We start from the raw sequence: 54,153 nt of genomic DNA on the forward strand, positions 1-54,153 counted from the left end.
ACAGACGATGGCGACTCTGAAAGCGTCAGTGTCCATGAACACGAGCACGACGGCGACGTCGAATACGATATCGGGGCGTCGACTGATACGCTCCTCGATGAACTACAAAAAATCAAAGACCAAAATGAGACCACCGAGTAGGTTGCATCCTCGGACTCAGCTATTTCGCCATTAGGACTGGCAGAAAGGACAAGCGATTTATCGACGGCGCGACGATGACTCTGTATCCAGTGCCCGATGAAGCCACCCGGCCGAGGGCTCCATGCAATGCCCGTGTTCGCACCAGCTGACACGGGTTCGCGTGGGAGCGTGGGTATCCCCAAAATATCCACTGCTGTTTCGCCATCCCCCGCAAGGGGGTTTATATGAGACCTGCATCCAGAATTGGTGACCGATGGGGTCTTGTACAGAGATCGTTGATAGTTTTAAGATCGTTGTTGGAGTCGGTGGATAGCTCCGCTTGGAAACGAGTTCCAGCGGGAGTTTGAAGCCCGATGTGGCGGTCTGCACACATGGAAGCGGCAGGGGCCGCGAGATGGGCCGTCAGGAGTCGCGCCATTTGTGGCCGCACTCGACGCAGGTGAACAGCCGAACCTCGTAGGAGCCGCCCGGCTTGGGCAGCATCTCGTAGTGAGCCCGGTCGCTGTCGCAGTCCTCGGCCGGACAGGGTTCCTGCATGGTCTCGTTGGCGTCCTGGGTCGCGTCAGCCACGTCGGGTGCCCCGTCGTCGCGCTGTCCATCTTGGGTCGTCATCGCCGCTTCTGCTTGCGAGTCCCGCGGTTCCTCGTTCTCACAGGAGCGACACACCCACGTGTCTCCCTCCGTGTGCATCAGCGACCCACACTCGTCACAGAATTGCATATAACGTAGATTACACTGAGATCGGATATATGTATTAACTTCCGATCCATCGTGGATGTCAGACAACTGTTCATGCTGGCTATACTGCGTTATCGAAGAGGCAACAAGCCACGTTAAATCTCGCCCGACATTGTATTTCGTGTCCTCTGTACTGGCCGAATCAGACAGTCCCGGTTCTCGGTGTGCGACGTGCTGCATACGCGCCCTGTATTCAGCACAGCCCGAGGATGTCAATTGTTTCTGCCACGATAGACAGTCCTCTCTCTCTATCCGCCATTCAGCACGGTGCCCGGAACCCATCGGCGACTGTGGATATCGACACAGCACCGTCCCCTCAATCGTCGGCGACCGACTTCGACCGTTCTTCGTCGGCCTGTGCCGCCCACAGGTCGGCGTAGGCCCCGCCCTCGACGGCCAGCAGGTCCTCGTGGGTGCCCGACTCGACGATTTCGCCCTCGTCCATCACGACGATGCGGTCGGCGTCCTTGATCGTCGAGAGCCGGTGGGCGATGACGAAGGCGGTGCGGTCCTCGATGAGGCGGTCGAGGCTCTCCTGGATCAACTCCTCCGTCTCGGTATCCACGTCACTCGTCGCCTCGTCGAAGACGATGATCGCGGGGTCGTTGAGCAGGGCTCGGGCGATGGCGACGCGCTGGCGCTGGCCGCCCGAGAGCTTGATCCCGCGCTCGCCAACCTGCGTGTCGTACCCGTCGGGGAGATCCTGCACGAACTCGTGGGCCTCGGCGGCCGTCGCGGCCTCGACGACGCGCTCGCGGACCTCGCCCTCACGCTCGGCATCGACCGACCGGCTGTCGCTCTCGACCTCCAGGGCGAGTTCGTCGCCGTACGCGATGTTCTCGGCGACGGTCCCGGAGAACAGGTACGGGTTCTGCTCGACGACGGCGATCTCCTCGCGGAGTCGGCGGAGGTCGTACTCGCGCACGTCGGTCCCGTCGACGCGCACGACTCCAGAGTCCACGTCGTAGAGCCGCGGAATGAGCTTCAGCAGTGTGGACTTGCCTGCACCCGTCGCCCCAGCCAGCCCCACCGTCGCCCCGGCGGGCACGTCGAGGGAGACGCCGCGGACGACCGGTTCGCCGTCGCCGTAGGCGAAGGTCACGTCGTCGAACTCGACCGCGCCGTCGATCTCGTCGGGCCGGTACGGGTCGTCGGGATCGGTGATCGTCGGCTCGGTGTCGAGCAGGCCGAACACGCGCTCGGCGCTGGAGTGGGCGAGCTGGTACTTGTTCGCCGACTTGCCGATGCGGCGCATGGGGGAGTACAGGCGGCGGAGATAGAGGAAGAAGGCGGCGAAGAAACCCGTCGAGATGATCGCCTCCTCCGGGCCCGCGAGGATGATGTCCCGGCCGCCGATGTAGAGGACGAGGACGAACACGATACCCGTGAGCATGCGGAGCACGGCGAAGAAGGCCCGCCGGATGCGGAGCGCGGCGACTTTCTCGTCGTGGTACTGCTGGCTCTGGGCGGCGACGCGGTCCCGCTCGAAGCCGTAACGGTTGAACGCCTTCACGACGGCGACGCCGCCGAGGTTGTTCTCTAACCGGGTGTTCAGCCGCGAGACGGTCTGTCGGATCTCCCGGTATCGGGGTTCGATCCAGCGCAGGAAGACCGCGCTGGCGATACCGATGAGCGGCACCGGCGCGAGCGCGATCAGCGCCAGCCGCGGCGAGTAGTACGCCAGCACCATGGCGATACCGCCGACCGTGGCCAGCATCCGAATGAACTGCCGGAACTCCGTGTTGAGAAACGACTCCAGTCTATTGATGTCGGAGTTGAGGATCGACAGCATTCCGCCGGTCTGGTGGTTGGCGAAGAAGTCCATCGAGAGGTGCTGGAGGTGGTCGTAGGCGTCGTCCCGGAGGTCCCGCTGGATCTTCTGGGCGGTCGCCTGGATCAGGTAGCGACCCACGAATCGGGCCACCGAACGGAGCAGGTAGGCCAGCGCGGCGATGACGACCAGCCGTTCGAGGAAGGCCAGTCGCGCAGCGTCCCCCGCGATCGTCCCGGTGGGGACCAGCCCGACCGTCGCCAGCAGTCCCGGGTCGCCGGACTGGAGGACGACGCGGTCGATGGCCGTCGCCACGATGATCGGCGGGACCAGTCGCGCGAAGCGGGTCAGAAAGGAGGCGACGACGCCGACCGAGAGGGTGAGCCAGTAGGGGCGCGCGTAGCCGACGAGCCGCCAGACTGCGTTCCCCTCGACGGTCTCGCGAACGTGCTCGAATCCCCCGTGTTCGTCGGCCATGTTCTGGGCAACGGCTCCAGCGTCAAGTATGGCCCGCACTCGGGTCGCGGTCGGCACAAGCGTTTTTTCGCCGGGCCGACGACGTTCGACGGGGTGCGACTCCCATGCCGATCGCTCCGTACGACCCGCGAGAGAGCGACGAGGACCGGGACGCGCCGGATATCGGTGACGTTGTCGAACGGATCATCAACGGGGGCGACGACCCGTCCCCGGTCGCGGCACCGGCGTGACGAGGAGTCGTAACCGACCGTTTTCTTCGGCCGAGACGCGGAACACGTAAAACACTCGATAGGCAAATGCGTGTGTGGCGAAGCCGCTCCGCTTTCGCGTGTCGAACGAGCGCTGGACCGAGGGACGAGTCCGGTCGGACCTGCTGGGCCCCCTAGACACCAACCTCGGGGCCACCATGCGCAGGCCCTGGTTCAAACAGCCAGCGGGCTACGAGGCCCGCCGGTTCGAGATGAACAACGGTGACATCGCCCTGTTCGCCTGGAACGGGCAGGGCTACTGGCTGGGCAACACCGAGACGCCCAGCGCGCTCTGGCGCACCGAGAAGTACACCTTCTCGCAGGTGCCCGACCGGATCTCGGAGTGGGCCCAGCGCGAACTACTGGCCCAGCTCCACGAGGAGTCGCCCTGGCTGGCCGAGTACCCGACGATCTCGCACTTTTTCCTGCCCGTCCTGCTCTCGAAGGACGGCCGACACACGACGCGTGAGTTCCTGCACGACCACGCCGCCGGTTTCCCCGACGCCGATCCCGAGGAGGGGCTCCAGTTCTACGAGGAGTTCCTGGGGACCGACGCGCTCGACGACCGCTACACGATGGCGTCGAAGCTCGGCACGAGCGAACACCTCAACGTCGGCCGGATGCGCTCGACGATGAGCGAGTTTACGGTGGCCAAGATGCTCCACGAGGCCGGCTACGAGGTCACCCCGGAGATCGAAGTGACGACCGGCCACTTCATCGACTTCCGCGCGGACGAGAACGGCCGGGGCGTCCTCGTGGAGGTAACTCGGCCGCAGCCGCCCGCGGAGCGGGCCGCGGATTCGGCGAGCAAATCGATCCGCGAGACCACCGAGACGAAAGTCAGCGGCCAGCTCTCCGAACACGAGGGCGGCGTGGCTCTGTTCGTCGACTGTTCCTCCTTTGCCGACCATCACTGGGAGACGCTGCTGGCCGAGCGACCCGAGGTCCGGCACCGCCCCGCGGTCGTGTTCCGGGCCTGGCCCGACGGCCGCGTCGAGGGCTACACGAAAGGGAGCGTCCCGCTGGATCTACCCGAGGGTATCGAGACGGGCTGAGACTTACTCCGCGTCCGCGACGATCTCGAGGGACCGCTCGCCCATCTGGTTCTCCTCGAAGACGAACACGCGGCCGTCGGCGCGGTCGAGGTCGGCGTCGACGACTACGCGGTGGGCCTCGTTGCGGACACTGACGCCGGGGAATACCGTCGTCTGCTCGTCGGGTTCGAGCATGACGCGACCGACGCCGGTCTCTTCCAGAATCTCGGCGTGCGTCTTCAGGTCGTTCACGTAGGTCAACACGCCCTGTTGCTCGCTGGCGTCGGTGACGAGAACGTGCACGTCACGGCCGGGCGCGGTCCGGAGCGGTGATTCGCGTCTCTGGGGGACACCCCGGTAGAACGCCTCGCGCCCGTCGTTGTACTCGACGGTGATCCCGTCCTCGGTGAGTTCTATCGGCAGAGTCTGCGGGGAGACTTCCTCGCGGGAGGTCATACCGGATGGTTCGTCCCCGCGGGCAAAATCCCGTCGGACCACCGGTAGACTCGCTTCGCTCGACTACCGAGCCCGGCCGGCAACCACCACAAGTAAGTACCGAGATACGAGAGGAACGGGTGATGGAAGGTCGGGCACGGGCCCCAGCGGCAGGGACGGTGTTGAACGCCCTCGCGACCGGCACGGGATCGGCGTTCGCTATCGACGCCTACACGACGGCGACCGTCGAGTTGACCGACGAGGACGGCGTCGAGGGCGAAATCGCCGGCGCACCCGACGCGGACACGCGACTGATCGAACGCTGCGTCGAGCGCGTCGTCCAGCGGTTCGGCGACGGACAGGGCGGGACGGTCCGGACCGAGAGCGAGGTCCCGATGGCCTCCGGGCTGAAAAGTTCCAGCGCGGCCGCGAACGCGACCGTGCTGGCGACGCTCTCGGCGCTCGACGCGAGCGACGAGGTCGACCGCGAGGACGCCTGTCGGATCGGCGTGCGAGCCGCCCGCGACGCTGGCGTCACGGTGACGGGCGCGTTCGACGACGCGAGCGCGAGCATGCTCGGCGGCGTCACCGTCACCGACAACACCGCAGACGAGTTGCTGGCTCGCGAGGAACGCGACTGGTCCGTGCTGGTGTGGACGCCGCCCGAGCGGTCGTTCTCGGCCGACGCCGACGTGGATCGGTGCGAGCAGGTCGCGCCGATGGCCGAGCTGGTGGCCGACCTCGCCCTCGACGGCGACTTCGCCCGGGCGATGACGGTCAACGGCCTCGCCTACTGTGCGGCACTCGATTTTCCCACAGAGCCCATCGTCGAGGCGATGCCGCTGGTCGAGGGCGTCTCCCTCTCGGGGACCGGCCCGAGTTTCACGGCGGTCGGCGAGCACAGCGCACTCAAAACAGTTCGGGACATCTGGACGGAACGAGACGGTAATACATGGCTGACAACGACACAGACCGACGGCGCACAGAAGAGATGAATCTGGACGAACTCCGCGAGGAGATCCAGTCCATCGACCAAGAGCTCGTGGAGTTGATCGCCCAGCGCACCTACGTGGCCGAGACCATCGCGGCCGTCAAGGAGGAACAGGGCCTCCCGACGACCGACGAGGAGCAGGAACAGGCCGTGATGGAACGGGCCGGCGAGAACGCCGAACGGTTCGACGTGGACTCGAACCTCGTCAAGGCCGTCTTCCGACTGCTGATCGAGTTGAACAAGGTCGAACAGCGGGAGAGTCGGTAGCCGAAATCGACCTTCTCAGGGAGGAGTGGGCGCTGTTCGTCCGATAATTCGCTTCAGATAGCAGTGTGATTCCTCACCGGTGGAGAGACAGGAGTAGGCTGATCGGCGACGTTAGTACTCGACCGATCCGGAGTCCAACCGATCTGTCTCAGAACCGATCTCACCGAAAGACACAGTGTCCTGTGTACACATAGTTTTCTGTATGCCCAGTATCACCGTCAACGTCGACGACGACCTCAAAGACCGGATGGAGGAACATCCGGAAATCAACTGGAGCGAGGTTACTCGTCAGGCTATCCAAGAGAAAGTCGAGACCCTCGAAGTCATGGACGAACTCACGTCCGGCAGCGAACTCACCGAGAACGACGTCGCCGACATCGCTGACAGAATCAACGAGGCCGGACGCGAACGCGTCGAGAAGCAGTCGGAGTAGTCTTTCAATGAAGCTGGTCATCGACGCCAATGTCGTCATCTCTGCGCTCATCGCCGACTCGAAAACCCGCGAACTCATCGTGACGCTTGAACCGGATCTCCTGACACCCGAATTCGTCCGTGACGAAATAGAGAACTACACGGAGTTAATCGTCGATAAGTCCGGGATGCACCCGGACCGAGTCGCACAGTTCATCGACCTTCTGTTCCAGTATATCGAAGTCGTCCCCGCCAGCAAATTCCATCCATATATCGAGGAGGCCGAGGCAGCCATCGGCGAGACTGATCCCGATGACGTTCTGTACCTCGCGTGTGCCCTTGCCAATGATGCGGACGTCTGGAGCGACGATAGCGACTTCCGTGAACAAGATATCGTCGAGACCTATTCGACAACCGACGTGATTGACTCGTTCGACAAACGCTAGCCGACCGAGAAGCCGATTGGAGTCCACGGGAGGTCTTTTTATAAATGCCATCTAGTGAAGAGTGCTGTCGTCCGTATTCGACAGGCTGAGATTGTCACCGGGCGTCGTTTTCCCGAGATTGCATAATTGACCTCAGCTACCTGAACGAGGTCGAACAGCGGGAGTCGCGGTAGACGGGCACCTTTGTAACGGGGCCACCACTACGCGACGTATGGACGGCGACGAGTCCGTGTCGGGCGATCGAGACCTCCGGAAGACGGTCCGGTTTTATTTGCTCGATCACCGGACGTACCTCGGGAAAGCCATCGACATCACCTTGCTCCTGTTGAATCTGCTGTTCGTCTGTCTGTTCGTGGTCGAGACGTACCCGCTCGCGGATCGGTTCCGGGACCTGCTGTGGACGCTCGAAGTCGCTATCGCGGCCGTGTTCATGATCGAGTACGTGCTCCGACTCTACGGCGCGCAAAACAGAGTCGCGGAGTTCCTGAACGGCTACACGATGGTGGACCTGTTCGCCATCTTGCCGACGCTATTGCTGGTCGCGTTCCCGGCGTCGATCTTCGCGGTCAACGTGGGATTCCTGCGAATCCTCCGCATCGTCCGGTTCTTGCGTTTCTACCGGTTCACGCAGGACGCGGAGTTCTTCTTTGGGACCGTCTCGGACAACACGCTGCGAGCGATGAAGCTCCTGCTCACGATTCTGGTCCTCCTGTCGGCGTCGGCCGGGCTCTTCTACACCGCCGAACACGGCGTCAATCCGAACGTCGACACGTTCGGTGACGCGTTCTACTACACCGTCGTGACGCTCTCGACGGTCGGCTTCGGCGACATCGTCCCGATGACGGCGGCGGGCAAGTGGATCACCGTCGCGTCGATCCTCGCGGCGATCATCGTCATCCCGCGGCAGGCCAGCAAGATCCTCAAGGAGTGGACCAGCCGGGAGAAAGTCAACGTCACCTGTCCCGAGTGTGGCCTCGAATACCACGACCCGGACGCGTCCCACTGCAAGGCCTGCGGGCACGTCATCTACCAGGAACACGACTCCCGGGAGTGATCCCCCTCAATACTCCCAGCGGCGGTCGATCCGGTCGTCGATTTCGGGGTGGTCGGCCCGGAGACGGTCCACGTCGGTCTCGCCGTCGACGTTGACGACGTGAATCTCGCCGCGTCGACCGCCGTACACGTCCTGGAAGTCGTACACGGTACCGACGACGGTGACCGAATCGGGGACATCGTCGCTCTCACGGAGGAGCTGGACCTGTCGGTCGACGTTGTACTCGACGAGGTGGTTGATCGAATCAGGGCGGGACAGGTCGGCCGGCAGGCGGTCCACGCCGGGTTCGAGGTGGGGTTTCAGCAGGTCGAGACAGTGCCCGATTCCGTCGGGCTCGGACACCCCGTGAGTGAGTGCGTCGTAGGTTGCGGTGACGGCCCCACAGCCAGTGTGGCCGACGACGACAGCGATTTCGGTCCCGGTGTGTTCGATGGGGTAGAGGACATCGCCGGAGACGGTTTCGCCGACCGCGGTCCGCTGGACGACCCGGTTGCCGATGTTGCCACAGGTGAAGATCCGGCCAGGTTCGTCGTTCCCCCACATCTGGTCCTGGAGGACGCGCGAATCCGAACAGCAGACGGTGACGACGGCAGGGTGCTGGGCGTCCTGCACGTCGTCGAACCGCGACTCGAACCGCTCGGCGTGTTCGGCGTTTCGCGCCAGCAGGTCGACGAACGTCTGGTCCATACTCACGAGAGGCACACGGAACCATGGTAACTCTTGGTTTTCACACGTTATCGACAAATAGCGGCGGTCGGCTCGCGAGGACTTGTCGACCTGTACTCGAAGCGAGCGACGGGTTACAGCGTGTAGTCGTCTTCACCGGGGTCGTCGCGCATGGCGGGGTCCTGCTGGTCGGCGACGGACTGCTGGAACATGTCGCCGCCGAGTTCTTCGCTCTCTTCCTCGGCGGGGCCATAGGCGTTCAACCCCTGCGTGAGCAGTTTCTCGACGGCCTCGTCCCAGTTGACGAACTCATCGTTGTTCACCATGCGTTCGATGTCGCTCTCGACGCGGTCTGACAGCTCCATCTCGATCTTGGCCATACCCCCGCTCAGGGGAACAGGCAGGTAAGGTTTGGGTCTCCTACGTGAGATCGAAACGCGGTCGACAGGGGATTGTGAAACGATTGACCTCCTCCCACGGCTGAAGCCGTGGGATTCCACGCGCGGTGGGCATCCCGGTGATGCCGCACCCGGTGGCAAATTTCCCCTCGCGGGTACTCCGGTTTGCGGGACTCTGGTTTGGCCCCCATCCGGGGTCTGACGTGTTCGCCCTTGCGGGCCGTATCCACTCCCAGCGACTGTCGTCCCCGGTTGTTCACCGGGCCGCGGGCCGGGCCATCGACCCGACGCGCCGCCACACCGCGTGGCGGCGCGTCCCAAGCCGGCGCAGGGTTGCTTTTTGATTTTCCTTGCGGGCCACGGGGACGCCCTCGCGGGAACGGTGTGGTAGCCTTTCGTCCACCGGGCAGACCCCAATCCAACTGCCAGTTTTTCGCCGTCTTGAGTGCCTCTATGTACGGATTCCGGTAGATTAAACGTTGGGGATGCAGACAGCCATCGGCGGTGGCCTGACGGGGCGTGGTGCCGCTCGGACCCACCCCTGAAGGGGTGGGCTTCCGCTTCCTGCGTGTCAGTCGGCAGTGTCGGGAAACGTCTCCGCAAGCGCGTCGAGCGCTTCGTGGTGTTCGGTGGTGTGCGGTGCCGTCAGCGGCGAGACACTGACGTTCCCGTCGACGACGGCGCGGCGGTCGGTCCCCTCTGGGTCGGGAATCTCGCCCTCGCCCATCAGTTCCCAGATGCGGTCGTGGAGAGTAATCTCCCCGTCGTGGCGCTCGGCGTCCATCATGTAGGTTCGAGAGGGTTCGGTGACGACCATCTCCGCCGGCCCGTCACCGCTCTGCTCGGGAACGGGCGCGTTCACGTTGAGGTAGTCCGCACGCTCGAAGACACCGGCGTCGATGGTGTGATCAGCGAGGTATCGCGTCGCGCGGGCGGCGTTGTCGTAGGCGGACGGGTCCACGTCCACGTCGGTGTAGCTCGTGTCTTCGCTGACGGGGACGTACAGGGAAACGGCGATGGCCGGCACGTCGAAGAAGGTGGCCTCGACGGCGGCGCTGACCGTCCCAGACCGGCCGAGAACGTACGAGCCGAGGTTGGCCCCCTGGTTACAGCCCGCGACGACGAGGTCGGCGTCGGGAACCAGCGTTCCCAGGCCGGCGATTACGCAGTCTGCCGGCGTCCCCTCGATGGCGTAGCCCAGTTCGTGCTGGTGGATCTCGACGTTGTGTGAGAGCGCGCGGCCGACGGCACTCTGATCCGCGGCAGGGGCGACGGCCGTCACCGTCCCGGCGGCCGAGAGCGCGTCGTAGAGAGCGCGAAACCCGGTGCTCCCGATGCCGTCGTCGTTCGTCAACAGAATCTCCGGATCGGCCATGTCGAGTGGTAGGACGGCCCTCGCAAAAGCCCACCGCTCACCCGCGACGCTCGGGAACTGAGTCGGCACCAGTTTTTATATAACGGTTTTTATAAGTACACTGTATATGACTGAAGAGAAGACCCCACCCGAGAATCTATCGACACTCGGGAGTTGTCGGTGGCTGTTGTTCGACCAGTTCGACGAATCGCGGGCCGACCGACTCCGGAGCGCGTTCGTCTTCGTCGGGCTGGCGACGAGTTTTCTCGCCTTCGTCGCGGCCACGTCCGCGCTCCTACAGAGCCTCGGGCTGTGGTGGATCGCGCTGATCCTCGGGCTGCTGGGCGCGGGGACGCTCGCTTTCGTCTGGCTGCTCGCCCTCGGTTCGTTCGCGGAGTGGTTCGAGACCGGCGAAGGCCTGGGCGCGGACGCCGAGTAACTCAGGCGTCGGCGGGCACCCGGTCGACGACGCTCTCGCCGTCGACCACCAGATTGTAGGCTTCTTCGTCGTCGTTCCAGAGTGCCAGCACGTTCTCACAGACCAGCAGGTCGCCGTACGCGGCCGTCGCCAGGTCGCTGTTCAGCGCCGACTCCTTGGTGAGGACGGCGTAGTGGGCGACCTGCTCGCTCCCGTCGCCGATCTTGAACAGTGGGTGGGCGTCCTCGCCGGCGAGGTCGTGGCTCAGCTTGATCGCCGCCACGTCGATACGGTTCGAGACGTGGGTGTCCATCTCGGCCATCCGGGCGAACTCGCTGACGGATGGTGAGAAGTCGATCCGGCGCTTCCCGTCCGGTCGCATGATCGTGTAGGCGTACTGCACGTCGACGTTGACGAACTCGCCGGGTTCGTGGTCCGGGCCGCTGGCCGCCTCGTCCAGGCGACGCTGGAAGGCCGGCGGTTCGAGGTCGGGGTGTACGTCGAACGACCAGGCCTCGTCGGTCGGCGTCGCCGACGGCCAGAGCCGCACCGTCGGCGCGTAGACTGTCAGTCCGTCCTCGACGGCGCGCTCGACCTCGCGGAGTCCGATGGCAGTCTCGCGGTCGGCGGGCGCGAGTCCGACGAGCGAGCCATCGGCCGCCAGCGCGTCCCGGTAGCGGTCGACGACGCCGGCAGGGTCGTCGAGTTCGCTCAGGACGTTGGCGAAGAGGATCAGGTCGTACTCCCCGTCGGGTTCGAAGTCCTCGGCGGTCGACTCGTGAACCGTCGTCCGGAAGTTCCGGCCGGTTTCTTCGAGCAGGGTCGAGAGAACGCCGGTCGCGGCGCTTGGCTCGACGGCGTGGTAGTCGACCAGCGCGTCCTCGGGGACCAGTTCGGCCAGTCCCAGCGCCGGGCCACCGACGCCCGCGCCCACGTCGAGAACACGCAGTTTCCGGGGGCACAGACCGTCCGCGATCAGGTCCGCGAGGACGTACTGGACGGCGGCGTAGTAATTCGGGAGGTGATAGAGGGCGTAGGCCAGCGCCGTCTCGGCGTCGTAGTCCACGTCGTTGCCCCACAGGTAGTCACTCTTCAAATCGCGAATCCGCTCGCGGATCGCGTCGCCGGACTCCCCCTCCGGCCAGCCTGCACCGTATTCCTCGACGAACATGTCTTCGAGCGCCATCGAGTACGTCGACGGAAAACTCTCGACGCCGTGGAACGGGACCGAGAGGGTACCTTCTTCGACCGGCTCGAAGGTCCCGTCCTCGTTCTCCAGCAGTCCGAGATCGAACGCGTCCTCCCGCAGGACCTGCGTGATCGTGGCCGGATGGGGTTGGCCTTCGACGTACTCCTGGATCTCCTCGGGGTCGATGGGGCGGACCGACTGGAGGTACCGGGCGTTGTCCCGGACCTGTTCACGCTGGTCGGCGTTCATCGGCGATCACCCGCGTCGCTGTACAGGGCTCCGAACCCGTCGTCGTCGGCCGCCGCGATCTCCTCGGCCGCCGCGGCCACGTCGCTGGCTCCCTCGAAGGCGGTCTGGATGTCGGCGTACACGCGTGGATCGCCGTCCGTGACCTGTTCGACCAGATCGAACAGCGCGGCGGAAACGGGCGTCTGGAACTGCTCGGGCACCGGATCGGCAGCCAGCCCGAACGCGAGGATGGCGGCGTGGGCCTTGGCCTGGACGGTCTCCATGACGCGGTCGTGTTCGGCCGCAGTCGTCTCGAAGACGGTGTTGCCGCGGGCCTGCAGTGCGTCCTGGATCGTGTCGGTCGTCGGTCCGGCAGCGTCGACGACGGCGGCGACGTTCCCGGGTTCGTTTTCCGGGGCAAAGAGCGGATGGAGACTCAGCCGTTCGCGGTCGGGGGCCGCCTCGCGCATTGCGGCGACGGGGTCGGCGGCGGCGCCGGTCACGTCGACCAGTGCGTCCTCGGCCTTCTCGGCGTGGGTGTCGATGGCCTCGACGGCGACCGGGATCGGGACCGCGATACAGACCGCAGCAAAGGACTCGTCGGTGTCGAGCGGGACGGTCCGGCCGTCCACGGCCTCGGCGGCGGCGGTCGCGGCCGCGTCGTCGGGATCGGCGAAGGCGGCGGCCACCTCGTCGGGGCCCGCCCGGACCGCGTCGGCGAACCAGCGGCCCATCGCGCCGGCACCGACCACGAGTACGTTCATGGAGACGTGGTAACCGTGGCCCGCTCAAAAGCGGTTCGGGTCGCCGACCACGAGCCTTTTACCGCCGCCCTGTCGCTATCCGGTATGGACAGGCGGGTGGCACTCGCGCTTCTTGTCGCCGTCGCGACGATTCTGGCCGGGTGTTCGTGGATTGAGCGGCCCGAGCCCGCAGGACCCCCACCGGGGAACACGACCGAAACCGGTGGCGGCCCCGGAATCCCGTACGACCGACTGGCGGCACACGCGGACGCGCTTCGTGATCGGGGGTACGAACTCAGCCTCGACGTGCGGATCAGGACACCGAACGGGAGTACGAACGAGACAGTCAGCGTCGCCAGCGACCCAGGCAGCGAGCGACAGCTGATTCACAGACGAACGGCCGACAGCAGCCTCGACCGGTACGTCGACGGTGCGCAGTTGTTCACGAGATTCGTCGCCAACGGCTCGACGACGTTCGACACAGCCGACCTCGGGACGGAGAACGTCACGTTCACGACCGACGGGAACCGTGGCGTCGCCTTCGTCAACACCGTCCACGGCAGTAGTCTCCGCACCCGGCAACTCCGACGGATCTACGAGTTCGGCGACTTCGAGCCGGCCGGAAACGTCACCCGCGACGGCCGAGAATACGCCGCCTTCGACCTGACCAGCGCGGCCACCGGCCCCGACGCGACGGTGACGCTGAACGACTCGTCGGGCCGAATCCTGATCGCATCGAGCGGCGTGATCCGTCGGGCGAGCATCGACCTGCGGGGCACCCAGCGTGGCGAGCCGTTCGTCTACGCCGTCGACTACCGAGTCACGAAGGTCGGGGACGTGCCGATCCAGCCGCCGGAGTGGCTGGACGAAGCTCGAGCCAGCCGAAATACCACGGCGAGTGGGTCTCAGACGACGAGTGCCTCGGGATAGTCGGTGAGATTCTCGTAGCCGTCCTCGGTGACGACCACGATGTCTTCGATCCGGATGCCACCGACTGCGGGGTCGTAGAGGCCGGGCTCGATGGTGATGATGTGCCCGGGTTCGAGTTCGCCACCACCGGGGCCGACGAGAGGCTGTTCGTGGACGTCCAGCCCGACGCCGTGGCCGGTGTTGTGGATGAAGCCCGTCTCGGTCGTCTCGTCGTCCCTGAGAGTCGGTTCGCCGGCGTCCTCGTACACGTCACAGACGGCGTCGTGGACCGCCGCGCCGGTCGCGCCGGGTTCGACGGTTTCGAGAGCCGCCCGCTTGGCTTCGGCGGTCAGGTCGTACCAGCGGCGGATCTCCTCGGACGGCTCGCCCTTCAGGAAGGTCCGGGTCATGTCCGCGTGGTACTTCGTGGCCTTGTCCCGCGGGAAGATGTCGACGATGATCGGTTCGTCGGCCGCGAGCGGGCCGCTCCCGCGGTCGTGAGGATCGGCGGCGTCGGCCCCGCAGGCGACGATGGTCTCGTCGAGCGCACAGCCGTGCCGGAGGAGCGTCACCTCGATCGCCTCTTTGACGCGTTCGCTAGTAAGTGGCTCGCCTTCGTAGCGGAGGGTCCCGTCCGCGACGGTCGCCGCGGCGATGAGGTCCTCGGCGGCGCGCATCGCGGCTTCGTTCGCCTGCTGAGCCGTGCGGACGTGATCGACTTCCGCGTCGGTCTTTGTCGCGCGGATGCCCTCGATCACGTTGGTCCCGCCGCGGCCGATGGGCGGTGTATCGGGGGACTTGACCTCGACCCCGTGCTCGCGAAGGCCGTCGGCGGTCGCCAGCGGGAACCGTGACGGGACGGCCACCGACTCGACACCGCGGTCTTCGACGAACGAGGCCAGGACGCGGCGACCCCCCTCCAAGCGACCGTGTTCCTCGACGAGCGCAGGCAAGTCGTAATCGACGTGGCGCTCGACCGACGCCGCCCGACTCTCGGTCTTCGCGCGGCCGTACTCCAGACTGGAGACCAGCAGGTGGACCTCGCCGTCGTAGAGCGTGTGGAACGGGTCCGGTGCGTCGAACCCGGAGAGGTACAGCTGGTCGGAGTCGTCGCCGGCGGCGTCGATCAGGAAGCCACCGACGCCCGCCTCGTCGAGGAAGGCGTCGAGAGCGGAGAGATCGGGTTCCATACGCCGGTGTCCGGTCCCGACCGACAAAACCTCGTGGGTCCTCGGGACGCTCCGGTACCCTCATGCCGAGGGACTGCGACGACTCCCGCATGAACGTCGAGATCTCTCCATCCCGGGTTGGCGGGACCGTACAGGCTCCGCCCTCGAAGAGCTACACCCACCGCGCGATCCTCGCGGCGGGATACGCCGACGGCGCGACCGTCACCGACCCGCTCGTGAGCGCGGATACGCGAGCGACGATGCGCGCGGTCGAGGCTTACGGTGGCACCGTGGACCGCAGTGCCGACGACAGCACCCTCGACATCGACGGGTTCGGTGGCCAGCCCGACGTTCCGGACGACGTGATCGGCTGCGCCAACAGCGGGACGACGATGCGACTGATCACCGCGACCGGCGCGCTCGCCGACGGGATCACCGTCCTGAGCGGCGACGACTCGCTCCGGTCGCGGCCCCAGGGCCCGCTGCTGGACGCGGTCGAGCAACTCGGCGGTCGCGCGAAGAGCACCCGCGGGAACGGGCAGGCCCCGCTCGTGGTCGAGGGACCGGTCGACGGTGGATCGGTCTCGATCCCCGGCGACGTGTCCTCGCAGTACATCACCGCCTTGTTGATGGCCGGCGCGGTCACCGACGAGGGAATCGAAATCGACCTGGAGACCGAACTCAAGTCCGCGCCGTACGTCCAGATCACCATCGAAGTTCTGGACGCGTTCGGTGTCGAGGCCGTCGAGACCGACGCGGGCTTCCGGGTCGACGGCGGGCAGTCCTACGCGCCGGCGGGTGGCGAGTACGCCGTCCCCGGCGACTTCTCTTCGATGTCGTACCTGCTGGCCGCGGGCGCGCTGGCGGCCGACGACGAACTCGAAGTGAGAGGGGCACAGCCCAGTGCGCAGGGTGACGCAGCCATCGTCGAGGTCCTGGAGCGGATGGGTGCGGACATCGACTGGGACCGTGATGGGGGCGTCATCACGACCCGGCAGTCCTCGCTCTCCGGGATCGAGGTCGGCGTCGAGGACACGCCAGACCTCCTGCCGACCATCGCGGTGCTGGGCGCGGTCGCCGACGGGACGACGACGATCACCGACTGCGAACACGTCCGGTACAAGGAGACCGACCGCGTGAGCGCGGTGGCCGAGGAGCTGACGGCGATGGGGGCCACGGTCGAGGAGGAACAGGACACCCTGACGATCCACGGTGGCGAGAGCGACCTGCAGGGCGCGACGGTCGACGGGCGCGCCGATCACCGGATCGTGATGTCGCTGGCGGTAGCAGGGCTGGTCGCCGACGGGGATACGACCATCGAGGGCGGTGAACACGTCGACGTGTCCTTCCCGGACTTCTTCGACGTGTTCGAGGGAATCGGGGCGACGGTCACTCGGGAGTGACGGCTCGCCGGTAGTGAGCGATGGGGGCGAACAGACGGGACGGACGGCCGCGGCGCAGTGTCCCGTGCTATCGCGGACTGCGCCGCGGTGGTGGTCAGTGCATGGTCCGTGGTGGTCTCGGGTTCCGAAATAAACCCTCGTGCGGCGAAGGCGGGGTTCGACGCTTTCTCAACCTTCAAATGCCAGGGCCACTCAGAAACCAGTAATGAACGGCAACAGTTTCGGGCGGCTCTTCCAGGTGACCACCTACGGGGAGAGCCACGGGGAGGCCATGGGCTGTACCGTCTCCGGTGTCCCGGCAGGCGTCGAGATCGACGAGGACGACATCCAGCGAGAACTCGACCGCCGCAAACCCGGCCAGTCGATGATCACCACTTCCCGGGGCGAGCCGGACGAGGTGACGATCAACAGCGGTATACAGGATGGATACACCACAGGCACGCCCATCGGGATGGTCATCCAGAACAAGGACGCCCGCTCGGGCAAGTACGAGCCGTTCGTCACGGCCCCGCGCCCGAGCCACGGCGACTACACCTACTCGGCGAAGTTCGGGACGCGCAACTGGGGCGGCGGCGGCCGCTCGTCGGCCCGCGAGACCGTCAACTGGGTCGCCGCAGGTGCCGTCGCCCAGCAGGTGCTGGACGCGTCGGCGTACGACGTACAGGTCAAGGCCCACGTCAACCAGGTCGGCGACATCGAGGCACCGCCGGTCACCTTCGAGGAGATGCTGAAACACACCGAGGACAACGAGGTCCGGTGTGCCCACCCCGAGACGGCCGAGGAGATGCGCGAGGCCATCGACCAGTACCAGACGGAGGGCGACTCCATCGGCGGGTCCATCTACTTCGAGTGCCGCGGCGTCCCCCGCGGCCTCGGCGCACCGCGGTTCGACTCGTTCCCGGCGCGCCTGGGGCAGGCGATGTTCTCGGTTCCAGCGACGACCGCCTTCCAGTACGGGAAGGGCCGTGACGCCCGGGAGATGCGGGGCACCGAGCGCAACGAGGACTGGGAGTTCGACGACGGCGAGTCCCACCCCGAGACTGTCAGCGAGGAGGGCGACCCCGTCCCCGAGGGCAACGACCACGGCGGTCTGCAGGGCGGGATCACCACCGGCGAGCCCATCTACGGCGAGGTGACCTGGCACGCGCCGACGTCCATCCCCGCCGAGCAGGAGACGGTCGACTGGGAGACCGACGAGCGCAAGGAGATCCAGGTCGTCGGCCGCCACGACCCGGTGTTGATGCCCCGGGCGGTCCCGGTCGTCGAGGCGATGCTCAACATCACCATCCTCGACTTCATGCTGCTCTCCGGTCGGATCAACCCCGACCGCATCGACGACCGACCCGGCGAGTACGATACCGACTACCACCCGTCGAGCCCGCAGGACGACCCCGAAGACGCCGCGACGAAGGCCGAGACGACCGAGGACGACGACTAACGTTTCGTTGCAGTCACCGCGTAGAACGGATCCCGTCCGTGCTCGACCGCGGCGTGGACGGTCGGGTCGTCGAACGCGCCCGTCGAATCGAGATACGTGCCCACGAGCGCCGCCCGTTCGTCCATCGACCGGGACCGCCACGCCCGGATCGCCTTCTGTGCGAACATCCGGTTCGAGAAACTCACGACGACGAAACCACCGGGCCGGAGGGTGCGTGCCACCTCCGCGAAGACCCGTCCGGGGTACTGGAGATACTGGACGGAGACGGCGCACAGCACGGCGTCGACCGAGGCACTCTCTAGGGGCAACCTCTGGTCGTCGTTGAGGTTCTGGCGGAACCAGCTATCGAGGCGGTCGTTCCGAGTGAGTTCGGCTTCGTTCAGGCCGTGGCCGATCACCTCGCCGAGTTCCAGATCCGGCGGGAGGTGCGACACCCAGCTGCTCATCAGGTCGAGGACGTCGTCGTCCGGCGAGAACCGGTCGCGGTACAGCGTCGTCAGTCGCTCACGAAACGGCTCGTCGACGTGCTGGACGAACCGTGGCTGGTCGTAGAAGCGCTCGTCGTCGTTGTCGAGGAGTCGCTGTCGGTCGGCCTCGGAGAGGACCGAGGGCATACGTCTATCAGGGGCGCCGCCGAAATCAGCCTGACGCCTCGCTGCCGGACCAAGCCTCGCGCAACTGCCGCCACTGCGACCGCGCACAGCGGAGCGAGTCCACGAGAATCGCCAGCACGACCACCGCGCCGAGCCACATGAGTATCGGGTACTGGTCGAAGACCGTCGTCGTAATCTCGGTCAGCCCGAAGGCGATCAGGAAGGCCAGTTCGGCGAGGCGTCTGAGGTGACCCATCACCTCCGCTTAGGAATCGAACATTGTCAGCGTATCCCATCGTTTCGACGTGTCGGCCGGTGAAACGGAGCCCCGTCCGACCCCGGGCTTATCACCGACCCGGCCCTGCCTCACCTATGGACGCGAACCAGGAGACGGTCGCCAATCCGTTCGGGATGGACGCGGACTGTCGGCAGTGTCCGGCGCTCTGTGAGACGCGCACGCAGGTCGTCCACGGCTACGGCGACGTGAGCGCGGATTTTCTCGTCCTCGGCGAAGCGCCCGGTTCGGGCGCGGACGAGACGGGTATTCCTTTCACCGGCGACGAGAGCGGACGCGCGATCCTGTCGATCCTCTCGGAGCTGGGATTCGTCGACGCGCCCGATAGCGACGAGCCGACCGTCGAGAACGTCTTCCTGACGACGCTGACGCGGTGTCACCACCCGGAGCGACCGCCGAGCGACGACGAGGTGCGCAACTGCGAGGGCTTCCTGACCGCCGAGGTTCGGATGATCAACCCCGAAGTGATCCTGCCCGTGGGACAGCGGCCGCTAGAGGCGCTGGCGCTGGAGTACACGACCAAGCGGGCCGACGATTTCGACGTGGCGGCGGACCACGGGACGACGATCAGGGGCCGTGGGTTCGAACTCGTGCCAATGCTTCCACCGGCAGAACAGACGGACGACCAGCGAACGGCGCTACTGGAGCATCTCGCATCGCTGCTGGATCGGGACTATCGGCAGACGAAAGGGCGGCGCAGTCGGTGAGCTACCAGTAGGGGTTCGAGACGGTGTCGCTGCCGGCTGTGCCGGCGGCCGCGAGGCCGAGGACGAAGAGTGCGGTGAGCACGAGGGTCGCGCCGACCGCGCCGGTGGAGGTCACAGCCGGGACATCCGCCACCAGGGTTGCGATTCCGACGACGCTGCCGACGAGCATCACGGCGATCAGGATTGCACTGACGAATCCAGTCATCTGTTCGTAGATCATGTCACCGGTTTGGCCCACCGATGACATAAACGGGGGTGGTTCCGGCGCTCGAAACGGCGCGTTCAAGGGCCGCCCGCGCCGAGGATGGGACATGACTACCGTCGCCGTACTCGCGGACCCGCCGCGCGAAGGACTCGTCCTGTCGGAACTCGTCGCGGAAACACCGCTGTCGGAAACCGAGACAGTCAAGCTGTACACTGCGATGCTTCGGGACGTGTGCCGTGCCGTCGAGGCCAGCGGTGGCGACCTGCTCGTCAACTACCGGGGCGACGACGACCTCCCGGCCCACGACGGTGAGTCCTCGGAGGCACAGGTCCGGGCGGCCGTCGCGCCGGCGCTCGAATCCCCCGACGAGGCGCGGTACGAGGTCCAGGTCGGCTCGTCGTTCTCGGCGCGGGCCGGCAACACGGTCTCGCACCTGCTCGACCAGGAGCAGGTCACCTCGGCCGCGGTCGTCGAGCCGACGGCCGCGTTCCTGACCCGTGGGATCGTCGACAACGCGGCGATGAAGCTCCGGCGACACGAGGTGGTGCTCGGTCCTGCGGGAGACGGACGGGTGTACTACGCTGGGTTCGCCGATGGGATCGACTTCGGGGACGCGTACGAATCGCCGGCCGTGGAGACACTGACCGACCGCGGCGTCGCGGCCGACCACAGCGTCGACTTCCTGCCGATGACGCCGGTCGTCGAGTCCCGGGGAGATCTGGTGACGGCGATCACACAGACTGCCGCGCGGGCCGAGGCCGGGCGCAATCATCCCGGCCACACCGCCCAGTGTCTGGCCGAGTTGGGAGTGGACGTGATCGCGGGTGCGGACGGGCCGGAACTGGTGCGGGAGTAGCGTCGGCAGTGACCGACAGGTCTTATAGTCGGCGGGGAAAAGTGGAGACCGCGGTGGGATAGCGAAGTGGCCTAACGCGCCTGCCTTGAGAGCAGGTGTCCTCACGGACTCAGGGGTTCGAATCCCCTTCCCACCGCTTCTTCGCGAACGCACGTGAGCGGAGAGCGGTGCACGTGGATTTTAACCCTGCCGGTCGCAGCGCGAACGGAGTGAGCACGTCTGGGCGTAGTTCGATCGCCGTCCCACCGTATTCTGTCGCTCAGACGGGCTTGCAAATGCCGGCGCAACGCACACCGGACCGCGAACCGACCAAGACGTATGACATCTCGGACGACGGTCGGGTGGTCGCTCATCACCGCTGGCGTCGTGACGCTCCTGCTAATGTATCTGCCGGGTGAGTCCGTACCGTGGGGGATCGGTCCGCTGGTTACCGGGATTGCGGTATTCATGACAGATTTGTTATGTATATTCGATTCGTAAGAGATCCATGGGTGCGGACAGTTGGCTCGTCGAGGAGGCACTGGACACGCTGGAGGACGTGTTCTACGTGTACGACGAGCGGGGGAGACTCGTCCACTGGAACGCGGTGTTAGCGGAGTTGTTCGATCTGTCCGAGGCGGAGTTGTCCGGGATGGCGGCCGCGGATTTCTTCGTCTCGGCCGACAGGCCACAGGTCGAAGCGGCCATCGAGGAAGTGCTGGAGACGGGGCGAACAGTCGTCGAGGCGCGAGCCGAAACCACGCGCGGGACGGTCCTGTTCGAGTTGACCGGCGAGTTGCTGACCGACGCGGACGACGAGAGTCTGGGATTCTGTGGCGTCGGGCGGGACGTGACGACGGTCAGGGAGCGCGAGTGGCAACTGGCGCGCCGGAACGAGCACCTGGGGGAGTTCGCGAACGTAGTAGCCCACGACCTTCGGAACCCGCTCCAGGTGGCCAAGTTACAGCTAGAGGCCGTCAACGGTGATCCGGACCCCGAAACCGTCGCGCGCGTCGTCGAGGCGCTCGACCGGATCGAGGGCATCATCGAGGACGTGCTGACGCTGGCCCGGGAGGGACGGACGGTGCTGGACAGACAGCCGGTCGAACTGGCGGGTGTGGCGCGCGCGGCGTGGGACGCGGTGGAGACGACCGGCGCAAGCCTCGAAGTGCGGACGGATGCGACGGTCGAGGCCGACGCGAGCCGGCTCCAGCGGTTGTTCGAGAACGTCTTCCGGAACAGTGCGGAACACGGACCGACAGGCGAGAGCGGTGCGGACGGACGCTGTGACGGTGCCGGTGGGCTGACGGTCACCGTCGACGATACCGAGACCGGGTTCGCCATCGAGGACGACGGGGCGGGCTTTCCGGTCGACATCGTCGAAGAAGCCTTCGAGGCAGGCGTTAGCGGGTCGGCTTCGGGGACCGGACTCGGCCTGAACATCGTCCGGACGCTCGCGGAGGCCCACGGGTGGGCGGTCCGCGTGAGCGAGGGGACCGATGGAGGGGCGCGGCTGGACGTGGATTTCGAGTCGCTGTATACCGACACGGCGTCGCTCGACGATTGGGCTGGCGGACGCGGAGAGTAACGTTTTTGCGTGGTTCGGCCCGAGCGTGTGGTATGAGCGACTGGCCCCACGATCCCGACGGTGACGAGGGTAGCGAGGGACGCCGCAAGTACGGGCAGGCGATCCTCGCCAAGAAGATCGACGAGGACGAGGACTTCCCCCTCTCTCAGGACGAGTTCGTCGAGGAGTTCGGCGACGAGCCGATCCGGATCGACTACGAGACCGTCGTCAGCGTGGCCGACATCTTCGAGAACGTCGACGTGGAGGAGTTCGAGGACTTTCCGCACTTCCACAGGGTCGTCGGCCAGTCCATGCGCGATGCGGGCTACTGGCCCTACGAACTCGCCTGATGGTCGCCGGCCACGTTTCTTTTCCGCCCGACGTTCCGGGGCGCGGTGTGTGACCGCGACACATACTTGTACGGGGGTGGCGTAGCACTACGACGAGCCATGGCCACCCACACAGTGAACACGGGATCCGGCGGCGAGGGGGACTTGGAGCTACCGGCAGACGTGGTGGATAGCTTGCTCGCGTCGCCGGCGCGCCGACGGATGCTCCGACAACTCAGGAACGCGGGAGAGCCCATGCCGGTCGACGATCTGGCGGCCGCGGTCGCGGCGTCGACGACAGACGGCGAGGGTGCGGACGCTGTCGAGGACGACCGTCCGGCCGACCGGCAGCGAGCGCGGGCGGAGATCTACCAGCATCACCTGCCGCGGCTGATGGAGACGGGTGTGGTCGCGTTCGACTCCCGGCTGGGGACCGTCGAGTTCGTCGGCGGGCCGGGACTGACGGCGCGGCTGGACGAGGAACCATAGACGGCCCGGCGACCGCTGTCAGAACCAAAGACAAATAGCGGCCGGGAGCCAAGCTTGGGTCACTGTGACGAACACGCAGGTGACCCACGTCCAGATCGACAACTACGGCCCCTGGACGGTCACCCCGGAGCCGCGACGCGAGGTCGACCTGCAGACGCTGCAATCCCGGCTGTACGCCGACCTCTCGCAGTTGTTCGGGAACCGGAACGGCTACGTCTTCTTCTCCAGGTTCGACAACATGATCGCGGTGACCAACGGGCTCGACGTGGACGACCACGCGATGATTCAGGAATCGGTCGGCAACCGTTACCCCGTGACGATGAGTATGGCAGTCGCGACGGGGACGACACCGGTGAAAGCGCTGGGTGACGCCACGAGCGAACTGCAGGCGGCCGGGAGCGCCCAGGACGAACACCGGCGGGAGATTCTGCAAGGCCGGACCATCGACGAGGAGTTCCGGACCGAGGCGGACGTCCAGATCGCCCACTTCGACGTGAACGACGCGACGGGCAAGTACACGGACGAACTCAACGAGTTCGACACGTTCATCCGGATCGAGCAGGGCTACGCCGAGTTGATGCGGTACATGCGTCGGGCCCACGGGTCGCTGTCGTTCTTCGTCGGCGGCGACAACGTCATCGCGGTCTGCCCGGACCTCGACGGGGACGACTATCGGGACGCCATCGACCACGTCAACGAGGCCGTCGACGTAGACCTCAAGGTCGGCGTCGGTCGTGGGCGAACGGCCCAGAACGCCGGGATGGCCGCGAAACACGCGCTGGAGGAGTGCCGCGCGACCGGCGCGGACGTGGAACTGGATTTTTGACTCCCGCTCGCAGGAATCTCCGAAGGACGTTGAGCTAAGGCACGAGCGGTCTTAAGCGTGGTGCAGGTAGCTTTTAGACACCGTGTGTGAAAGTGTATCACATGAACGGCAACGTGACGGTCGGACAGGTGATGCGGCGAGACTACGTGGGTGCGAGTGAGGGCGACGCCCTCGCGGAGACGGCTGCGTTGATGCTCGAAGAGGACGTCGAGACGGTCGTCGTGTTGCGCGGGACCGACCCCATCGGGATGGTCACCCAGCGTGACGTGCTGGAGACGGCGGTCGAACGAGGTGACCTGGCCTCGGTGACAGTCGCGGACGTGATGCAGAACAATCCGCCGACGGTGGGGCCAGGCGAGACGCTGGCGGCGGCGACCGACCGGATGTCCGGGACGGACTCGCGCCACCTCCTCGTGATGGAGGGCGACGAGCTGGCCGGGGTCATCACGGAACACGACGTGGTAACGGCCTCGACGCTCGATCCCGGTGTCGAGAGCGAACGGGTGGAGACGGAACGGGCAACCGTGGACGCGGTGACGGCGACGGCCGAAGCCGGGGCGACGGACGAAGAGTACTCGAACCAGGGGATCTGTGAGCTGTGTGGCTCGCTGAGCCGCGACCTCTCGACGTTCAACGGCCAGCTGGTCTGTAGCGACTGCAAGAACGTCTGAGCGCGACGCGCCTCGCTCCACCGACCCCACAACAAAACACATATCCTCCACCGAACGGGAGAGGGGAGCATGGGGATACCGACGCTCGACGACCTCGCCGTCGACGGCACGACGGTGGGGGTGCGCGTTGACATCAACAGCCCGCTGGGCGAGGACGGACGCCTCGCCGACGACGCTCGGCTGCACGCGCACGTCGGCACGCTGCAGGAACTGCTCGACCGTGGCGGCAAACTCGCCGTCCTCGCCCACCAGGGCCGGCCCGGGGGCGACGAGTTCGCCACGCTCGAAGACCACGCCCGCCGACTGGGCGAACTGCTGGACCACCCGATAACCTACTGCGACGCCACCTTCTCGGCGGACGCCCGCGACGCCATCGCCGACCTCGATTCCGGCGAGGCGGTCCTGCTGGAGAACACGCGCTTTTACAGCGAGGAGTACATGGAGTTCCCGCCCGCGGAGGCCGCCGAGACGTTCCTCGTCGACCGGCTGGCCCCGGTCGTCGACGCGTTCGTCAACGACGCGTTCGCGGCCGCACACCGCTCACAGCCTTCCATCGTCGGCCTGCCGATGCGGGTCGACAGCTACGCCGGCCGGGTCATGGAACGGGAACTCGATGTACTGAGCAACATCGATGACACGCCGCGCCCGCGGGTGTACGCCCTCGGCGGTGCGAAGATCGCCGACGCCTTCGACGTAGCCGAGAGCGTCCTCGAACGCGGACTGGCCGACGAGATCCTCACGAGCGGGATGACCGGCAACGCCTTCCTCGCGGCCAGCGGCGTCGATATCGGCGAGCCGTCGATGGACGCCATCACCGACCGCGACGCCACGGCCGTCGAGCAGGCCGAGGCGCTCCTTTCCGAGTACGGCGAGAAGATTCACGTCCCGGAGGACGTGGCCGTCGAGCGCGACGGCGAACGCGTCGAAGTCGGCATCGACGAGTTACCCGTCGACGCGCCGGCACTGGACGTGGGATCGGACACTGCGGCCGCCTACGTGGACGTGTTCGAGACTGCCGGGACGGCCATCCTGAACGGCCCACCGGGCGTGTTCGAAGAGGAGCGGTTCGCCCACGGGACCCGCGAGATATTCGGCGCGGCGGCCAACGCCGAGTACAGCATCGTCGGCGGCGGCGACACGGCGGCCTCACTGCGTCAGCTGGGAATCGAGGGCTTCGATCACGTCAGTACCGGCGGGGGCGCGGCCCTCCGGTTGCTCACCGGCGATGAACTGCCGGCGGTCGAGGTGCTGCGGGAGTAGTGAACGTCGAACGCGCGAACACGGACGCGGCCGACGCCATCGCCGACCTCTGGGTCGATCTGGCCGAGGAACAGCGTGATGTCGGCTCACACCTCCAGGCGGCCGAGAACCGAGACATGATCGGCGAAAACGTCCGCCGGGCTATCGTCGCCGACGGGCTCTACGTCGCGGTCGCCGAGGCCGACGACGAGTTCGACGCCGATCCCGGTACCATGCTGGGCTTCGTAATGTTCAGCGCGGGGAGCGAACTGCTGGCGACCACGGCGACGCGGGGTACCATCGAGAACCTGTACGTGCGTCCCGAGTACCGCGATCAGGGTATCGGTGGTGAGTTGCTGGCGACTGCCGAGGAGCAGCTGGCGGCTCGCGGGGTCGACGCGGTGAAACTGGAGGTGCTGGCGGCCAACGAGGCGGCGCGGCGGTTCTATCGACGACACGGGTACGATCCGCATCGGGTGCAGCTGGAGAAGCCGGTGGAAAGCGATAATCACTCAAAGGGGTAGGCGCTATCCGGAGGTGTGCCAGGGGAGCTTGGGCGGTCCAAGCACCCGACTTGTAATCGGGAGTTCGTGGGTTCAAATCCCACCCCTGGCTCCTTCGTCAAGTAAAACGAGACGAAGAGCCGCTGGTGGGATTTGAATCAGGGAGCGGAAGGTGAGCGAATGCGAACGGGAGCGACCGTGGTTCACTATCCCACCCCTGGCTTCGACGCGCTCACAACCCGTGAGCGCGGCGAGTCGTCTGGGATTTGAATCAGGGAGCGGGAGGTGAGCGAATGCGAACGGGAGCGACCGTGGTTCACTATCCCACCCCTGGCTCTTTCGTCGAGTCTCACGAGACGAAGAGCCACTGGGATTTGAACGAGAGGAGTCGCAGCGGCCGAACAGAGTGAGGCCGACCGTCTCCGCGTGGTTCACTATCCCACCCCTGGCTTCGACGCGCTCACAACCCGTGAGCGCGGCGAGTCGTCTGGGATTTGAATCAGGGAGCGGGAGGTGAGCGAATGCGAACGGGAGCGACCGTGGTTCAATATCCCACCCCTGGCTCTTTCGTCGAGTCTCACGAGCTCCGTTCTTTCCGATGCCGGCCGGGTAGCTGCGGGTCAGTCGTCGGCTTCGAGCGCTTCGACTGCGAGGTCGCCCCGAAGGTAGCGTCGGCCGCGGTCGGTCAGCTGGTAGAGGGCACGGGCTTCGTCGTAGTACTCGACGACGCGTTCGTCGGACAACTGGAGGAGATGCTCGCGGACGGTCTGTCGCTCCCAGTCGGAGTTGACCGCAATCACACCCGGGGTGAGAACGAGTTCCCGCTCGTCCCCGTTCCGGAGCAGCTCTAGCACGTCGCGGTCGACGGGCGTCATCCAGGATGCCAGGGGCGGCTGCATCGTCGTGCCGTAATGACGGGCACCTTAAAATTCATTCTCATTTTACAGTCGTCTCACGAGATACGAGCCTTATTTATAGAAAATGCGAGGCGAAAACCCACGGCTTCAGCCGTGGGATGAAGCCGACGACTGGGAATCAAACCACGCCACAGTAGCAGGCTGACTCCCCAACGATTAAAAATTAAAGGCTTTACGTATAAGATATGGAAGTGCGGCGTACTGTCCCCGTCACGCTTGACGTGGAGAGTGACGATGCCGCGCTTCTCGAAGACACCGTTGACACGTTTCTCTGGTGCGCTCAATACGTCGTAGACCACGCTTTCCAAGGCGAATACGTCACTACCAGCAAGACACAGTTAGATGACGAAACCTACGACGACGTGCGAGAAGCCACAAACGGGTTCAACGGCGGTCTTGTCCAAGCGGCCCGAAACAAGGCCGCTGAAGCCTGTAAGAGCGTCGTTGCACGCTGGAAGAACGGGAAGAAGGCGTCAAAACCGCGTATAACCTCGCCGCATATCGTCTACGACCACCGTACCGCCACGTTCCACGACGACTACGTATCTCTCGCCACCACAGACGGTCGGATTGAAGCCGACTACGTGCTACCGGACGGCGACAGCGACACGCCCCACGCTGAATACTTGTTCTCTGACGAGTACGAGACCACTGGGGCAGAGCTTCATCGGAAGCACGGCGAGTGGCAACTTCATATCCACTGCAAGAAGGAGATAGAGACTGACACGCCGGAGCGGGCAACGACCACGCACGGAACGGTGCTTGGCGTTGACCTCGGTGTGAACAACCTCGCTGTCACCTCAACAGGCACGTTCTGGACTGGCGACGAGTTCGACCACTGGCGGCGTGAATACGAGAAACGTCGTGGCGACCTGCAGGAGTGCGGAACGCGGTGGGCACACGAGAATATGCAGGCAGTCGGACGTAAAGAAGAAGGCCGGTTCAAAATGACGCTTCACCGGATAGCGAACGAACTTGTCACAGAAGCCTGTAACCACGAGTGTTCGGTGATTGCGTTCGAGGACTTGAGCGATATTCGGGAACGTACTGGTGCGTCGTGGGGACACAAATGGGTCTTCAACCGCCTCTACGAGTACGTCGAATACAAAGCCGCAGAGTACGGTATCACAGTGGAACAGGTTGGCCCCGAGAACACGTCGCGTCGGTGTTCACACTGTGGGTTCACGCACCCTGCCAACCGTGAGAGTGAGTCGTTCGAGTGCCAGAAGTGTGGCTACCAGAACCACGCTGACTACAACGCAGCCAAGAACATCGGCCTACGGTATCTTCGTCGCAACCAAACCGGGGGCGACGAAGGCGCACTCTTGGGCGTGCGCCTGAACAGCGGGATAGTGAATGTGAATGGTGAGTATGAATCACCTGCCGAGATCTCGGCCAGAACGGGAGTCCACGCTGAATCCCACCCGTTTACGGGTGGGTAGCTCAGGGACAATCGTTGTGGTAACAATTAAGTGCATCACCAACAGGGCTGTTGATACAGGCGGTTCGTCGCCGGGTGGTTGACCCGGGAGGTCCGCACCGAGTACGATGAACCGGACGAAACGACGTTCGACGGGGCGACTCCCGTGTGAGCGGGCCGGCAGTTGCGGTGCCGACGGTGGCCGAGTGATCTCAGATGACCGAATCCGAATCTAGTACCACGGCCGACGTAACGTATGCGGACCTGAGTGCGTTCCAGCGGGACGTACTCATCGTCCTGCGACGACTGGAGTCCAGCGACGAGGACAGTTACGGGCTGGCGATCAAACGCCGGCTCGAAGACCGATACGACGACGACGTGAACCACGGCCGTCTCTACCCGAATCTCGACGAACTCGTCGACTTCGGGCTCGTCGAACGCGGCGAGATCGACAAGCGGACGAACCGGTACACGCTGACCACCGGCGGCCTGTCGCTCCTGCAGGCCCACGCCGACGCTCTGACCGAACTTCTGGACTAGCGGCGGACACGTCTGGTTCGGGAATCCGATCCGGCGAGTGACTCGCGTCGGGCGCCTCCCGCGGTCGGCCGCCCGGCTTACGGGTCCGTTCACTCACCGCCCGCCCGTTGGAAGACGCTCCGATCAGTCGTGTCTTTGGTCAGCCGTCCCCTATCTGATGACCCGACTGCCGGTCACGTGACGGCATCGGCGATTCGGTGTACAGCGAGTACGTGAGAACACCGAACCCGATAGCGGTGAACACGCTCTGGAACGTCGCGCTCGTCTTCAGTGGCAGTCCCAGTAGCTGGTGGAGGGCACCGCCGAGTATCGCCCCCGTCGTGACGAGTCCGATGCCGACGGCCAGCGCACGGAGCGCCGGCGACCCAGTCCGTCGATACGCCCGGAGCGACAGCAACGTCAGTATCCCGCCGAACAGCAGGGTTACCGCCTTCGCGGCGGTCAGGAGGGTCGTACTCCCGTACATACGGCCAACTGCGACCCGACCCCACATATAAACGAGCGGGTGTTTCCAGCCTCCGGGAACACGGTGACCCGGAGGCGTTCGGGGACATACTTATGCCGCGGCCGAAATGATATCCAGTTACAAAGTATCGTTCACGTTGTCGGTTAGGGCCACTATACACCAGCACACAAGACAATGGATCTGACACGTCGAAATCTACTCGTCGGGCTGGGTGGCACGGCCGTCGCGGGCGGTCTCGGGGCGGCGGTGTACGGCGGGGTGACCAGCGACGCAGACGAGACGCCGTCGGCGCTGGTCGCGGGCAGTCTGCTGGGCGTCGCCTCGCAGGTGCCCGGTGCGACGGTCGAAGCACACGGGAGCGTCGCCGTGCGCCAGTTTATTCGGAACGGGCTCCGGGACCCGGACGCGGTCGCCCTCGCGGACCCACGGCTGTTCGAGGGGATCGCCGAGCGCGTGACGACGTTCGCGACCAACGCGCTGGTCCTGGCCTACAACGCCGACTCCGAGCACGCAGACGGGATCCGTGACGACTGGGCGAGCGCCGTCCAGCGACCCGCCGTCGCCGTCGGCCGGACCGACCCCGCGGTCGACCCGCTGGGCTACCGGACGGTGATGGCGCTCGAACTGGCCGCCCGGGAGGGGCTGCTCGACGCCGACCGAACGCTGGATAACGCCCGTATCCTGCCCGAGACGGATCTGGCGAACGTCCTCGAACGGGGTAGCCTCGACGCCGCGTTCGTCTACCGCAACATGGCCGTCGAGCGCGACCTCCCCGCCGTCTCCCTGCCGGACCGGATCGACTTCTCCTCGCCCGCGGCGGCCGAGAGCTACGCCCGGGCATCCTACGACCTCGGCGAGCGGACGGTTCGGGGCCAACCGATCCGGTACGCGGCGACGGCGCTCACCGACGCCGGCCAGCCCTGGGTGGACCAGCTCACCGGCGGCCACGACCGGTTGCGCACGGCGGGGTTTGGCGTACCCGCCTCCTATCCGAAACGTCGCGCTCTCGGGTGAGAGATCGGAAAGCAGGGAGCGCTAATCGGCACGCTCCGGTGTCGGGCGGCCCTGCAACGTCAGCATGGACACGTACCCCACGAGCAATCCCGGCCAGTACGTCGTGAGCCGGAAGAGGACGGCGGCCGTCACGGCGGTCGCCAGCCCGACCGGAAAAAACAGCGTCATCAGCGCCGAGAACGCCACCTCGTACGTTCCGGATCCGCCGGGCGTCGGCGACAGCGTCGCGACGACCGAGAGGTTCACGATGAGGTACAGCGGGACGAAATCGGGTTCGATACCGATGGACAGGAGAACGAAATACAGCGAGGCGATCTGTGCGATGATCGCGAGATGGGAGACCCCGGCGGTCGTCAGCAGGAATCGGGGATCGCTCCCAGCCTCCTGGAACGCGTCCTCGATCCGGTCGACTCGTTCTTTCAGCGACCGGATGAGTGATTCAGCGCGGCCGAAGCGATTCTCGATGGCGGTCAGCAGGCGGGTGATCGCGGCACCGAGAGCATCGTTGTCGGACCACAGCAGGTACGCCAGGAGGCCGCCGACGAACACGATGAGAACGGAGAGAATCGTGATGTCGACGAGCAAGCCTTCTATCGACCCCATCACGGCGAGATAGAGGAGGCCGCCGAGGGTGAACGTGAAGAAGGGCGTGGCGTTCAGGATGTCGGCCGAGATCACACACGCCAGCGAGCGCTCGTAGTCGGTGTCGGTGTTGTTCGAGATGATGTAGGCCATGATCGGTTCGCCGCCGAACTGACCGAGCGGGGTGATCGAGTTCAGGAAGTGTCCCGTCAGGAACATCCGCACGGTGCGTGAGACCGTCGTGTCGATGCCCATGCGCTGGAAATACCGGTACCAGACCAGCGCCCAGACCAGGAGCGACGAGAACCCGACGAGGACGGCGACCGCGAACAGCTGGGGATCCGCCCGGCTGATCGACGACAGCAGCTCGTCCACGTCGGCCAGATAGAACAGGATCGCGAACAGCAGTCCGGTGACGCCGAACCAGAGCGCCCCGTTCCGACCGAAGCTTATCGGGAGTCGCATCGACACCTCCGAATGGATACCGGCGGGGCCGTCGCTCCGTTCGCGGGCGCTCTCGTGACGGCGTCACAGGTGTCGGCGTGGTTCGTGCGGAACCGTCCGTCCGTGCAGTGTCCCGGCGTTCCCATCGTCTCTGGTCTCGATTACTTGTAGCCCAGTTCTTCGAGTCGTCGCGTTACCTCTTCGTCCACCTCGTCGTCGGGCGCCGCGTCCGTGGCCGCGTCTCCACTCGGCGGGTGGTCCGCGGACGTGATCTCGTCGACCACGGCTCTGAGATCGTCCGGAACCGCGACCTCGGTCCCGGCGTCGAGATCGTACGCCTCGTAGTTCGCCGTGCCGTCCTCGTCGACGGACTTGACGACTTTCATCCCGTCACGCTTGGCGTACCTGTACTTCCGGTAGTACTCGTCCCAGCGATCCTTCGGGATGTAGCCGGTGAAGTTCTCCGGGTACTCGATGCCGCCTTTGACCGTGTCACTGAAAACCCCCTCGGGACGGGACGCGATGCCGGCGTAGTAGGGGACCAGTTCCGCGAGTTTCCGTAGCTCTGTCGGACGCTCCTCGCTCTCGGGGCCCGTATCCGGGTGGTCGACCAGCAACACTGAGTTCACGACCGGCTCGGCGACGGTGAACTGGTGGCCGAACTGCTCGCCGTCCTCGCCGAGCGCCTGGCCGTGGTCCGACAGCAGTACCACCACGGTATCGTCGTCGAGGCCGTTCGCTTCGAGCGCCTCGACGATGCGCCCCACGAGGTCGTCCGTGTAGTCGACGGAGGCGTCGTAGACCGTCCGCAACTCCTCGAAGTCGATGTCGTCCATCGTGAACATGTCTTTCTGCCGGTGGGGGATGTTCGCGTCCTCGGAAACACCGTGACGATCCGCGTACGACTTCGGGGGGTGGTACGGTTCGTGAGGTTCCATCAGGTTGACGAACAGGAAGAAGTCCTCGTCGGCACCCCGCTGGCCGAGGTACTCCTCGACCGCCGCGACGGTCTCCTCGGATTTCGTGGAGTCGTCGACCCCGAACAGTCTGAAGAGGCGGTCGAGTTGTCGGCCCAGCACGCGACGCGTCCCATCGTCGAGCGAATCCAGTAGCTTCGTCCCGAGTTTCGAGAGCTGGACACTCACCCGGTTGTCCGCTTTGCCGAGGAAGTTCTCGACGTGGTCGAAGTCCTCGGTCATCCCCTTGTGCGGGGTGATCCAGACGTTCGGGGTAATCGCACCGGTCGAATAGCCAGCGGCCTCGAACTCGGAGACGAACGTCTGGCCGCCCTGGAAGTAGCTCCTGGTGTGATTCGTCCCGTGGTCCCACGGGTACTCCCCGGTGAACATCGACGCGTGGGACGGAAGCGTCCATGGGGCCTGCGTAACGGCGTTCTCGAATACGACAGCCGAGTCCGCGAGCCCCTGGATGTGGCTCGTGAAGTCGACCGCCTCGTTGTAGACGGAGAGGCGATCCTTCCGTAGCGAGTCCAAAACGAGGAACACGACGTTTTTTCTCCCCGAACCAACGTCTTCCATGCCGGATCCCTGGTGGGACACGTATTAGTAACTGTGCCTTCGCCTCGAAACGGGATCGGAGACCGTACCGGATTTATCAGAGAGGGGTATTAGACCGAGTATGACGCTGAAAGTTGCGATTGTATACTGGTGTGACGGCGCAGGGCACGCCGCCAGGGCCATACCGGTCGCACAGGAACTCGAATCCCGCGGTATCGAGGTCGCAGTCGCCGGCGGCGGCAAGGGACAGAAATTCGTCGAGATGAACGGCTTCGAGCACCCCGACCTGACCACGGTAACGGTCGAAGGCAGCACGCCGCTCTCCTTCCTGAAGCACACGGCGTTCGATCTGGTTCCGTCCGCCGCCCGGCGGATGCGGGAGGTCTACCGGTGGCTGGAAGACGAGGACCCGGACAAGCTCGTGACCGACGACGTGTTCGCGGGGCTCGCCGCGGCCAAGCAGGGGATCGAGTTCTACCGAATCGACCACCTGACGACGGATCTGCTCGACCCCCTCTGGCGACTCCCGCTGACGGCCTACAACGAGATCTCGCTGGCCTTCGCCGAGCAGATCATCGTCACGTCGCTGTGGGCGGACGATCCCGATCCTGACGGAATCACGCGGGTCGGACCGCTGGCCCAAGAAGGCGAGGCGACGGACGAGGTGGAACCGTACGACGTGCTTCTCAACCCGGGGACCCACGGGGAGAACTTCGACGCGATCCGCCGGCGACTGGAGGCCGATGGACTCGACGTCAGGTCGGTCGGGGACGACGACTGGGAGACGAAACCGGCGATGACGCCCTACACCGCGGCCGCGGAGGTGGTGGTCTGTACCGGCTTCTCCTCTATCGCGGACACGGTCGTCGCGGGCACGCCCTGCGTGATCTATCCGTTCTTGCCTTTCCAGAAAGCTATCGCCAAGCGGGCCGAACGGAAGCGTATCGACGGGATCGCGAGAGCCACCTCGGTACGGGAAGTCGTCGACAGCGTCGAGCAGTTCCGCGACTCCGGGGAACGTCCGGACTACGAGAACGGTGCACCGGCGTTCGTCGACGTGGTTCTTGGCGAGTGACGGGCCCGCCCACACGGCGAGCCAGCCGTCGGTCGCGGTCCCGAACCGACCGTTTGCCCAGTTCTCCTCGGGTCGGTTCGTCAGACATAAACCCGTGAGTCGGCCAGTGGGCGACGGATGCGGGAGTCGTCGTTCGGCTGGTCGGCGTTCGCGCGGGCACGGCCACTCGTCGACGCCGGATACGCCGGCGTCTTGCTCGTCGTCACCGGCGCGCTGGCGTGGGTGACCGGCGAGGCGTTCGTCTTCCCGAGTCTCGGCCCGACCGCCTACCTGCTGGCGACGGTCCACACGGAACTCCAGACCGGGCGGCGCGTGATCGGCGGCCACCTGATCGGCGTCGTCGCCGGCCTGCTCGCCTATCACACTATCGCAGGCGGCCTCTCCATCGTCGCGGCCCACCCCTCGTACTCGGGCGCGCAGTTCCGGCTCATCGCCAGCGGCGTCGTCTCGGTCGTGCTGACGACGGCGGGGATGCGTTCGACCGGCACCGAACACGCGCCGGCCTGCGCGACGACCCTGATCGTCTCGCTGGGCCTGCTCTCGGCACCCGAGGAGGGCGGATTCATCGTCGTCTCGGTCTGTCTGCTCTATCTCGCCCACCTCGGCGGCAAACGGGGTGTGGACGCACTCCTCGAGTAGTTACCAGGCGTCGGCCTCGGTCGTGCCGTCGTCCCCGTCGTCCTGGACGAGCGTCCCGCCATACGGCCGGAAGTCGAGTTCGTAGACGCTCGCCACGTCCTCCAGCACGTCCTCGCGGCGGGCGATGGTCTCGGTGTCGAAGCCGACGGCCTCGACGGCAGCCTCCAGATCCTCCCCGTCGACGACGCCTGCGGCGTACGCGTCGGCGATGCCGTCACACAACACGTCCGCGTTGCGCCGAAAGCGCAGGGCTTCCTCGAAGGCTTGGCGGGTCTCCAGCGAGGCCTCGTCCCCGCGTAGCGACACGTCCTCCAGTTCGGCGACCGCGCGCTCGTCGTAGTCGTCGACCTTCTTGAGGACCTCGGCCACCTGCTCCTGCGGGGAGAGTCGCTCCCAGGCGTCTTGCGCCGCGGGAGCCACCATCGCGTCGACGGCCTCCTCCACGTCGCTCTCGACCAGCCAGTAAGTAGACAGAGGGATCGAGTGGGTTCCGATGGAAGCGGGCGAACGTGCCGGGGGAGTCCCGGCACCGCCGAGGCGGAGGACACCAGCACTCGGACCGCTGTGATGTCGGGCGATCTGACTCGCCCGAACTGTGGACGCTTGGCCGGTCGTGGTTCGGGAGCCCGATCCGTTCTGTCCAGCAACCGAAGCCAGGTCGGATTCGGTTGCGGCTGTAGATACCGGCCGATGGGGAATGAGTGTGGGGCCAAAACTCGATGGGGCTTTTTGTCCGTCCCCGCTGGGACCGTCCCGGCCACCGTTCCGGGGTTGGTCCGAACATATCCGGGAGTACCCAAATACTGTGGGAGCACCGATGAGTGGACATGGGTGCGACCGGTCTGCAGATCGCGATGGCGGTCGACGCCCCGGCGGGGTGTCCGGCGGGCGAGGTATCGGCGGACACCGGCAGTTCGGTCGAGTCGGTGACCTGGAACCGTGCCGGCGACGGGAACGTCACCGAGGAGTTCACCGTCGAGGCCGACCTCGACCGGGCGGACGTGGACCCGGTCTTCGAGACCGACGGCCGGACCCGCTACCGGTTCGACCGCGACTGGAGCGACCCCTGCGCCTGCGAGATCGTCGAGTTGCAGGGCAGTCCCCTCCAGAACGTCCGGGCCGAGGACGGCCGACTCCACCTGACGTTCTACGCGCCCGACATCGAGCAGGTCCGCGAGATCGTCTCGAACCTCCGAGAACGGTACGACGGCGTCCGCCTGAAACACCTCAGCCAGTCCGGCGACGTGGACGACGAGAACCTCGTCCTCGTCGACCGGAGCCGGCTCACCGACCGCCAGCGGGAGGTCATCGAGACCGCCTACGGGATGGGCTACTTCGAACACCCCCGCACGGCCAACGCCAGCGACGTGGCCGACGAACTCGACATTACGCTGTCGACGTTCACCGAACACCTCGCCATCGCCCAGTCGAAAGTGCTGGACGCCATCGTCGACACCGATTGACTCGCTTCGCTCGTCAATCGAGCCCGTCCCCGCTTCGCTCGCGCGGACACCGACTGATTCACTCAGGGCCGTCTCGTCCGGAGGACCCACGTCTCGGACCCCCACTTTTCGACCTCGAACGGCTGGAAGGCCAGCACCGGATCGTCGACACCCGCCAGTTCGCCGAGGTACTCCCGGACCGGCGTCGGATCGCGGTCGCTCACCAGGTGGAACGGGTCGCCCGACGCCACCGACGCGAACCCGTCCGCGACGGCGTCGTACCGTGCCTCGGAGTCGAGGCCACGAACGTCCACCGCGTCGTCGGGCACGTCGATGTGGCCAGCCTCGGCCAGCCGCTCGGTCACGCGCTCGGCCAACTCGGCGAACGGGTCCGGTGTCTCCCCGGGCACGGCCGTCTCCTGCACGTCGTCTGTAAAGGGCAACTCGGCGAGGACTGGCACGTCGAGGTCGTCGGTCCCGCCCGCGAACAGCGGGTGTTCGTCCCCGCACTCCGGGCAGGTGTGACTGGCCATGTTGAGGACCGTCCCCAGCACCGGTACGCCCTCGTCGGCGAACAACTCGACGCTCCGGCGGGTGTCGGCGACGCTGGACTGGAACGGCGTGGTGACGAACAGCACGCCGTCGACGCTCGTCTCCTGCAGAACCGACAGCGGCACGTCGCCGGTTCCGGGGGGCAAGTCGAGGACGAGCGTGTCCCGGTCGGTCCACGCCGTGGTCTCGGCCAGGTCGGTCACCGCGTCGTGGGCGACCGATCCGCGCCAGGCCAGCGGCTGGCTGTCGTTCATCAACCCCGTACTCATCACCTCGACGCCGCCGGTCTCGACGGGCCGGGGCCGGTCGTCCGTCCCCGCGCGGACGGGGCCCTCCACGTCGAGGAGGGTTGGCACGTTCGGGCCGTAGAGGTCCGCGTCGAAGATCCCGACCGCGTGGTCGGCGGCCAGCGCACAGGCCAACTGGACCGCGACGGTCGACTTCCCGACCCCGCCCTTCGCGCTGGCGACCGCGATCACCCGCTCGATACCTTCGAAGGCATCAGTTCCCTCGACGGATTCCTCGGTGTGGTCGTGGGCGGTGTTCGCCCCGTGGCCGTGCGCCGGAGCGGTCCCGTGGTGGCCGGGAGATCCGGTCCCCGGGTGCCCGCCACCGGCCGGCGATTGTGGCGTCACCTGTCGAACACGTACTTCGTCGACGCCGTCGACGCCGCCAACCGCGCTGACCACGGCGTCGGCGACCCCGCGGGCCATCGAGGGGTCGACGGCCGTCGTGTCGAGCGCGACAGTCACGTTCCCGTCCGCGACCGTGAGGTCGTGGACCAGCCCGGCCTTGTACACGTCGGTCCCGAGCGACGGATTCTGTACCTGCCCCAACGCCGACTCGACCGCCGATTCGAGTTCGCATGACATGCTGGTGTCTCCGACGCGAACGCGTCGCCTAGCCCTTGGACCCGGGGCTCGGTAGCTTCCCGACCAAAACGTCGTGGTGGTTTAACTGAAGGGTGGCAAGGGAACCCTGACTGGCGGCCATATCACTCCCCCACAGCATTGCGGCCCGCGTTTTAGTCCCGAAGTGGCCGAACGCCCGTTCGATGCCCGACTTCGAGTTCGAGTGTCCCCACTGCGGGGGGCGGACGGTCGTCGACGAGGCGGTCCGACGGCTCCTCGTCGCGAACGGTTGTGTCGTCTGTGGTGGAGTCGTCACGGGAGATGCCTTCACACGAGGGACTGCGGTCTGAACCGTGGTGGGTGTTCGTCAGCACAGTTCCGTGGGGAGTCACTTATCCGACTGGGGACGCGAACCTCGCGCATGACGCGGGAACACCTCCAGGCGGCCAACCGAGCCCTCCTGGACGCCATCGAGACGCCGCCGGAAACCGGGATGGAGGCGGAACTGGACGACCTGGCCGAACAGTTGTGGTACCTCGCGACCGAGAAGGAGCGCCCGCCGGATCAGGGCCGACTCGAACGTGTCCAGTACCGCCTGACCGTCCTCCGAGAACAGGTTCACGGCCGCCGGAGCGAACTCGTGGCGAGGGCCATCGACGAAATCTGTGCCTGTCGCGAGCAAGCGCAAGCGGCGGTTTGACTTCTTCCCACCCCTAAACAGTAGTTGCTGAGTCGGCAGATATCGGTTTTGACGAACAATTGCAGAGAAATCGAGGCCTCCGTGCACCCGGTGCAGGGCTCTCGGAACCAGTAAGAGTCGGAGCAGAAAATATCAATAATTCTCCTTCGGCAACTACTGTGAACGGGTGGGCTTTCGCCTCGCTACCGCTGTAAGACCGGGGGCCGCTCAGTTCGCTTCTTCCTGCTCGCGGAGTTCGAACTTCTGGACCTTCCCGGTCGTCGTGCGGGGCAGTTCCTCGACGAACTCGACCTGGCGGGGGTGTTTGTACTCGGCCATCTGCTCCAGACAGTACTCTTTGATTTCCTCGGGCGTCACGTCGGCGTCGGGCTTGGGCACGACGAACGCCTTGACGGTCTCGCCGCGTCGTTCGTCCGGGATGCCGACGACGGCGGCGTCGGCCACGTCCTCGTGCTCGAAGAGCAACTCCTCGACCTCACGGGGATAGACGTTGTACCCGCCCGTGACGATCATGTGTTTCTCTCGGTCGATGACGTAGAAGTAGTCGTCCTCGTCCCAGTAGCCCAGGTCCTCGGTGTGGAACCAGGTCTTCCCGTCGGCTTCGGTGAAGGCCTCCTCGTTCGCGCCGGGGCGACCGTGGTAGCCCTTCATCACGTTGGGGCCCGAGACGACGACCTCACCGACGATCTCGTCGAGGTCGTACTCCTCTTCGTCGATCGGGCCTTCCTCGACGCGGGGCATCTCCTCGAAGTCCTCGTCGACGATCTTGGCGTCGACGCCCGGGATCGGCTGGCCGATGGAGCCTTTCCGGCGCGCGCCGGGGCGGTTGGCGTGGGTGATCGGGCTGGTCTCGGTCAGGCCGTAGCCCTCGTACAGTTCGACGCCGAAGATCTCCTCGAACCGGGTGATGACCTCGACCGGGCAACTGCTCCCACCGGAGTTGACGAAGCGGAGGCTGGAGAAGTCGTAGTCGCCCGCGTCGGGGTGGTTGATGATGTCGTTGTACATCGCGGGCACCCCGTGCATGATGGTCAACTGCTCGGACTGGATCAGCCCCATCGCAGTCTCGGCGTCCCACTCGGGGAGCGGATAGTACGTCGACCCGTTGTAGAGGCCGGCGTTCATCACGACGGTCATGCCGTAGATGTGGAACAGGGGCAGGACGCCCAGCAGTTTGTCTTCGGGGCCGTAGTCTTCCTCCATCACGTCGCCGGCGTGGCGGGTCATCCAGCCCAGGTTGCGGTGGGTCAGGAGGACGCCCTTCGGCGTGCCCGTGGTCCCACTGGTGTAGGGCTGGGCGGCCACGTCCTCGTCGTCGCGCTCGACGGTCTCCATCGGCTCGTCGGCGAGGAAGGCGTCGAATTCGGTCGCGCCATCGGCGTCACCGCCGACGCTGACGATCTGCTCGACGTTGGTGTCGTCCTGGGCTTCGCGGACGAACGGGACCAGATCCGACAGCGCGACGACGGCTTTGGCCTCGCTGTCCTCGAGCATGTGGCTGATCTCGCGGGCCTTGTACTGGGGGTTCATCGGCACGACGGCCCCGCCGGCCCGGAGGACGCCGTAGTAGGAGGTGACGAACTGCGGGAGGTTCGGCAGGTAGACGCCCACGCGGTCGCCAGGTTCGACGCCGGCGTCCCGCAGTGCGGCCGCGAGTTGTCCGGTCCGGTGCCAGAACGCCTCGTAGGAGATGTCCGTGTCCCGGAACGAGATAGCGGTCTGTTCTGGATGTTCTGCGACCGTCTCGGCCACGTCGTTTACGAGGTTTGTCATCACTCGCCACCAATGGCTGACGTGATTAAAATAGTTGTCTTATTCTCCACCATCGTTTCGCGAATCCGTGTCAACTGCTAACAACGGTTCCGTGGTTAGGAATGGAGCTTACAACGGAAAAGCGATCGGGCGAGGGCCGTTATCCGCCGAGGTACGACTCGCGGATGTAGTCGTCGTCGCGGAGTTCCGAGGGCGGTCCCTGCCGGACGACCTCGCCGTTTTCGAGCAGGTTGATCCGGTCGGCGTGGTTCATCGCGAAGGTGACGTTCTGCTCACAGAGCAGGATGGTGACGCCTTCCTCCTGAATGCGGTCGATGCCCTCGCTGATGTCGTCGAGGATGACCGGTGCGAGCCCGAGCGTCGGTTCGTCCAGCACCAGCAGTTCGGGGTCGCTCATCAGCGCGCGACCGATGGCGAGCATCTGCTGTTCCCCGCCCGACATCGTGTGGGCGTGCTGGTCTTTGCGCTCCTCCAGCGTCGGGAACAGGTCGTAGACGAACTCCAGACGCTCGTCGTAGTCGCCACGGACGTAGGTGCCCAGGTCGAGATTGTCCTCGACGGACATGAAACCGAACAGGTCGCGTTTCTCCGTACACTGAATGAGGCCGCGCTCGACGAGGTCTTCGGGGTCGCTCTCGTCGATCTCCTCGCCCTTGTACGTGATCGAGCCGTCGTAGGGGAGAAAGCCGGAGATGGAGTTGGCCAGCGTGGACTTGCCCGCGCCGTTGGGGCCGATGACCGAGATCAACTCGCCGGTTCCGATATCCAGGTCGACGCCGTTGAGCGCCTGCACCTTGCCGTACGAGACGTGGACGTCGTCGATGGACAGGATCGTGTCGCCGCCGGTACGGGAGCCGACCGCCGCCCCCGTGCTGCCCTCGGCGTCGGAACTCATTCGAGCCCACCTCCGAGATACGCCTCCTGGACCTCGGGATTGTTCTTGATCTCGTCGGGTGTGCCCGCCGCGAGCAGCGACCCGAAGTTGATCACGATGGCGCGGTCGATCAGTTGCAGGAGGCCGCGCATGTTGTGGTCGACGACGACGAGGGTCATGCCCTCGTCGCGCAGTTCGAGCAGGAGTTCCGAGACGCTCTCGACCTCCGGCCCGGAGAGGCCGGCGAACGGCTCGTCGACGAGCAACAGGTCGGGATCGGTCCCCAGCGCTCGCCCCAGTTCCAGCCGGAGCATCCCGGCGTGAGGCAGTTCCGCGGGCGTCTGGTGCAGTCGGTCGCCGAGGCCGACGCGCTCACAGATCTCGCGAGCGTCCGACCGGAACTCGCCCAGCAGGCCGTCCGTCGTGACCAGCGTGTCCTCCATCATCGAGAGCGCCACGTTTTTCAGGACGCTCCGGTCCTCGAGCGGTGCGAACGACTGGAACGTGCGGGCCATCCCGCGCTTGACCATCTCGTGTGGCGGCGTCCCGGTCACCTCTTCGCCCTTGTACCAGACGGTTCCGGCAGTCGGGGGGTACGTGCCCGTCACGCAGTTGAACGTGGTCGACTTGCCCGCGCCGTTGGGGCCGATGAAGCCAAGGATCTCCTGTTCCTGCACCGCGAAGGAGAGATCGTCGACGGCCACGAGGCCGCCGAACTCCTTGCGCAGGCCCTCGACGGCGAGGACCCCGTCGTCGGGTCCGACCTCGCGGTCGCCCGTCGCGGTCGCCGCTTCGTCAGCTCTCGTGTCGGCGCTCATTCGTCGTCACCTCCGAACATGTTGTCGTAGTACTCCTGATAGCGTTCCATAGTCTGTGCGACCGGGTTCGTGCCGGCGTCCTCTGGGGACTGGCCCCCGTCGGCCGCCATGCCTTCTTCACCGCTGCCGTCGCGCCCGGTCGCGCGCCGGCCCAGCGCGATGCCCCAGCGCAGCACGCCACCGGGGAAGATGTTCAACAGGAATAGCGTCACGATGGCGAACAGGAAGAACGACATCTCCGAGATGGACTTCCCGAGCACCGGGACGGTGAACTCGACGAGGTTCAGGTAGTCAGGCAGCATGGCGACGAACAGGCCGCCGAGTGCAGCTCCGACGATGGTCCCCATCCCGCCCAGCACGGCCGCGATGATGACCTCGACGTTGATGATGACCGACATCAACTCCGAGGGCGTCGGCGACCCGACCGGCGTGTGCACGTACACTGCGCCGGCGAGGCCACCGATAGCACCGCTGAGGACGAACGCGAAGATCTTGAACTTCGCCTTGCTCAGGCCCGCGGCCGACACGGCGTCTTCGTCCTCGCGGATCGCAGTGAGGATCGATCCCGTGTTCGAGCGGGTGAGTGCCCACAGCAGCGCGAAGATAGCGAGGAACAGCCCGAGCGCGAGGAAGTAGTTGCTCACGAATCCCAGGCCGATGAGATTGTCGGGGTTGCTCAGGCCCTGTTCACCGCCGAAGATGTCGCTCATGAAGATGAACACCTGGAGCAGGATCAGCGGTGCGACCAGCGTCACCAGCGACAGATACGGCCCCTCGATACGGAGGGCCGGCACGCCGATCATGACGCCGGCCAGTGCGGCCAGCAAGACACCGCCGAGGATCGAGATCCACGGCGAGAGTCCGTGGCCCATGTTCAGCAACGCCGAGGTATAACCCCCGACGGCGAAAAACAGGCCGTGCCCGAAGCTGATCTCGCCGGTGTAGCCGGAGACGGCGTCCCAGCTCATCGCGAACATGGCGAAAAACAGCGCGGCCGCCACGTTGTACAGCCCGAGTTGCCAGGAGCTGGCCGGCAGGATCATCACCACGAACTGCCCGACGACCGGGAGCGAGACCAGCAGCGGCAGCGCGATGAGGAAGGCGAGTCCGAACACGCCGATCTTCTGTCGCAGCGGCAGTCCGAGCGGATTCAGTTTCCCGAGCAGCAGGCGTAGTCGAGATTGTGAATTGTCAGTCATGATATCACTCCGCGAACTCCCGGCCGAAGAGGCCTTCAGGTTTCACCAGCAGGACCACCACGAGGACGACGAGTGGTGCCAGCCCCTGGAGGCTGGACGAGATCAGGTTCGTCGTCGCGATCTCGAGGAAGCCGATGAGGTACGCGCCGATGACGCTTCCGCGGATCGAGCCGATCCCGCCGACGACGACGATGGAGAAGGAAAGCACGAGTTGTGCCTGCCCCATCGCGAAGTCGGCCGTCAGCCACGATCCCAGGAACAGGCCGGCGATGCCGGCGAACGCGCCCGCGATGATCCACGTGATCAGGTTGATGCGACTGCTCTTGATCCCGACGAGCGACGCGCCCTTGTGACTCATGCTGACCGCCAGGATCCCCTTGCCGGTTTTCGTGTAGTTGACGAACAGGAACAGCAGGCCGATGATGATCCACGAGACGACGAACATCACGCCCAGCAGGTTCTGGAACGTCGACCCGGCGATGTGGAACTGTCCCTCGATCAGTCTCGGGAGCGACCGGCTGGTCGTTCCCTCGAAGACCACGATGGCCTGTTCGATGACGACACTCACCACGAGCGTCGTGATCATCACCATGATCGGCTCCTCTTCGAGCCGCTTGACCATGCCGAGATACAGCAGGCCGGCGAACAACGCCGGGATCGTGACCGAGGCCAGCACCGCTCCGGGGATGCCGAGTCCGAACTGGCCGGCGTAGTACGCCGAGAACGCGCCCATCGTGATGGTGGCCCCGTGGGCGAGATTCAGGACACCCCCGACGCCGAAGATGAGGGTAAATCCGATGGCGATCAGCGCGTACAGGGCGCTGATCATTGCCGCCTGTACGATGATTGTGAGTGCGACTGAGAGTATACTTGCCATATGTGAAATATGAACTGAGAAGATCAGTCCGCGTTACACCCAGGGCGGAGCCTGGTAGTCGGCGCTCGAGACGTAGCTCGGGTGCAGGACTTCCTGAACGCCGCTGCCGTCCTCGGACTGCCACTGCTGGAAGACGGGGTTGACGCCCGTTTCCGGCGGACTGTCGGTCGTGAAGTTGTACTTGATGTCGTGTGCGTACTTGTGGTCCTTGCCGTAGTAGTCGATGCTGCCCGCAGTGCCGGTGTAGGAACTCTCTTCGAGGCCCTTGACGATCTCGTCGGAGTTGACCGTGCCGCGCTCGGTGGCGACGTTCGCCCACTGCATGATCGCGTCGTGGGTGATGTATCCGGTGTAGACCGGGTACCCGTCGTTGGCTTCGTTGTAGGCTTCGGCGTAGTCCAGCGTCTTGTCGGTGAGTTCGCTCTGGGGGGTCGCCGTGTTCTGCGTGACCGTGTACTGGCAGGCCCCACCGGTCATGCTGTAGTAGGCCGGCAGTTGGGTCAGCACGTGGATGCCGCCGAACTCGAAGGGCCGCTGGTCACGTGCCCACTGGACGACCGCCGGCGTCCCGGTGTGGGCCATCGCGACGAAGGCCGCGTCGGCACCGGACTCCTCCACGGAGTCGTAGATCGGACCGAAGTTCTGGGTCCCGGACGCGTACCGCCGTTCCATCGCGACGTCGACGTCCAGATCCCCGATGTGGTCGTCGATGGCCTTCTGGACCGGGTTCGTCCACTCGTAGTTCTCCACCAGCAGGGCCACCGAGTCCCAGCCGAGGTCGCTCCCTTTCGCCTCGAGGAAGTCGACCATGTTCTGGCCCAGATGATAGCCGTTGATGGGGCCGGTTCGGAAGTGGTATTTGTACTTGTCGTAGTTCTCGTTGACCTGCTTGCTCGCCTTCGGTGACGCCGCACCGGTCGTCATGTGGACCGTCTGCTGCTGTGCGATGGGGTCCATCAGCTGGAGCAGGACCTCGCTCGTGAACACACCGGTCGTCATGTGTGCGCCTTCGTCCAGCGTCAGCGCACGATAGCGCTGTCGACCCGTCGAGGGACTCTCCTGGGTGTTCTTGATCGAGACCTTGACGTTGTCGGCCTCACTCAGCAGCTTGTCGCTGTTGTTGATCTGCTTGGCCGCCAGTTCCGCCGAGTTGGCGATGGCTGCACCGATCGGGTTGTTCTCCGGTGCCGGAGCGAGTACCCCGATGGTCACCTCGCTCGGAATGCCTTCGGTCGAACTTCCGGGACCGCCCCCGAGACAGCCCGCGAACCCTGTCGCTGCCGCCCCGACACCGGCCGCCTGAATGAACCGGCGTCGGTTGAGCTTCGAACTATTTCCATTGTATTCGTCCCCGATTTCTTTGCTACCATTGGCGCTTCCTGCACCGCTACTACTTCCATCGTTAACCATGGTGTCTGTCCCCACATTGTAAACGAGGCTAATAAATCTTCGTGGCGTTTGTTGGGGAAATGAAAGTAAATTTGAAGCTAATATAAAAGGCCTCGTATTACCGGCCTTCAAAGTCGGGGTCCCGCCCCTCCATGAACGCCGTCGCACCCTCCTCGTGGTCGTGTGTTTCGAAGACCTGGGCCTGGCCCGCGGCCTCGTTCGTCATGGCCTGATCGAGGTCGCTGTTGAGTCCCTGGCGGATGAGCCGCTTCGAGGTTTTCAGCGCGACCGTCGGACCGGAGGCGATGCGGTCGACGTATTCGGCGGCCTCGTCCTCGAATTCGTCGTCGTCGTAGACCTGCGTGAACAGGCCGATGTCTTCGGCTTCCTCCGCGTCGAGCATCTCGCCGGTCAGGACGAGTTCCTGGGCCTTGTTCTGGCCGACGATCCGGGGCAGGAAGTACGAGGTTCCCGTGTCGACTGCGAGCCCGACCTGCCGGAACCCGAAGCTGATCCGGGAGTTCTCGCTTGCGACCTGCACGTCACACGCGATGGCCAGGTTCGCACCCGCGCCGAAACAGGTGCCGTCGATCTTGGCGATCACCGGCAGTTCACACTCGTGGACCCGGGTGAGCGCTTCGGAGGTGTCGTTGATGTTCTGGACTTTCTCGTAGGGCTGGACCTCCCCGTGGAGGCCTTCGAGCATGGCGTTGATGTCACCGCCGGCGGAGAACGACCCGCCTGCGCCCGTGACGACGACACACCGCGCGTCGGACTCGTCGACCCGATCCATGGCGTCGACGATGCCCTCGGCCACGTCGCCCGTCAGCGCGTTGCGCATGTCCGGTTCGTTCAGCCTCACTGTGGCGATGCCGTCCTCGACTTCGAAGAGTACTGATTCGTCCGACATACTACGACCCCTGTCGGCCTACCCGTTCAAAAAATTTCCCCATCGTCTACCACTGGTTCACAGCTAGCAATTTGCGCTAACATTGTAATTCCGGCACCGTTCGGCCGTGAGGGTCCGAGCTAGCGGCTCGTCCACCCACCGTCGACCGACAGCACGGAGCCGGTGACGTAACTCGCGGCGTCGCTGGCCAGGAAGACGGCCGGACCAGCGATCTCGTCGGGTTCGGCGAACCGCTCCAGCGGCGTCCGGTCCAGCAGGGACTGACGGATGTCCTCGTTTTCCATCGCCTCCTCGATGAGGTCCGTCGCGACGTAGCCGGGCGCGATGGCGTTGACCCGGATCTCGGGGGCCCAGTCCAGCGCCATGCTCTTGGTCAGGCCCACCAGGCCGTGTTTGGAGGCGACGTAGGGATGCTGCCGGGGAAGCCCGACCAACCCGCCGACGCTGGCGACGTTGATCAGACTGCCGCCGCCGTCTGCCAGATGCTCCGCGCTCGCTCGTGCACACGCGAAGGCCCCGCGGAGGTTCACGTCGACCGTGAAGTCGAATCCGTCTTCGAGGTCGACGCGCTCGGGCGACCCGAGTGCGGGGTCGGGGTTGACCCCGGCGTTGTTGACCACCACGTCGACGCCACCGAAGGCGTCGACCGCCTCGTCGAACAGGGCCCCGACGCTATCCTCGTCGGTCACGTCCACCGTCGCGGCGTGAGCCTCTCCGCCGGCGTCGCGGATGGTCGCCGCGACGGTCTCCACGTCCTCGGCCGTCCGGGACGCGGGAACGACCGACGCGCCAGCGCCGGCAAGCCCTTCCGCGATGGCCCGCCCGATGCCGCGACTCCCGCCGGTGACGACTGCGACACGTCCACTCAGGTCGAACTCGTCGTGCATACCCCTGCCTGCGAGCGTCGGACTGATAAATACTCGGCGGGCAGTGGCCCCCGGCCGCCACACTGCCGGCAGAAAGCACTCGTTGGAACGGAGATTCGGTGCAGGTGACTGTTCGACGTTCCGCGCTCGCCGTCGTGATCGGCCTACTGGCGGCTCTCGGGTCGGGGTGTCTCGGTGAACAGGGCGGGAACCAGCCGAATCCCCACCACGCGGTGTCGCTACACAACGACTGGACCCGCAGCGTCACGCTGGAGCTACGGGTCGTTCGCACCGCGACGAACGAGACGGTCCACGCCGAGACCTACGAGCTGGAACCCGGAGCGGAGCGGGAGGTGTACGATACGGCGGCGGCCGACCCGGACGGGATCGAACGGTTCGCGGTCGTCCTGACCGCGCGCAACGAGACCCAACGCGTCGAAATCGAGACGAACGCGTGCTACTGGTACGCGTCTGGCGGCGTGAGCGAGGGGGCGACCTGGAGTCCTGGTATTCGATCCGTCGACTCCGTCGAGATCACCTCACTGGTTGGGCGGGGGCTTTTGAACGGGCCCACCCCTAGAAGTGGTATGCGCATCCACTGGCACCGGCGGGACCTGCGAGGTGCAGACAACGCCGGCCTTCGGGCGGCCGCGACCGCCGCGGCCGACGACGAGACCCCGGGTGTGGTCCCTGTGTTCGTCTTCGACCGTGACGTGCTCGCACACGCTGGCCCGCCCCGGGTCGCGTTCATGCTCGACGCGCTCGCCTCTCTCCGCGAGTGGTACCGCGACCGCGGGAGCGACCTGCTCGTCCGACAGGGCGACCCCCGCGAGATCCTCCCCGCCCTCGCCGCCGAGTTCGACGCCGATGGCGTCACCTGGTGCAAGGACTACTCCGGACTGGCGACCGAACGCGACGCCGAAGTCCGGCAGGCCCTGGCCGAGGAAGACGTGACACGCGAGGGGGTCCACGACGCCATCTTCCACGAACCCGGCGCGATCACCACCAACGACGGCGACCCCTATCAGGTGTTCACCTACTTCTCGAAGAAGTGGCACGACCGACGGAAACCCGACCCCTTCGACGCACCCACCGGCGACGAGTTGGCCGACGTGAGCGACGACGAACCCCTCCCCACCCTCTCGGAGCTGGGATTCGACGCCCCCGAGGCCGACGTGCCGCCGGCCAGCCCCGCGGCCGCACGCGACCGACTCAGCGAGTTCTGTGACGGGCCCATCTACCGCTACGGCGAGCGGCGCGACTACCCCGCCGACGGGTGTACGTCCCGGCTCTCGGCCCACCTCAAGTGGGGCACCATCGGCATCCGGGAGGTGTACGAGGAGACCGAGGCCGCGAAGTTCGCGGTCGAAGAGGGCAGCGACGAGGCCGAGTCAGTGTTCGAGTTCCAGGATCAACTGGCCTGGCGGGAGTTCTACACGCAGGTCCTCTTCTACAACCCCGAGGTGGTCACCGAGAACTACAAGGAGTACGAGCGGGCGATCGAGTGGCGCGAGGATCCGGAAGCGTTGCAGGCCTGGAAGGACGGCGAGACGGGGTATCCAATCGTCGACGCGGGGATGCGCCAGTTGCGAAAGGAGGCGTACATGCACAACCGGGTGCGCATGATCGTCGCCTCCTTCCTGACGAAGGACCTCCTGCTGGACTGGCGACACGGGTACGACTGGTTCCGGGAGAAACTGGTCGATCACGACACGGCCAACGACAACGGCGGCTGGCAGTGGGCCGCCTCGACGGGGACCGACGCCCAGCCGTACTTCCGGATCTTCAACCCGACGACACAGGGGGAACGCTACGACCCGGACGCCGAGTACATCACGACCTACGTCCCCGAGTTGCGCGGCGTCGACCCGGACCTGATCCACGACTGGCCGACGCTCTCGCTGACCCAGCGCCAGCAGGCGGCCCCGGAGTACCCCGCGCCCATCGTGGACCACGGCGAGCGGCGCGAGCAGGCTATCGAAATGTTCGAGTCCGCTCGGGGGGACGACTAATCCCTGGACAGCCATCGGTTGTATTTATAACGTCAGCCACACGACGTACGCGGGAGTCGCGATTATGGCGGTCTCTCACGTCTCGTTCGTGCTCATCTGGGGGACGATCACAGCCGCTGCCGCGCTGACACTGCTGGCGTGGCGGCAGCGGCCCAAACCCGGCGCGACGCCGTTCGCGGCGATGATGGGAGCCGGGACCTGGTGGGTCGTCACTTCCGCGATCGGTCTGTTCACCCTCGATTCCAGCCGGCGGATACTCCTGCACAGTCTGGAGTGGTTCGGCCCCGCCGTCCTCCCGCCAGCGTGGCTGGTGTTCGCCCTGGAGTACACGAGCCGCGAGGAGTACGTCTCTCGGCGGACGCTAGCAGCACTCGGGGTCGTCCCGCTAGTCACTCTATTCTTGCTGGCGACCAACGACGCCCACCACCTGCTGTACACGGACCGGGCGGTCCGACGGTACGGTGACATCGCACTCGTCGAAGCTCGGCGTGGCCCCTGGTTCTGGGTGTTCATCACCTACGCGTACGCCCTACTGGCGGCCGGGACCTTCCACGTCATCCAGCTGGCGGTCAGTAGCCGGTCGCTCTACCGGGGGCAGGCGGCCGCCCTGCTCGTGACCGTCCTCGCGCCGTGGGTCGGGAACCTCACCTACGCCACCGATTACCTCCCGGTCGTCCTGCTGACGGGCACGGACCTGTCACTGACGAACTTCGACCCGACGCCGTTCATGTTCGTCATCTCCGGGGCTGCGGGGCTGGCCGCGCTGTCGCAGTTCCGGTTTCTCGACGCCGTGCCGGTCTCCAGTCGCGTCGCCCGAGATTCGGTCGTCGAGAGTATGGACGACGGCGTGATCGTCGTCGACGACGACGACACCGTGATCGACTGCAATCCGCGGGCGGCCGACATCCTCGACTGCGAGCGCGACGCCGCCGTCGAACGGCCGGTGTCGGCGCTCCTCCCGACCTACTCGGAGTTGGACGAGGGCGACACCGAGACCATCGAGATCGAACGGCAGGACGGGGTGCGCTACTACGAACTCAGCGAGACCGATCTCGGGTCGACCGTCGACGGGACCGCCGGACAGATCGTCTCGATCCACGACGTGACCGACCGGCGCAACCGCGTCCAGCAACTGGACGTGCTGAACCGCGTCCTCCGGCACAACCTCCGCAACGAGATGAACGTCATCTACGGCTACGCCGACCGCCTTGACGATGGCGAGGCCGTCGACCGCATCCAGGAGAAGGCCATGCGCATGGTCACGCTCGGCGACAAGGCCCGCGAGATCGACCGCATCCTCGACGACGAGGGGGACAGCGACCCGATCACCGTCTCGCAGGTCCTCGACCTCGAGGTCGAGCGCGCACGGGAGACCTATCCCGACGTGACCGTCGAGTCGTCGGCCCCCGACGGGGACGCCACCTGCGACCGGCCGCTCGGCGCTGTCCTCCGGAACCTGCTGGAAAACGCCGCCGAACACAACGACTGCGACGACCCCCGGGTCCGGGTCGACGCCAGAATCGACGGCGACGAGGCGATCATCGAAGTCGTCGACAACGGCCCCGGCATCCCCACCGAGGAGCGGTCGGTCCTGCGGACCAAAGAGGAGACCCCGCTCCAGCACTCCAGCGGACTGGGCCTGTGGCTCGTCTCCTGGGGGATCGAACGGCTCGGCGGGACGGTCACCATCGTCGAGTCCGACGTGTCGGGCACGACCATCCGGCTGGAAGTGCCGGTGATCGAGGAATCCGAACCAGCCCGAAGCGAGTGACGGTCAGGGTCGAGCGCGAGGCCCCACACCCTAGCTGCGAACGGTTACATACCGGCCGGATTTTGTACGATATCACCCGCCTTCTAAACCTTTAACAGGTGGCCAGCCGACTACTGTGATGGAGGAGATTACATATGCCCGAGAGATCTAACCCCGAACTGCCACCGCTTCCGTACGACTACGACGCGCTCGAGCCGTCGATCAGCGAGCAGGTGCTCGAATGGCATCACGATACCCACCACCAGGGCTACGTCAACGGCCTCGAAAGCGCCGAGGAAACCCTCGCCGAGAACCGTGAGAACGGTGACTTCGGGAGCTCCGCTGCGGCCATGGGCGACGTGACCCACAACGGCTGTGGTCACTATCTCCACACGCTGTTCTGGGAGAACATGGACCCCAACGGCGGCGGCGAACCCTCCGGGGAACTCGCCGACCGCATCGAGGAGGACTTCGGCTCCTACGAGGGCTGGAAAGGCGAGTTCGAGGCTGCCGCGTCGGCCGCCGGTGGCTGGGCGCTGCTGGTCTACGACCCCGTCGCGAAGCAGCTGCGTAACGTCCCGGTCGACAAGCACGACCAGGGCGCGCTCTGGGGTGCCCATCCGATCCTGGCGCTGGACGTCTGGGAGCACTCCTACTACTACGACTACGGTCCGGACCGCGGCAGCTTCATCGACGGGTTCTTCGACGTCGTCGACTGGGACAACGTCGCAGAACAGTACCAGCAGACCGTCTCGAAGCACGAGTAAGTCGCCAAAACCGACGCTTTTTTTCGGCGCCACGGGCCGCCAGCGACGGCCCCGACCCAACGCGGAGTCTTCGAATCAGTGCAACTCCGACTCGTGTCGCAGGTGGTCCCGCGAGATTTCGTCGACGTTCCGACAGCCCGAGAGCCCCATCGTCAGATCGAACTCCGCGACGAAGTTCCGCAGGTAGGTTTCGACACCCTCGGCACCGTCGACTGCCAGCGAGTATGCGTAGGGCCGGCCGAGCAATACCGCGTCGGCACCCAGCCCCATGGCCTTGAACGCATCCGAAGCCCGCCGGACCCCGCTGTCGAAGGTGATCGGCACCTCGCCGTCGACCTCCTCGGCCACTGCGGGGAGGGCCTCGATGGCCGAGATGGAGCCGTCGACCTGGCGGCCGCCGTGGGTCGAGACGCCGATGCCGTCCGCGCCGTGCTGAATGGCCTTTCGTGCGTCTCGCGGATCGAGGATCCCCTTGATGAGAACCGGGAGATCGGTGTTGTCGTGAACGAACTGGAGGTCCTCCCAGGTGAGGCTGGAGTCACCGAAGATGTCGAGGAAGTGCTCGACCGCCGCGGCGGGGTCCTCTTCCGGCGGCTGATCGAGCTGTGAGCGGAACTCCGGATCGGAGAAGTAGTTACCGACACCCTCGCCTTCGAGGAAGGGGTAGTAGCCGCGTTCGATCAGGCGCTCGCGCCAGCCCAGGATGGGCGCGTCGACGGTGACGACGATGGCGTCGTAGCCGGCCTTTTCCGCGCGGTCGAGGAAGCTCTTGGCGATGGCGTCGTCCGAGGACCAGTAGAACTGGAACATCTTCGGGGTGTCGCCCAGCGCCTCGGCCACGTCCTCCATCGGTTCCGTCGAGAGCGAGCTGAGGATGAGCGGCACGTCCATCTCGGCGGCCCCCTGTGCCGTGCCGATCTCGGCGGACTCGTGGAGCAGGGACTGGACGCCCAGCGGGGTCAGCGCGATGGGCACGTCGAAGTCGACGCCGGCGATCTCCGTCGAGAGATCACGGGACTCGACACCCCGGAGCATCTTGGGGACGATCCGCCACGGTGAGAAGTCCTTGTTGCGCTCGAAGGTCTCGTCGCTGCCCGCACCGCCGTGGACGTAGGCGCGGCCCTCCTCGCTCATGGCGGCGTGGGCGGCTTTCCGGAGGTCTTCGTAGGATACCGGGAAGTCCGTGGTCTCGTCGTCCAGCATCCCGCGGCGATAGATGTCGTTGACGCGCTCGTCGCCGAATCGGTCGGAGTCTGGCATACGCCCCCGAAACAGCGCCGTCTCAATACCAGTTTCGGCTCCCGGGCTCCGCTGCCCGACGGTCGCGGACGCCAGACCTTTGCCCCTCGCAGAACGGACCCCCTCGCATGGAACTGCTGGACGCCGGGGGGTACTGGTACGTCCGGTTCCTGCTCCAGCGCGGGCTGGCGCTGCTCTATCTCGTCGCCTTCCTCGTCGCGGCCAGCCAGTTCCGGGCACTCGTCGGCGAGGACGGCCTGCTCCCCATCGAGGGGTACATCGAAGCCGTCGAGTTCCGGGACCGGCCGAGCCTGTTCTATTTCTACCCCTCGGATCGCGTCGTCGGGCTCGCCGCCTGGACCGGAGTCGGGCTGGCGGTATCGGCCCTGCTGGGTGTCCCGTACCTGCTCCCGGAACCGTGGCCGCTCGTGGCCTCGGTCGCGATCTGGGCCCTTCTGTGGGGCCTCTACCAGTCGTTCGTCAACGCCGGGCGGATCTTCTACGGCTACGGCTGGGAGTCGATGCTGCTGGAGACGGGGTTCCTCGCGATCTTTCTCGGTGCCGGGGCGACCGGCCCGCCGGTACTCGTGATCTGGCTCGTCAAGTGGGCCCTCTTCCGCAATATGTTCGGTGCGGGGTTGATCAAGATGCGCGGGGACGACTGCTGGCGCGAGTTGACCTGCATGGACTACCACTACGAAACCCAGCCGATGCCGAACCCGCTCTCGTGGTACGCTCACCACCTCCCCGACCGGTTTCACCGGGTGGAGGTGCTTGGCAACCACGTCGTCGAGCTGGCGATTCCCTTCCTCTATTTCGCGCCCCAGCCCTACGCCGCTATCGGCGGCCTCGCGACCATCGGCTTCCAGCTGTGGCTCATGCTGACGGGCAACTTCGCATGGTTGAACGCGCTGACTGCGGTGCAGGGACTGACCACGTTCAGCGACGGCGTGCTGACGACTGCCCTCCCGCTCCCTGCGGCCTCGGCCGCGCCGGCACCGCTCCCCCTGCAGGTGGCGTCGGTGCTGGTCGCCACACTCGTCGTCGCCCTGAGCGGCAACCCCGTCCGCAACATGCTCTCGACGTCACAGACGATGAACACCGCCTTCGATCCGCTCCACCTCGTAAACACCTACGGCGCGTTCGGCTCGATCACGACGCGGCGCTACCAGCTCGTCGTCGAAGGGACACGGGCCGACGACCCCGACGAGGACGACTGGCGAGCCTACGAGTTCGAGGGGCAGCCGGTCCGGACCGACGAGCGTCCACCCCAGTGGGCACCGTACCACCTGCGACTGGACTGGCAACTCTGGTTCGCGGCCATGCAACCCCG

At 65.6% G+C, this 54,153-nt stretch carries 60 protein-coding genes and 2 tRNA genes (2 of these 62 cut by a window edge); 35 read left to right on the forward strand and 27 right to left on the reverse strand.

The features are described from left to right. Positions 1-141 carry the 3' portion of a DUF5786 family protein gene (locus MU521_RS01480; protein ID WP_092686647.1) on the forward strand. The gene continues 51 nt to the left of window position 1, outside the view, so 141 of the gene's 192 nt are visible here — the last part of the coding sequence; its start codon lies beyond the left edge, outside the window; the stop codon is at positions 139-141. 402 nt (positions 142-543) lie between these two features. Here the strand turns inward: MU521_RS01480 and MU521_RS01485 are convergent, their stop codons facing one another. Beyond that, on the reverse strand, positions 544-861 hold the full coding sequence (locus MU521_RS01485) for an RPA12/RPB9/RPC11 RNA polymerase family protein (protein ID WP_092686644.1): 318 nt from the start codon (positions 859-861) through the stop codon (positions 544-546). Between the two features lie 334 nt (positions 862-1,195). After that, positions 1,196-3,127, reverse strand: coding sequence for an ABC transporter ATP-binding protein (locus MU521_RS01490; protein ID WP_092686640.1), 1,932 nt, complete (start codon positions 3,125-3,127; stop codon positions 1,196-1,198). Positions 3,128-3,231: 104 nt separating this feature from the next. On the opposite strand from MU521_RS01490, the gene MU521_RS21355 reads away from it, so the two are divergent. Then, positions 3,232-3,357: a hypothetical protein gene (locus MU521_RS21355; protein WP_281186975.1), complete on the forward strand. Its 126-nt coding sequence runs from the start codon at positions 3,232-3,234 to the stop codon at positions 3,355-3,357. 74 nt (positions 3,358-3,431) lie between these two features. After that, positions 3,432-4,430, forward strand: a complete 999-nt coding sequence (locus MU521_RS01495; RefSeq protein ID WP_092686637.1) for a DUF5784 family protein — start codon at positions 3,432-3,434, stop codon at positions 4,428-4,430. A 3-nt stretch (positions 4,431-4,433) separates the two neighbouring features. On the opposite strand, the gene MU521_RS01500 is transcribed toward MU521_RS01495, so the two are convergent. Beyond that, complete coding sequence (locus MU521_RS01500; RefSeq protein WP_092686635.1) at positions 4,434-4,865, reverse strand: DUF5796 family protein; 432 nt, start codon at positions 4,863-4,865, stop codon at positions 4,434-4,436. Between the two features lie 122 nt (positions 4,866-4,987). Between MU521_RS01500 and MU521_RS01505 the strand changes: the two genes are divergently transcribed. The 5 genes from MU521_RS01505 (at position 4,988) to MU521_RS01525 (ending at position 8,013) form a co-directional block, all read left to right on the forward strand. Beyond that, positions 4,988-5,839, forward strand: a complete 852-nt coding sequence (locus MU521_RS01505) for a shikimate kinase (RefSeq protein ID WP_092686588.1) — start codon at positions 4,988-4,990, stop codon at positions 5,837-5,839. Beyond that, positions 5,797-6,102, forward strand: coding sequence for a chorismate mutase (locus MU521_RS01510; RefSeq protein ID WP_092686585.1), 306 nt, complete (start codon positions 5,797-5,799; stop codon positions 6,100-6,102). The genes MU521_RS01505 and MU521_RS01510 overlap by 43 nt, the downstream gene beginning before the upstream one ends. Positions 6,103-6,304: 202 nt before the next feature. Beyond that, positions 6,305-6,535, forward strand: a complete 231-nt coding sequence (locus MU521_RS01515; protein WP_092686582.1) for a hypothetical protein — start codon at positions 6,305-6,307, stop codon at positions 6,533-6,535. A gap of 7 nt (positions 6,536-6,542) precedes the next feature. Continuing rightward, the gene (locus MU521_RS01520) at positions 6,543-6,959 is read left to right on the forward strand and encodes a PIN domain-containing protein (RefSeq protein WP_092686578.1); all 417 of its coding nucleotides are present in this window, start codon (positions 6,543-6,545) and stop codon (positions 6,957-6,959) included. Positions 6,960-7,170: 211 nt separating this feature from the next. Beyond that, entirely contained in the window at positions 7,171-8,013 is an 843-nt protein-coding gene (locus MU521_RS01525; protein WP_092686575.1) for an ion transporter, read from the forward strand. Positions 8,014-8,019: 6 nt separating this feature from the next. On the opposite strand, the gene MU521_RS01530 is transcribed toward MU521_RS01525, so the two are convergent. The 3 genes from MU521_RS01530 to surE all read right to left on the reverse strand — a co-directional run bounded on the left by MU521_RS01530 (position 8,020) and on the right by surE (position 10,452). Next, positions 8,020-8,700: a carbonic anhydrase gene (locus MU521_RS01530; protein WP_092686574.1), complete on the reverse strand. Its 681-nt coding sequence runs from the start codon at positions 8,698-8,700 to the stop codon at positions 8,020-8,022. A 113-nt stretch (positions 8,701-8,813) separates the two neighbouring features. After that, positions 8,814-9,059 (reverse strand): DUF7120 family protein, encoded by a 246-nt coding sequence (locus tag MU521_RS01535; protein WP_092686573.1) that lies wholly within the window; start codon positions 9,057-9,059, stop codon positions 8,814-8,816. A 589-nt stretch (positions 9,060-9,648) separates the two neighbouring features. After that, a complete protein-coding gene (gene surE, locus MU521_RS01540; RefSeq protein ID WP_092686571.1) occupies positions 9,649-10,452 on the reverse strand; it encodes a 5'/3'-nucleotidase SurE in 804 nt (267 codons plus the stop codon). A 106-nt stretch (positions 10,453-10,558) separates the two neighbouring features. On the opposite strand from surE, the gene MU521_RS01545 reads away from it, so the two are divergent. Further along, the gene (locus tag MU521_RS01545; RefSeq protein WP_092686569.1) at positions 10,559-10,870 is read left to right on the forward strand and encodes an amastin family protein; all 312 of its coding nucleotides are present in this window, start codon (positions 10,559-10,561) and stop codon (positions 10,868-10,870) included. A gap of 1 nt (position 10,871) precedes the next feature. Here the strand turns inward: MU521_RS01545 and MU521_RS01550 are convergent, their stop codons facing one another. Both MU521_RS01550 and MU521_RS01555 read right to left on the reverse strand, forming a co-directional pair. Continuing rightward, a complete protein-coding gene (locus tag MU521_RS01550) occupies positions 10,872-12,287 on the reverse strand; it encodes a small ribosomal subunit Rsm22 family protein (RefSeq protein ID WP_092686567.1) in 1,416 nt (471 codons plus the stop codon). Continuing rightward, positions 12,284-13,030 (reverse strand): prephenate dehydrogenase/arogenate dehydrogenase family protein, encoded by a 747-nt coding sequence (locus tag MU521_RS01555; RefSeq protein WP_092686564.1) that lies wholly within the window; start codon positions 13,028-13,030, stop codon positions 12,284-12,286. The genes MU521_RS01550 and MU521_RS01555 overlap by 4 nt, the downstream gene beginning before the upstream one ends. Positions 13,031-13,114: 84 nt before the next feature. On the opposite strand from MU521_RS01555, the gene MU521_RS01560 reads away from it, so the two are divergent. Then, positions 13,115-13,939 (forward strand): DUF7537 family lipoprotein, encoded by an 825-nt coding sequence (locus MU521_RS01560; protein WP_092686562.1) that lies wholly within the window; start codon positions 13,115-13,117, stop codon positions 13,937-13,939. Here MU521_RS01560 and MU521_RS01565 read toward each other — a convergent pair. Beyond that, positions 13,915-15,108, reverse strand: a complete 1,194-nt coding sequence (locus tag MU521_RS01565) for a M24 family metallopeptidase (protein ID WP_092686561.1) — start codon at positions 15,106-15,108, stop codon at positions 13,915-13,917. The genes MU521_RS01560 and MU521_RS01565 overlap by 25 nt on opposite strands. 89 nt (positions 15,109-15,197) lie before the next feature. Between MU521_RS01565 and aroA the strand changes: the two genes are divergently transcribed. Together aroA and aroC are read left to right on the forward strand one after the other, a co-directional pair. Beyond that, on the forward strand, positions 15,198-16,490 hold the full coding sequence (aroA, locus tag MU521_RS01570; protein WP_092686560.1) for a 3-phosphoshikimate 1-carboxyvinyltransferase: 1,293 nt from the start codon (positions 15,198-15,200) through the stop codon (positions 16,488-16,490). A 205-nt stretch (positions 16,491-16,695) separates the two neighbouring features. After that, positions 16,696-17,928, forward strand: coding sequence for a chorismate synthase (gene aroC, locus MU521_RS01575; protein WP_092686559.1), 1,233 nt, complete (start codon positions 16,696-16,698; stop codon positions 17,926-17,928). Here the strand turns inward: aroC and MU521_RS01580 are convergent. Both MU521_RS01580 and MU521_RS01585 read right to left on the reverse strand, forming a co-directional pair. Continuing rightward, the gene (locus MU521_RS01580; protein WP_092686558.1) at positions 17,925-18,542 is read right to left on the reverse strand and encodes a class I SAM-dependent methyltransferase; all 618 of its coding nucleotides are present in this window, start codon (positions 18,540-18,542) and stop codon (positions 17,925-17,927) included. The two genes, aroC and MU521_RS01580, sit on opposite strands and share 4 nt — an antisense overlap. A gap of 25 nt (positions 18,543-18,567) precedes the next feature. Next, positions 18,568-18,777: a hypothetical protein gene (locus tag MU521_RS01585; protein WP_092686557.1), complete on the reverse strand. Its 210-nt coding sequence runs from the start codon at positions 18,775-18,777 to the stop codon at positions 18,568-18,570. A 116-nt stretch (positions 18,778-18,893) separates the two neighbouring features. Between MU521_RS01585 and MU521_RS01590 the strand changes: the two genes are divergently transcribed. After that, positions 18,894-19,523: a uracil-DNA glycosylase gene (locus tag MU521_RS01590; RefSeq protein WP_092686555.1), complete on the forward strand. Its 630-nt coding sequence runs from the start codon at positions 18,894-18,896 to the stop codon at positions 19,521-19,523. A 1-nt stretch (position 19,524) separates the two neighbouring features. Here MU521_RS01590 and MU521_RS01595 read toward each other — a convergent pair whose 3' ends face one another. After that, positions 19,525-19,743 carry a hypothetical protein gene (locus MU521_RS01595; protein WP_092686553.1) on the reverse strand — a complete coding sequence of 73 codons (219 nt, stop codon included), beginning with the start codon at positions 19,741-19,743 and terminating at the stop codon, positions 19,525-19,527. A 91-nt stretch (positions 19,744-19,834) separates the two neighbouring features. Between MU521_RS01595 and MU521_RS01600 the strand changes: the two genes are divergently transcribed. The 10 genes from MU521_RS01600 (at position 19,835) to MU521_RS01645 (ending at position 26,299) form a co-directional block, all read left to right on the forward strand. Continuing rightward, positions 19,835-20,584, forward strand: coding sequence for a hypothetical protein (locus tag MU521_RS01600; protein WP_092686551.1), 750 nt, complete (start codon positions 19,835-19,837; stop codon positions 20,582-20,584). A gap of 52 nt (positions 20,585-20,636) precedes the next feature. Further along, positions 20,637-20,720 (forward strand) — tRNA-Ser (locus MU521_RS01605). 351 nt (positions 20,721-21,071) lie between these two features. Continuing rightward, entirely contained in the window at positions 21,072-22,151 is a 1,080-nt protein-coding gene (locus tag MU521_RS01610; protein ID WP_092686549.1) for an ATP-binding protein, read from the forward strand. Between the two features lie 32 nt (positions 22,152-22,183). Continuing rightward, entirely contained in the window at positions 22,184-22,480 is a 297-nt protein-coding gene (locus tag MU521_RS01615; RefSeq protein ID WP_092686548.1) for a DUF5785 family protein, read from the forward strand. A gap of 99 nt (positions 22,481-22,579) precedes the next feature. After that, positions 22,580-22,948, forward strand: coding sequence for a DUF7344 domain-containing protein (locus MU521_RS01620; RefSeq protein ID WP_092686547.1), 369 nt, complete (start codon positions 22,580-22,582; stop codon positions 22,946-22,948). Between the two features lie 64 nt (positions 22,949-23,012). Beyond that, entirely contained in the window at positions 23,013-23,774 is a 762-nt protein-coding gene (locus tag MU521_RS01625; protein WP_092686546.1) for a GTP cyclohydrolase III, read from the forward strand. A gap of 101 nt (positions 23,775-23,875) precedes the next feature. Continuing rightward, positions 23,876-24,445: a CBS domain-containing protein gene (locus tag MU521_RS01630; RefSeq protein ID WP_092686545.1), complete on the forward strand. Its 570-nt coding sequence runs from the start codon at positions 23,876-23,878 to the stop codon at positions 24,443-24,445. A 69-nt stretch (positions 24,446-24,514) separates the two neighbouring features. Further along, positions 24,515-25,705, forward strand: coding sequence for a phosphoglycerate kinase (locus MU521_RS01635; RefSeq protein WP_092686543.1), 1,191 nt, complete (start codon positions 24,515-24,517; stop codon positions 25,703-25,705). Then, positions 25,705-26,208 (forward strand): GNAT family N-acetyltransferase, encoded by a 504-nt coding sequence (locus MU521_RS01640; protein ID WP_092686541.1) that lies wholly within the window; start codon positions 25,705-25,707, stop codon positions 26,206-26,208. Before MU521_RS01635 ends, MU521_RS01640 begins: the two co-directional genes overlap by 1 nt. Positions 26,209-26,225: 17 nt before the next feature. After that, positions 26,226-26,299: transfer RNA gene (locus tag MU521_RS01645), tRNA-Thr, on the forward strand. A gap of 508 nt (positions 26,300-26,807) precedes the next feature. Here the strand turns inward: MU521_RS01645 and MU521_RS01650 are convergent. Then, the gene (locus MU521_RS01650; protein ID WP_217630089.1) at positions 26,808-27,086 is read right to left on the reverse strand and encodes a helix-turn-helix domain-containing protein; all 279 of its coding nucleotides are present in this window, start codon (positions 27,084-27,086) and stop codon (positions 26,808-26,810) included. 203 nt (positions 27,087-27,289) lie between these two features. On the opposite strand from MU521_RS01650, the gene MU521_RS01655 reads away from it, so the two are divergent. Both MU521_RS01655 and MU521_RS01660 read left to right on the forward strand, forming a co-directional pair. Beyond that, complete coding sequence (locus MU521_RS01655; protein WP_092686539.1) at positions 27,290-28,546, forward strand: RNA-guided endonuclease InsQ/TnpB family protein; 1,257 nt, start codon at positions 27,290-27,292, stop codon at positions 28,544-28,546. Positions 28,547-28,740: 194 nt separating this feature from the next. Beyond that, positions 28,741-29,064: a PadR family transcriptional regulator gene (locus MU521_RS01660; RefSeq protein WP_092686538.1), complete on the forward strand. Its 324-nt coding sequence runs from the start codon at positions 28,741-28,743 to the stop codon at positions 29,062-29,064. 139 nt (positions 29,065-29,203) lie between these two features. Here MU521_RS01660 and MU521_RS01665 read toward each other — a convergent pair whose 3' ends face one another. After that, positions 29,204-29,530 carry a DUF7521 family protein gene (locus tag MU521_RS01665; protein ID WP_092686537.1) on the reverse strand — a complete coding sequence of 109 codons (327 nt, stop codon included), beginning with the start codon at positions 29,528-29,530 and terminating at the stop codon, positions 29,204-29,206. Between the two features lie 174 nt (positions 29,531-29,704). On the opposite strand from MU521_RS01665, the gene MU521_RS01670 reads away from it, so the two are divergent. After that, on the forward strand, positions 29,705-30,544 hold the full coding sequence (locus tag MU521_RS01670) for an extracellular solute-binding protein (protein ID WP_092686530.1): 840 nt from the start codon (positions 29,705-29,707) through the stop codon (positions 30,542-30,544). Between the two features lie 21 nt (positions 30,545-30,565). Here MU521_RS01670 and MU521_RS01675 read toward each other — a convergent pair whose 3' ends face one another. Continuing rightward, positions 30,566-31,591, reverse strand: a complete 1,026-nt coding sequence (locus MU521_RS01675; RefSeq protein WP_092686529.1) for a lysylphosphatidylglycerol synthase transmembrane domain-containing protein — start codon at positions 31,589-31,591, stop codon at positions 30,566-30,568. A 140-nt stretch (positions 31,592-31,731) separates the two neighbouring features. After that, positions 31,732-33,108, reverse strand: a complete 1,377-nt coding sequence (locus tag MU521_RS01680; protein WP_092686528.1) for a sulfatase — start codon at positions 33,106-33,108, stop codon at positions 31,732-31,734. Between the two features lie 100 nt (positions 33,109-33,208). Between MU521_RS01680 and MU521_RS01685 the strand changes: the two genes are divergently transcribed. Further along, positions 33,209-34,162, forward strand: a complete 954-nt coding sequence (locus MU521_RS01685) for a glycosyltransferase (RefSeq protein WP_092686527.1) — start codon at positions 33,209-33,211, stop codon at positions 34,160-34,162. A 117-nt stretch (positions 34,163-34,279) separates the two neighbouring features. Next, the gene (locus MU521_RS01690; protein WP_092686526.1) at positions 34,280-34,801 is read left to right on the forward strand and encodes an HPP family protein; all 522 of its coding nucleotides are present in this window, start codon (positions 34,280-34,282) and stop codon (positions 34,799-34,801) included. Here MU521_RS01690 and MU521_RS01695 read toward each other — a convergent pair whose 3' ends face one another. Next, positions 34,802-35,245 (reverse strand): hypothetical protein, encoded by a 444-nt coding sequence (locus MU521_RS01695; protein WP_092686525.1) that lies wholly within the window; start codon positions 35,243-35,245, stop codon positions 34,802-34,804. It abuts the gene before it with no gap. 383 nt (positions 35,246-35,628) lie between these two features. Here MU521_RS01695 and MU521_RS01700 point away from each other — a divergent pair, with 383 nt between their 5' ends. Continuing rightward, positions 35,629-36,264 (forward strand): helix-turn-helix domain-containing protein, encoded by a 636-nt coding sequence (locus MU521_RS01700; protein WP_092686524.1) that lies wholly within the window; start codon positions 35,629-35,631, stop codon positions 36,262-36,264. A 62-nt stretch (positions 36,265-36,326) separates the two neighbouring features. On the opposite strand, the gene MU521_RS01705 is transcribed toward MU521_RS01700, so the two are convergent. Next, positions 36,327-37,667, reverse strand: coding sequence for a P-loop NTPase (locus MU521_RS01705; protein ID WP_092686523.1), 1,341 nt, complete (start codon positions 37,665-37,667; stop codon positions 36,327-36,329). 182 nt (positions 37,668-37,849) lie between these two features. Between MU521_RS01705 and MU521_RS01710 the strand changes: the two genes are divergently transcribed. Further along, positions 37,850-37,996 (forward strand): DUF7560 family zinc ribbon protein, encoded by a 147-nt coding sequence (locus tag MU521_RS01710; protein WP_175452726.1) that lies wholly within the window; start codon positions 37,850-37,852, stop codon positions 37,994-37,996. A gap of 71 nt (positions 37,997-38,067) precedes the next feature. Next, complete coding sequence (locus MU521_RS01715) at positions 38,068-38,346, forward strand: DUF7553 family protein (protein WP_092686522.1); 279 nt, start codon at positions 38,068-38,070, stop codon at positions 38,344-38,346. 207 nt (positions 38,347-38,553) lie between these two features. Here MU521_RS01715 and MU521_RS01720 read toward each other — a convergent pair whose 3' ends face one another. From MU521_RS01720 to MU521_RS01755, 8 genes are all read right to left on the reverse strand, one after another. Next, positions 38,554-40,119, reverse strand: coding sequence for a long-chain-fatty-acid--CoA ligase (locus MU521_RS01720; protein ID WP_092686521.1), 1,566 nt, complete (start codon positions 40,117-40,119; stop codon positions 38,554-38,556). Positions 40,120-40,258: 139 nt separating this feature from the next. Next, positions 40,259-41,014, reverse strand: coding sequence for an ABC transporter ATP-binding protein (locus MU521_RS01725; protein ID WP_092686520.1), 756 nt, complete (start codon positions 41,012-41,014; stop codon positions 40,259-40,261). Further along, positions 41,011-41,811: an ABC transporter ATP-binding protein gene (locus MU521_RS01730; protein ID WP_092686519.1), complete on the reverse strand. Its 801-nt coding sequence runs from the start codon at positions 41,809-41,811 to the stop codon at positions 41,011-41,013. The genes MU521_RS01725 and MU521_RS01730 overlap by 4 nt, the downstream gene beginning before the upstream one ends. Next, on the reverse strand, positions 41,808-43,010 hold the full coding sequence (locus MU521_RS01735) for a branched-chain amino acid ABC transporter permease (protein WP_245681117.1): 1,203 nt from the start codon (positions 43,008-43,010) through the stop codon (positions 41,808-41,810). Before MU521_RS01735 ends, MU521_RS01730 begins: the two co-directional genes overlap by 4 nt. A 4-nt stretch (positions 43,011-43,014) precedes the next feature. Beyond that, on the reverse strand, positions 43,015-43,887 hold the full coding sequence (locus MU521_RS01740) for a branched-chain amino acid ABC transporter permease (protein ID WP_281186974.1): 873 nt from the start codon (positions 43,885-43,887) through the stop codon (positions 43,015-43,017). Positions 43,888-43,920: 33 nt separating this feature from the next. Continuing rightward, entirely contained in the window at positions 43,921-45,297 is a 1,377-nt protein-coding gene (locus MU521_RS01745; protein WP_092686518.1) for an ABC transporter substrate-binding protein, read from the reverse strand. Positions 45,298-45,394: 97 nt separating this feature from the next. Beyond that, entirely contained in the window at positions 45,395-46,186 is a 792-nt protein-coding gene (locus MU521_RS01750; protein WP_092686517.1) for an enoyl-CoA hydratase/isomerase family protein, read from the reverse strand. 119 nt (positions 46,187-46,305) lie between these two features. After that, positions 46,306-47,073: an SDR family NAD(P)-dependent oxidoreductase gene (locus MU521_RS01755; protein ID WP_092686516.1), complete on the reverse strand. Its 768-nt coding sequence runs from the start codon at positions 47,071-47,073 to the stop codon at positions 46,306-46,308. 566 nt (positions 47,074-47,639) lie between these two features. On the opposite strand from MU521_RS01755, the gene MU521_RS01760 reads away from it, so the two are divergent. The 3 genes from MU521_RS01760 to sod all read left to right on the forward strand — a co-directional run bounded on the left by MU521_RS01760 (position 47,640) and on the right by sod (position 51,581). Further along, positions 47,640-49,064, forward strand: a complete 1,425-nt coding sequence (locus MU521_RS01760) for a cryptochrome/photolyase family protein (RefSeq protein WP_092687463.1) — start codon at positions 47,640-47,642, stop codon at positions 49,062-49,064. A 64-nt stretch (positions 49,065-49,128) separates the two neighbouring features. Next, entirely contained in the window at positions 49,129-50,835 is a 1,707-nt protein-coding gene (locus MU521_RS01765) for a sensor histidine kinase (protein ID WP_092686515.1), read from the forward strand. Positions 50,836-50,969: 134 nt separating this feature from the next. After that, a complete protein-coding gene (sod, locus tag MU521_RS01770; RefSeq protein WP_092686514.1) occupies positions 50,970-51,581 on the forward strand; it encodes a superoxide dismutase [Mn] in 612 nt (203 codons plus the stop codon). Positions 51,582-51,656: 75 nt separating this feature from the next. Here sod and MU521_RS01775 read toward each other — a convergent pair whose 3' ends face one another. Further along, on the reverse strand, positions 51,657-52,841 hold the full coding sequence (locus MU521_RS01775; RefSeq protein WP_092686513.1) for an alpha-hydroxy-acid oxidizing protein: 1,185 nt from the start codon (positions 52,839-52,841) through the stop codon (positions 51,657-51,659). 107 nt (positions 52,842-52,948) lie between these two features. On the opposite strand from MU521_RS01775, the gene MU521_RS01780 reads away from it, so the two are divergent. Further along, a protein-coding gene (locus MU521_RS01780; protein WP_092686512.1) for a lipase maturation factor family protein crosses the window boundary here: on the forward strand, positions 52,949-54,153 show its 5' portion. Its footprint extends 271 nt past the window's final position; only the first 1,205 of its 1,476 coding nucleotides appear in the window; the start codon lies at positions 52,949-52,951; its stop codon lies beyond the right edge, outside the window.

The organism is Halorientalis regularis, from assembly GCF_023698535.1.
Classification (GTDB): Archaea; Halobacteriota; Halobacteria; order Halobacteriales; family Haloarculaceae; genus Halorientalis; species Halorientalis regularis.

Bases quoted from the DNA above. Each gene is read 5' to 3' on its own strand.
- MU521_RS01485 (WP_092686644.1), bottom strand. From the start codon at position 861: ATGCAATTCTGTGACGAGTGTGGGTCGCTGATGCACACGGAGGGAGAC.
- MU521_RS01490 (WP_092686640.1), bottom strand. From the start codon at position 3,127: ATGGCCGACGAACACGGGGGATTCGAGCACGTTCGCGAGACCGTCGAG.
- MU521_RS21355 (WP_281186975.1), top strand. From the start codon at position 3,232: ATGCCGATCGCTCCGTACGACCCGCGAGAGAGCGACGAGGACCGGGAC.
- MU521_RS01500 (WP_092686635.1), bottom strand. From the start codon at position 4,865: ATGACCTCCCGCGAGGAAGTCTCCCCGCAGACTCTGCCGATAGAACTC.
- MU521_RS01505 (WP_092686588.1), top strand. From the start codon at position 4,988: ATGGAAGGTCGGGCACGGGCCCCAGCGGCAGGGACGGTGTTGAACGCC.
- MU521_RS01510 (WP_092686585.1), top strand. From the start codon at position 5,797: ATGGCTGACAACGACACAGACCGACGGCGCACAGAAGAGATGAATCTG.
- MU521_RS01515 (WP_092686582.1), top strand. From the start codon at position 6,305: ATGCCCAGTATCACCGTCAACGTCGACGACGACCTCAAAGACCGGATG.
- MU521_RS01520 (WP_092686578.1), top strand. From the start codon at position 6,543: ATGAAGCTGGTCATCGACGCCAATGTCGTCATCTCTGCGCTCATCGCC.
- MU521_RS01525 (WP_092686575.1), top strand. From the start codon at position 7,171: ATGGACGGCGACGAGTCCGTGTCGGGCGATCGAGACCTCCGGAAGACG.
- MU521_RS01530 (WP_092686574.1), bottom strand. From the start codon at position 8,700: ATGGACCAGACGTTCGTCGACCTGCTGGCGCGAAACGCCGAACACGCC.
- MU521_RS01535 (WP_092686573.1), bottom strand. From the start codon at position 9,059: ATGGCCAAGATCGAGATGGAGCTGTCAGACCGCGTCGAGAGCGACATC.
- surE (WP_092686571.1), bottom strand. From the start codon at position 10,452: ATGGCCGATCCGGAGATTCTGTTGACGAACGACGACGGCATCGGGAGC.
- MU521_RS01545 (WP_092686569.1), top strand. From the start codon at position 10,559: ATGACTGAAGAGAAGACCCCACCCGAGAATCTATCGACACTCGGGAGT.
- MU521_RS01550 (WP_092686567.1), bottom strand. From the start codon at position 12,287: ATGAACGCCGACCAGCGTGAACAGGTCCGGGACAACGCCCGGTACCTC.
- MU521_RS01555 (WP_092686564.1), bottom strand. From the start codon at position 13,030: ATGAACGTACTCGTGGTCGGTGCCGGCGCGATGGGCCGCTGGTTCGCC.
- MU521_RS01560 (WP_092686562.1), top strand. From the start codon at position 13,115: ATGGACAGGCGGGTGGCACTCGCGCTTCTTGTCGCCGTCGCGACGATT.
- MU521_RS01565 (WP_092686561.1), bottom strand. From the start codon at position 15,108: ATGGAACCCGATCTCTCCGCTCTCGACGCCTTCCTCGACGAGGCGGGC.
- aroA (WP_092686560.1), top strand. From the start codon at position 15,198: ATGAACGTCGAGATCTCTCCATCCCGGGTTGGCGGGACCGTACAGGCT.
- aroC (WP_092686559.1), top strand. From the start codon at position 16,696: ATGAACGGCAACAGTTTCGGGCGGCTCTTCCAGGTGACCACCTACGGG.
- MU521_RS01580 (WP_092686558.1), bottom strand. From the start codon at position 18,542: ATGCCCTCGGTCCTCTCCGAGGCCGACCGACAGCGACTCCTCGACAAC.
- MU521_RS01585 (WP_092686557.1), bottom strand. From the start codon at position 18,777: ATGGGTCACCTCAGACGCCTCGCCGAACTGGCCTTCCTGATCGCCTTC.
- MU521_RS01590 (WP_092686555.1), top strand. From the start codon at position 18,894: ATGGACGCGAACCAGGAGACGGTCGCCAATCCGTTCGGGATGGACGCG.
- MU521_RS01595 (WP_092686553.1), bottom strand. From the start codon at position 19,743: ATGATCTACGAACAGATGACTGGATTCGTCAGTGCAATCCTGATCGCC.
- MU521_RS01600 (WP_092686551.1), top strand. From the start codon at position 19,835: ATGACTACCGTCGCCGTACTCGCGGACCCGCCGCGCGAAGGACTCGTC.
- MU521_RS01610 (WP_092686549.1), top strand. From the start codon at position 21,072: ATGGGTGCGGACAGTTGGCTCGTCGAGGAGGCACTGGACACGCTGGAG.
- MU521_RS01615 (WP_092686548.1), top strand. From the start codon at position 22,184: ATGAGCGACTGGCCCCACGATCCCGACGGTGACGAGGGTAGCGAGGGA.
- MU521_RS01620 (WP_092686547.1), top strand. From the start codon at position 22,580: ATGGCCACCCACACAGTGAACACGGGATCCGGCGGCGAGGGGGACTTG.
- MU521_RS01630 (WP_092686545.1), top strand. From the start codon at position 23,876: ATGAACGGCAACGTGACGGTCGGACAGGTGATGCGGCGAGACTACGTG.
- MU521_RS01635 (WP_092686543.1), top strand. From the start codon at position 24,515: ATGGGGATACCGACGCTCGACGACCTCGCCGTCGACGGCACGACGGTG.
- MU521_RS01650 (WP_217630089.1), bottom strand. From the start codon at position 27,086: ATGCAGCCGCCCCTGGCATCCTGGATGACGCCCGTCGACCGCGACGTG.
- MU521_RS01655 (WP_092686539.1), top strand. From the start codon at position 27,290: ATGGAAGTGCGGCGTACTGTCCCCGTCACGCTTGACGTGGAGAGTGAC.
- MU521_RS01660 (WP_092686538.1), top strand. From the start codon at position 28,741: ATGACCGAATCCGAATCTAGTACCACGGCCGACGTAACGTATGCGGAC.
- MU521_RS01665 (WP_092686537.1), bottom strand. From the start codon at position 29,530: ATGTACGGGAGTACGACCCTCCTGACCGCCGCGAAGGCGGTAACCCTG.
- MU521_RS01670 (WP_092686530.1), top strand. From the start codon at position 29,705: ATGGATCTGACACGTCGAAATCTACTCGTCGGGCTGGGTGGCACGGCC.
- MU521_RS01675 (WP_092686529.1), bottom strand. From the start codon at position 31,591: ATGCGACTCCCGATAAGCTTCGGTCGGAACGGGGCGCTCTGGTTCGGC.
- MU521_RS01680 (WP_092686528.1), bottom strand. From the start codon at position 33,108: ATGGAAGACGTTGGTTCGGGGAGAAAAAACGTCGTGTTCCTCGTTTTG.
- MU521_RS01685 (WP_092686527.1), top strand. From the start codon at position 33,209: ATGACGCTGAAAGTTGCGATTGTATACTGGTGTGACGGCGCAGGGCAC.
- MU521_RS01690 (WP_092686526.1), top strand. From the start codon at position 34,280: ATGCGGGAGTCGTCGTTCGGCTGGTCGGCGTTCGCGCGGGCACGGCCA.
- MU521_RS01700 (WP_092686524.1), top strand. From the start codon at position 35,629: ATGGGTGCGACCGGTCTGCAGATCGCGATGGCGGTCGACGCCCCGGCG.
- MU521_RS01705 (WP_092686523.1), bottom strand. From the start codon at position 37,667: ATGTCATGCGAACTCGAATCGGCGGTCGAGTCGGCGTTGGGGCAGGTA.
- MU521_RS01710 (WP_175452726.1), top strand. From the start codon at position 37,850: ATGCCCGACTTCGAGTTCGAGTGTCCCCACTGCGGGGGGCGGACGGTC.
- MU521_RS01715 (WP_092686522.1), top strand. From the start codon at position 38,068: ATGACGCGGGAACACCTCCAGGCGGCCAACCGAGCCCTCCTGGACGCC.
- MU521_RS01720 (WP_092686521.1), bottom strand. From the start codon at position 40,119: ATGACAAACCTCGTAAACGACGTGGCCGAGACGGTCGCAGAACATCCA.
- MU521_RS01725 (WP_092686520.1), bottom strand. From the start codon at position 41,014: ATGAGTTCCGACGCCGAGGGCAGCACGGGGGCGGCGGTCGGCTCCCGT.
- MU521_RS01730 (WP_092686519.1), bottom strand. From the start codon at position 41,811: ATGAGCGCCGACACGAGAGCTGACGAAGCGGCGACCGCGACGGGCGAC.
- MU521_RS01735 (WP_245681117.1), bottom strand. From the start codon at position 43,010: ATGACTGACAATTCACAATCTCGACTACGCCTGCTGCTCGGGAAACTG.
- MU521_RS01740 (WP_281186974.1), bottom strand. From the start codon at position 43,887: ATGGCAAGTATACTCTCAGTCGCACTCACAATCATCGTACAGGCGGCA.
- MU521_RS01745 (WP_092686518.1), bottom strand. From the start codon at position 45,297: ATGGTTAACGATGGAAGTAGTAGCGGTGCAGGAAGCGCCAATGGTAGC.
- MU521_RS01750 (WP_092686517.1), bottom strand. From the start codon at position 46,186: ATGTCGGACGAATCAGTACTCTTCGAAGTCGAGGACGGCATCGCCACA.
- MU521_RS01755 (WP_092686516.1), bottom strand. From the start codon at position 47,073: ATGCACGACGAGTTCGACCTGAGTGGACGTGTCGCAGTCGTCACCGGC.
- MU521_RS01760 (WP_092687463.1), top strand. From the start codon at position 47,640: ATGCGCATCCACTGGCACCGGCGGGACCTGCGAGGTGCAGACAACGCC.
- MU521_RS01765 (WP_092686515.1), top strand. From the start codon at position 49,129: ATGGCGGTCTCTCACGTCTCGTTCGTGCTCATCTGGGGGACGATCACA.
- sod (WP_092686514.1), top strand. From the start codon at position 50,970: ATGCCCGAGAGATCTAACCCCGAACTGCCACCGCTTCCGTACGACTAC.
- MU521_RS01775 (WP_092686513.1), bottom strand. From the start codon at position 52,841: ATGCCAGACTCCGACCGATTCGGCGACGAGCGCGTCAACGACATCTAT.